52 protein-coding genes (1 of these 52 only partly in view) are annotated in these 57,671 nt (G+C 46.4%); 12 read left to right on the plus strand and 40 right to left on the minus strand.

Annotated features, from left to right (window positions below):
- Nucleotides 1-58: 58 nt before the first annotated feature.
- Nucleotides 59-1,414, minus strand: coding sequence for a uracil/xanthine transporter (locus MKY42_RS24450; RefSeq protein WP_090903748.1), 1,356 nt, complete (start codon nucleotides 1,412-1,414; stop codon nucleotides 59-61).
- Nucleotides 1,411-1,995 (minus strand): ankyrin repeat domain-containing protein, encoded by a 585-nt coding sequence (locus MKY42_RS24455; protein ID WP_090904004.1) that lies wholly within the window; start codon nucleotides 1,993-1,995, stop codon nucleotides 1,411-1,413. Before MKY42_RS24455 ends, MKY42_RS24450 begins: the two co-directional genes overlap by 4 nt.
- Before the next feature lie 184 nt (nucleotides 1,996-2,179).
- Here MKY42_RS24455 and MKY42_RS24460 point away from each other — a divergent pair, with 184 nt between their 5' ends.
- Complete coding sequence (locus tag MKY42_RS24460) at nucleotides 2,180-3,073, plus strand: LysR family transcriptional regulator (RefSeq protein ID WP_090903749.1); 894 nt, start codon at nucleotides 2,180-2,182, stop codon at nucleotides 3,071-3,073.
- Between the two features lie 103 nt (nucleotides 3,074-3,176).
- Here the strand turns inward: MKY42_RS24460 and MKY42_RS24465 are convergent, their stop codons facing one another.
- The 5 genes from MKY42_RS24465 to MKY42_RS24485 all read right to left on the minus strand — a co-directional run bounded on the left by MKY42_RS24465 (nucleotide 3,177) and on the right by MKY42_RS24485 (nucleotide 9,979).
- Complete coding sequence (locus tag MKY42_RS24465) at nucleotides 3,177-5,066, minus strand: beta-glucoside-specific PTS transporter subunit IIABC (RefSeq protein WP_179263533.1); 1,890 nt, start codon at nucleotides 5,064-5,066, stop codon at nucleotides 3,177-3,179.
- 128 nt (nucleotides 5,067-5,194) lie between these two features.
- On the minus strand, nucleotides 5,195-6,046 hold the full coding sequence (locus MKY42_RS24470; protein WP_339845370.1) for a PRD domain-containing protein: 852 nt from the start codon (nucleotides 6,044-6,046) through the stop codon (nucleotides 5,195-5,197).
- Between the two features lie 234 nt (nucleotides 6,047-6,280).
- Complete coding sequence (locus tag MKY42_RS24475; protein ID WP_339845372.1) at nucleotides 6,281-7,705, minus strand: glycoside hydrolase family 1 protein; 1,425 nt, start codon at nucleotides 7,703-7,705, stop codon at nucleotides 6,281-6,283.
- Between the two features lie 247 nt (nucleotides 7,706-7,952).
- Nucleotides 7,953-9,410: a glycoside hydrolase family 1 protein gene (locus MKY42_RS24480; RefSeq protein WP_090903753.1), complete on the minus strand. Its 1,458-nt coding sequence runs from the start codon at nucleotides 9,408-9,410 to the stop codon at nucleotides 7,953-7,955.
- 278 nt (nucleotides 9,411-9,688) lie between these two features.
- Entirely contained in the window at nucleotides 9,689-9,979 is a 291-nt protein-coding gene (locus MKY42_RS24485) for a hypothetical protein (protein WP_090903754.1), read from the minus strand.
- Nucleotides 9,980-10,127: 148 nt separating this feature from the next.
- Between MKY42_RS24485 and MKY42_RS24490 the strand changes: the two genes are divergently transcribed.
- From MKY42_RS24490 to MKY42_RS24500, 3 genes are all read left to right on the plus strand, one after another.
- Entirely contained in the window at nucleotides 10,128-11,192 is a 1,065-nt protein-coding gene (locus MKY42_RS24490) for a suppressor of fused domain protein (protein WP_090903755.1), read from the plus strand.
- 18 nt (nucleotides 11,193-11,210) lie between these two features.
- Nucleotides 11,211-11,969, plus strand: a complete 759-nt coding sequence (locus tag MKY42_RS24495) for a LuxR C-terminal-related transcriptional regulator (RefSeq protein WP_339845379.1) — start codon at nucleotides 11,211-11,213, stop codon at nucleotides 11,967-11,969.
- Nucleotides 11,970-12,083: 114 nt separating this feature from the next.
- Complete coding sequence (locus MKY42_RS24500; RefSeq protein ID WP_090903757.1) at nucleotides 12,084-12,872, plus strand: hypothetical protein; 789 nt, start codon at nucleotides 12,084-12,086, stop codon at nucleotides 12,870-12,872.
- Between the two features lie 107 nt (nucleotides 12,873-12,979).
- Here MKY42_RS24500 and MKY42_RS24505 read toward each other — a convergent pair whose 3' ends face one another.
- Nucleotides 12,980-14,731: an ABC transporter ATP-binding protein gene (locus MKY42_RS24505; protein WP_090903758.1), complete on the minus strand. Its 1,752-nt coding sequence runs from the start codon at nucleotides 14,729-14,731 to the stop codon at nucleotides 12,980-12,982.
- A 146-nt stretch (nucleotides 14,732-14,877) separates the two neighbouring features.
- Here MKY42_RS24505 and MKY42_RS24510 point away from each other — a divergent pair, with 146 nt between their 5' ends.
- The 3 genes from MKY42_RS24510 to MKY42_RS24520 all read left to right on the plus strand — a co-directional run bounded on the left by MKY42_RS24510 (nucleotide 14,878) and on the right by MKY42_RS24520 (nucleotide 19,739).
- Nucleotides 14,878-16,320, plus strand: coding sequence for an ABC transporter permease (locus tag MKY42_RS24510; RefSeq protein WP_179263518.1), 1,443 nt, complete (start codon nucleotides 14,878-14,880; stop codon nucleotides 16,318-16,320).
- Nucleotides 16,321-16,332: 12 nt separating this feature from the next.
- Complete coding sequence (locus MKY42_RS24515) at nucleotides 16,333-17,847, plus strand: ABC transporter permease (protein ID WP_179263516.1); 1,515 nt, start codon at nucleotides 16,333-16,335, stop codon at nucleotides 17,845-17,847.
- A gap of 65 nt (nucleotides 17,848-17,912) precedes the next feature.
- Nucleotides 17,913-19,739: an ABC transporter substrate-binding protein gene (locus MKY42_RS24520; protein WP_090903761.1), complete on the plus strand. Its 1,827-nt coding sequence runs from the start codon at nucleotides 17,913-17,915 to the stop codon at nucleotides 19,737-19,739.
- A gap of 92 nt (nucleotides 19,740-19,831) precedes the next feature.
- On the opposite strand, the gene MKY42_RS24525 is transcribed toward MKY42_RS24520, so the two are convergent.
- The gene (locus MKY42_RS24525; RefSeq protein ID WP_179263512.1) at nucleotides 19,832-20,326 is read right to left on the minus strand and encodes a hypothetical protein; all 495 of its coding nucleotides are present in this window, start codon (nucleotides 20,324-20,326) and stop codon (nucleotides 19,832-19,834) included.
- A gap of 189 nt (nucleotides 20,327-20,515) precedes the next feature.
- Between MKY42_RS24525 and MKY42_RS24530 the strand changes: the two genes are divergently transcribed.
- Nucleotides 20,516-20,716 (plus strand): hypothetical protein, encoded by a 201-nt coding sequence (locus MKY42_RS24530; RefSeq protein ID WP_090904006.1) that lies wholly within the window; start codon nucleotides 20,516-20,518, stop codon nucleotides 20,714-20,716.
- Nucleotides 20,717-20,800: 84 nt separating this feature from the next.
- Here the strand turns inward: MKY42_RS24530 and MKY42_RS24535 are convergent, their stop codons facing one another.
- From MKY42_RS24535 to MKY42_RS24575, 9 genes are all read right to left on the minus strand, one after another.
- Complete coding sequence (locus MKY42_RS24535) at nucleotides 20,801-21,505, minus strand: ankyrin repeat domain-containing protein (RefSeq protein WP_090903762.1); 705 nt, start codon at nucleotides 21,503-21,505, stop codon at nucleotides 20,801-20,803.
- Nucleotides 21,506-21,518: 13 nt separating this feature from the next.
- Nucleotides 21,519-23,024 carry an S-layer homology domain-containing protein gene (locus tag MKY42_RS24540; RefSeq protein ID WP_339845392.1) on the minus strand — a complete coding sequence of 502 codons (1,506 nt, stop codon included), beginning with the start codon at nucleotides 23,022-23,024 and terminating at the stop codon, nucleotides 21,519-21,521.
- Between the two features lie 119 nt (nucleotides 23,025-23,143).
- The gene (locus MKY42_RS24545; protein WP_090903764.1) at nucleotides 23,144-23,836 is read right to left on the minus strand and encodes a response regulator transcription factor; all 693 of its coding nucleotides are present in this window, start codon (nucleotides 23,834-23,836) and stop codon (nucleotides 23,144-23,146) included.
- Nucleotides 23,833-25,314 (minus strand): HAMP domain-containing sensor histidine kinase, encoded by a 1,482-nt coding sequence (locus MKY42_RS24550; RefSeq protein WP_090903765.1) that lies wholly within the window; start codon nucleotides 25,312-25,314, stop codon nucleotides 23,833-23,835. Before MKY42_RS24550 ends, MKY42_RS24545 begins: the two co-directional genes overlap by 4 nt.
- 251 nt (nucleotides 25,315-25,565) lie before the next feature.
- Nucleotides 25,566-26,303, minus strand: a complete 738-nt coding sequence (locus MKY42_RS24555) for a cyclase family protein (protein ID WP_179263510.1) — start codon at nucleotides 26,301-26,303, stop codon at nucleotides 25,566-25,568.
- An 81-nt stretch (nucleotides 26,304-26,384) separates the two neighbouring features.
- Nucleotides 26,385-27,014, minus strand: coding sequence for a type 1 glutamine amidotransferase family protein (locus MKY42_RS24560; protein ID WP_090903767.1), 630 nt, complete (start codon nucleotides 27,012-27,014; stop codon nucleotides 26,385-26,387).
- A gap of 264 nt (nucleotides 27,015-27,278) precedes the next feature.
- Nucleotides 27,279-28,394, minus strand: coding sequence for a nucleotidyltransferase domain-containing protein (locus MKY42_RS24565; protein ID WP_339845395.1), 1,116 nt, complete (start codon nucleotides 28,392-28,394; stop codon nucleotides 27,279-27,281).
- Between the two features lie 260 nt (nucleotides 28,395-28,654).
- Entirely contained in the window at nucleotides 28,655-29,206 is a 552-nt protein-coding gene (locus MKY42_RS24570; RefSeq protein ID WP_339845398.1) for a GNAT family protein, read from the minus strand.
- A 301-nt stretch (nucleotides 29,207-29,507) separates the two neighbouring features.
- Nucleotides 29,508-30,434 carry an NADP-dependent oxidoreductase gene (locus MKY42_RS24575; protein WP_339845400.1) on the minus strand — a complete coding sequence of 309 codons (927 nt, stop codon included), beginning with the start codon at nucleotides 30,432-30,434 and terminating at the stop codon, nucleotides 29,508-29,510.
- A 181-nt stretch (nucleotides 30,435-30,615) separates the two neighbouring features.
- Here MKY42_RS24575 and MKY42_RS24580 point away from each other — a divergent pair, with 181 nt between their 5' ends.
- On the plus strand, nucleotides 30,616-31,494 hold the full coding sequence (locus MKY42_RS24580; RefSeq protein ID WP_339845402.1) for a PhzF family phenazine biosynthesis protein: 879 nt from the start codon (nucleotides 30,616-30,618) through the stop codon (nucleotides 31,492-31,494).
- Here MKY42_RS24580 and MKY42_RS24585 read toward each other — a convergent pair.
- The 5 genes from MKY42_RS24585 to MKY42_RS24605 all read right to left on the minus strand — a co-directional run bounded on the left by MKY42_RS24585 (nucleotide 31,489) and on the right by MKY42_RS24605 (nucleotide 35,845).
- Nucleotides 31,489-32,445, minus strand: coding sequence for an alpha/beta hydrolase (locus MKY42_RS24585; RefSeq protein ID WP_339845404.1), 957 nt, complete (start codon nucleotides 32,443-32,445; stop codon nucleotides 31,489-31,491). The genes MKY42_RS24580 and MKY42_RS24585 overlap by 6 nt on opposite strands.
- 147 nt (nucleotides 32,446-32,592) lie before the next feature.
- A complete protein-coding gene (locus MKY42_RS24590) occupies nucleotides 32,593-33,309 on the minus strand; it encodes an expansin EXLX1 family cellulose-binding protein (protein WP_339845407.1) in 717 nt (238 codons plus the stop codon).
- Nucleotides 33,310-33,666: 357 nt separating this feature from the next.
- Nucleotides 33,667-34,872 (minus strand): cation:proton antiporter, encoded by a 1,206-nt coding sequence (locus MKY42_RS24595; protein WP_339845409.1) that lies wholly within the window; start codon nucleotides 34,870-34,872, stop codon nucleotides 33,667-33,669.
- A gap of 3 nt (nucleotides 34,873-34,875) precedes the next feature.
- The gene (locus MKY42_RS24600; RefSeq protein ID WP_339845411.1) at nucleotides 34,876-35,382 is read right to left on the minus strand and encodes a cation:proton antiporter regulatory subunit; all 507 of its coding nucleotides are present in this window, start codon (nucleotides 35,380-35,382) and stop codon (nucleotides 34,876-34,878) included.
- Nucleotides 35,372-35,845 carry a GreA/GreB family elongation factor gene (locus tag MKY42_RS24605; RefSeq protein ID WP_090903776.1) on the minus strand — a complete coding sequence of 158 codons (474 nt, stop codon included), beginning with the start codon at nucleotides 35,843-35,845 and terminating at the stop codon, nucleotides 35,372-35,374. Before MKY42_RS24605 ends, MKY42_RS24600 begins: the two co-directional genes overlap by 11 nt.
- 389 nt (nucleotides 35,846-36,234) lie before the next feature.
- Here MKY42_RS24605 and gdhA point away from each other — a divergent pair, with 389 nt between their 5' ends.
- The gene (gene gdhA, locus MKY42_RS24610; RefSeq protein WP_339845413.1) at nucleotides 36,235-37,611 is read left to right on the plus strand and encodes an NADP-specific glutamate dehydrogenase; all 1,377 of its coding nucleotides are present in this window, start codon (nucleotides 36,235-36,237) and stop codon (nucleotides 37,609-37,611) included.
- A 182-nt stretch (nucleotides 37,612-37,793) separates the two neighbouring features.
- Here gdhA and MKY42_RS24615 read toward each other — a convergent pair whose 3' ends face one another.
- A complete protein-coding gene (locus tag MKY42_RS24615) occupies nucleotides 37,794-38,333 on the minus strand; it encodes an NADPH-dependent FMN reductase (protein ID WP_090904007.1) in 540 nt (179 codons plus the stop codon).
- 305 nt (nucleotides 38,334-38,638) lie between these two features.
- On the opposite strand from MKY42_RS24615, the gene MKY42_RS24620 reads away from it, so the two are divergent.
- Complete coding sequence (locus tag MKY42_RS24620) at nucleotides 38,639-39,493, plus strand: pentapeptide repeat-containing protein (protein ID WP_090903777.1); 855 nt, start codon at nucleotides 38,639-38,641, stop codon at nucleotides 39,491-39,493.
- A gap of 181 nt (nucleotides 39,494-39,674) precedes the next feature.
- On the opposite strand, the gene MKY42_RS24625 is transcribed toward MKY42_RS24620, so the two are convergent.
- The 15 genes from MKY42_RS24625 to argH form a co-directional block, all read right to left on the minus strand.
- The gene (locus MKY42_RS24625; RefSeq protein WP_090903778.1) at nucleotides 39,675-40,658 is read right to left on the minus strand and encodes a diaminopimelate dehydrogenase; all 984 of its coding nucleotides are present in this window, start codon (nucleotides 40,656-40,658) and stop codon (nucleotides 39,675-39,677) included.
- A 138-nt stretch (nucleotides 40,659-40,796) separates the two neighbouring features.
- Complete coding sequence (locus tag MKY42_RS24630) at nucleotides 40,797-40,943, minus strand: hypothetical protein (protein WP_177185850.1); 147 nt, start codon at nucleotides 40,941-40,943, stop codon at nucleotides 40,797-40,799.
- Nucleotides 40,944-40,993: 50 nt separating this feature from the next.
- A complete protein-coding gene (locus tag MKY42_RS24635; protein WP_090903780.1) occupies nucleotides 40,994-41,977 on the minus strand; it encodes an alpha/beta hydrolase in 984 nt (327 codons plus the stop codon).
- A 269-nt stretch (nucleotides 41,978-42,246) separates the two neighbouring features.
- Nucleotides 42,247-43,002, minus strand: coding sequence for an exodeoxyribonuclease III (locus tag MKY42_RS24640; RefSeq protein ID WP_090903781.1), 756 nt, complete (start codon nucleotides 43,000-43,002; stop codon nucleotides 42,247-42,249).
- 105 nt (nucleotides 43,003-43,107) lie between these two features.
- On the minus strand, nucleotides 43,108-43,842 hold the full coding sequence (locus MKY42_RS24645; RefSeq protein ID WP_256222335.1) for an alpha/beta hydrolase-fold protein: 735 nt from the start codon (nucleotides 43,840-43,842) through the stop codon (nucleotides 43,108-43,110).
- A gap of 38 nt (nucleotides 43,843-43,880) precedes the next feature.
- Nucleotides 43,881-44,903 (minus strand): iron ABC transporter permease, encoded by a 1,023-nt coding sequence (locus MKY42_RS24650; protein ID WP_339845429.1) that lies wholly within the window; start codon nucleotides 44,901-44,903, stop codon nucleotides 43,881-43,883.
- Nucleotides 44,896-45,903, minus strand: a complete 1,008-nt coding sequence (locus MKY42_RS24655; protein ID WP_339845433.1) for an iron ABC transporter permease — start codon at nucleotides 45,901-45,903, stop codon at nucleotides 44,896-44,898. The genes MKY42_RS24650 and MKY42_RS24655 overlap by 8 nt, the downstream gene beginning before the upstream one ends.
- A 24-nt stretch (nucleotides 45,904-45,927) precedes the next feature.
- Nucleotides 45,928-46,929: an ABC transporter substrate-binding protein gene (locus MKY42_RS24660; RefSeq protein ID WP_339845436.1), complete on the minus strand. Its 1,002-nt coding sequence runs from the start codon at nucleotides 46,927-46,929 to the stop codon at nucleotides 45,928-45,930.
- 119 nt (nucleotides 46,930-47,048) lie between these two features.
- The gene (locus MKY42_RS24665; RefSeq protein ID WP_339845439.1) at nucleotides 47,049-48,632 is read right to left on the minus strand and encodes an AraC family transcriptional regulator; all 1,584 of its coding nucleotides are present in this window, start codon (nucleotides 48,630-48,632) and stop codon (nucleotides 47,049-47,051) included.
- Between the two features lie 169 nt (nucleotides 48,633-48,801).
- Entirely contained in the window at nucleotides 48,802-49,629 is an 828-nt protein-coding gene (locus tag MKY42_RS24670; protein WP_339853067.1) for an alpha/beta hydrolase-fold protein, read from the minus strand.
- A gap of 295 nt (nucleotides 49,630-49,924) precedes the next feature.
- Entirely contained in the window at nucleotides 49,925-50,785 is an 861-nt protein-coding gene (locus MKY42_RS24675) for a carbohydrate ABC transporter permease (RefSeq protein ID WP_090903786.1), read from the minus strand.
- 25 nt (nucleotides 50,786-50,810) lie between these two features.
- The gene (locus tag MKY42_RS24680) at nucleotides 50,811-51,755 is read right to left on the minus strand and encodes a sugar ABC transporter permease (RefSeq protein WP_090903787.1); all 945 of its coding nucleotides are present in this window, start codon (nucleotides 51,753-51,755) and stop codon (nucleotides 50,811-50,813) included.
- Nucleotides 51,756-51,782: 27 nt separating this feature from the next.
- A complete protein-coding gene (locus tag MKY42_RS24685) occupies nucleotides 51,783-53,138 on the minus strand; it encodes an extracellular solute-binding protein (RefSeq protein WP_090903788.1) in 1,356 nt (451 codons plus the stop codon).
- A 63-nt stretch (nucleotides 53,139-53,201) separates the two neighbouring features.
- Nucleotides 53,202-54,146, minus strand: coding sequence for an amidohydrolase family protein (locus tag MKY42_RS24690; RefSeq protein WP_090903789.1), 945 nt, complete (start codon nucleotides 54,144-54,146; stop codon nucleotides 53,202-53,204).
- 17 nt (nucleotides 54,147-54,163) lie between these two features.
- Nucleotides 54,164-55,672 carry an argininosuccinate lyase gene (gene argH, locus MKY42_RS24695; RefSeq protein WP_256222337.1) on the minus strand — a complete coding sequence of 503 codons (1,509 nt, stop codon included), beginning with the start codon at nucleotides 55,670-55,672 and terminating at the stop codon, nucleotides 54,164-54,166.
- Nucleotides 55,673-55,903: 231 nt separating this feature from the next.
- On the opposite strand from argH, the gene solA reads away from it, so the two are divergent.
- Nucleotides 55,904-57,070, plus strand: coding sequence for an N-methyl-L-tryptophan oxidase (gene solA, locus MKY42_RS24700; RefSeq protein WP_090903790.1), 1,167 nt, complete (start codon nucleotides 55,904-55,906; stop codon nucleotides 57,068-57,070).
- Between the two features lie 89 nt (nucleotides 57,071-57,159).
- On the opposite strand, the gene MKY42_RS24705 is transcribed toward solA, so the two are convergent.
- On the minus strand, nucleotides 57,160-57,671 hold the final stretch of the coding sequence (locus MKY42_RS24705) for an RICIN domain-containing protein (RefSeq protein ID WP_090903791.1). 1,333 nt of this gene lie beyond the right edge of the window; 512 of the gene's 1,845 nt are visible here — the last part of the coding sequence; its start codon lies off the right edge, out of view; the stop codon is at nucleotides 57,160-57,162.

Below are 57,671 nucleotides of genomic sequence, written 5' to 3' on the forward strand. Positions count from 1 at the left end.
CTACCAACCCAACAAAAAAACAGCCCGATGTACCGGACTGTTCCAATATTTTAGATATTCAGGCTGCTTTGGTAGCAGTAGTTGTATTAGTTGTATTGTCCATTTTGGACCAATCCACTGTGATTTCGAGCAAAAGTGACACCACAACTCCAATGACGAGTCCATTGCTAATGATCGGAATGAGATACATGGGCAGAGCATGAAACGCTTCAGCAGGGATGTTCATTACAGCAACACCTGTAAGAACCGGAAGTGCCACACGATAGATTGTTTTGGAATTAAAGGTGGTGCCTTCGAGTGTTCTTAGAGCTGTACCAAACATTTGCAAATAGGCTACAAATAGCACGGCACTCCCTACACTTGGAGGGATTTGTGCGAAAAAGGCTGTCACGGAAGGTGTAAGTCCCAACATACATAACATGCCTGCTCCAACAACAAACGCAGCCCGTTTCAGAATACGGGTGCTCTCCAGGAATCCGATTGAAGAAGCAAATAATCCGAACGGCAGCACACCTACACATGCAGATAACATGGTGAACAATCCTGTGAGCATGTACGATCGTTTATATTGTTGGCTGGTCGTTTGTACTTCATATATTTTTTCGACGGAGCTTAACGTGGTGATGGAGTTCGTCATATTCACCAGCCCGACAAAAAAAGCTGTGATAACAATACCCGGCTCCCACTTCGGCGTCCCCCACGGAAACCAGGAAAACAGGTTTAAATCTTGTTGACCGGATGCTCCTGCATGTTGTCCAGGAAACACAAAACTATAGGCAATCCACCCCGTCACGATGCCAATCAGGATGGAGTAGTTGCCGAGCTTGCCTTTTCCCTTAAGCTGGATTAAGGCCACAAGAAACGCTATAGCAACGGACAACGCCGCTACAGGCAGGTTGAATGTGCCAAACTCGGTGTATCCAATCATGCCTTTGAAGAAATTCATGGTCAATTGAATCGTCATCAGGAATAACATCGCACTCTTGACCATTGGTGTGAACAGCTTCTGAAGCACATGCGCAGCTCCAAGTCCGCCAAGGATCATCATTGTCAGACCCGCTAACAGAAAACCTGCAGCCAATCCTCCCCCGATACGTTCCAAACTCATGCCTGCTGATGAAGCCGAGGCCGTTAAGCTTAGTGTCAGTCCCCACCATAATCCTGAGGGACCATCCATCACGGCATAACGATGTCCAAAGAACGCCTGTAATATACACACAGCCCCAGTAAGCAAAAAGGCATGCTGCATCGACGCAGCAATGGCCTCCGGTGAAAGCTGAAAATTATGTCCGATGGATAACGGCACCACCACTGTGTTGGTAAACAGGAAGAAGAACCACTGAATGCCTGCCAATGCAAGCGATGACGCACCCTTGATATTATTTTGCAAAGATTGCTCTTGATGTCTGTTCATGATTGAGTTAACATTCGCTCCATTTCTATATAATGATGCCTCCGGGCATGCGCAAGTGCTGTAACGCCGTCCCGGTCCGCAATAGAAGGATCGGCACCATATTGCAAAAGCAATGCTACGATCTGCTGATGGCGAGTGCCGCCATCCCCCAGAATGACCGCTTCCAGCAAAGCTGTCCAGCCCAGATTGTTGATATGGTTCACATCCACATCCGTGTCTTTCAGAAGGATCTCCACAATATCGACATGACCTCGATCTGAAGCAGGAATCAGAGCTGTGCCACCAAAGCGATTCGTAATCCGGGTATCAGCACCTGCTTTTATAGCCAGTTCAACCATTTCACGCAAACCTTCCGCACTGGCATACAGCAGCATGTTGTCCAGTCGTTGATCCTGGATGTTCACATCCGCTCCCGCTTCAATAAGTGTACTTGCCGTCTCTGGCTTGTTGCCATATACCGCGGCCATCAGAGGTGTCCGTCCTCGCGCATCCCGGTCATTCACTCTGGTTCCTTGTGCGATAAACCGCAGCACATCATCCGTATGTCCAGCTTCAGCAGCTGCATGTATTGTTTTCAGCATCGCACCTTCACCCTCCAATTCTTCGTCATCCTCACGGCATATATTCAATACATCATAATCTACATGTGTGATTTGAAGTGTTTAAACCTTATGTATGTTAACATAGGATAATAGTATATTGAAAATACATGTTTTGTTGGTTTTCCATATGAAAAACATATCGCTGCGAATAAGGAGAACACACGTGGATATCAAACAATGTCGCTATTTCATCGCGATTGCCGAGGAGAGACAGATCACGGCAGCAGCGCGCAGATTACACATGGCTCAGCCTCCTCTAAGCCAACAGCTCAAGCTGATGGAAGACGAGCTCGGCGTAGCTTTGTTTGAACGCAAAGGACGCAGCATGGAGCTGACACAGGCGGGTCGAAGCTTCTATGATTATGCGGTCACAATGACCAAATACATGGAGGAAGCTGTCATGGAGATGCAGAGCTTCAGGTATGGCATTCGGGGCAAGCTGTCTCTTGGCATTAATACGATTTCAGATCGTTTGATCCCGCAGGCGCTCCAGCAGTTTCGGACAACACACCCTCAGGTGACGTATAAAATTCAGCAAAATGAATCTGCACAGCTCTGCCAGCTCTTGGGTGAAGGCAAAATCGAGCTTGCCTGTGTACGGATGCCTGTCAAAACAGAGCAATATGAAGTGCTGCATCTACCGCAGGAAGCTCTCTTCTATATTTCCTCCACACCGCTGAAGTCAGCGGATGAGCGCGGGATTTATTTTCAAAAGCTGACCGATATCCCTCTCTTGCTTCCTAGCACTGAAGGACTCGGGATGTTCGAACTGATATTACAGAAATTCCGTGAGCATCACGTGAATCCTTCCATTGCTGGCGAATGCTCGGATATTAACATGTTGCTGGAACTTGTACGACTCGGTTTTGCAAGCTCCATCGTGCCTCATACGGTTCTTCAGCTTTATCATGAGCATCCTTTTCATGTCTATCGTATTCAAGATGCGCAATCCACCGTAGATTCTGCGCTTGTGTGGCATCGCAATCGTCACCTGTCCAAGCCCGCGCAGCACTTTGTGCAATTGGTTCAGGAGCTGCTGCCTTCTCGCTCGCTTTAGTGTCCAGCAGACATCGACCATGAAGAATATCGCCCATATACTAAAAAGCAGCAGCCTTGCCGGAATAATTCCATCCGGAAAGACTGCTGCTTTTTGACGTTCGTTAAGCTTTTGCCGTAAACAACAATTCTTTTTCCTTAATCGTTGTACGTCCGGCAGACTCAATTGAATGATATTGATGCATGTTCGTAATGATGACCGGTGTAATCGTTGTGTAACCGGCTTTTTCGATTTCTTCCCGGTCGAATTCCATCAGCACATCACCAACGGCAACCTTCGCTCCTGCTTGAACTTTAGGCGAGAAGAATTGACCTTTCAGTTTCACGGTATCAATCCCGATATGAATGAGCATCTCAGCGCCATTGTCACTTACCAAACCGATAGCGTGTCCACTCTTCGACAGCGAGAATACTGTACCGTTAATTGGAGAAACCACACGGCCTTCCGACGGCTGAATCGCAAACCCTTTACCCATAATCTCTTCGGAGAATGCAGGGTCTGGAACTTCGCTCAATGGTTTAACTTCACCAGTAATTGGGCTGAATACGTCTTGATCCAATGCTTTAGTTTCTTCAACAGCAGTTACTGCGGAAGCAGAAGTCGTTGCTGCTGGTGTTGTAGGTTCAGCAGATGGTACTGCTTCAGGAACATCTTCGAATCCAAGAATGTACGTCAGAATTGCTGAAACTACAACAGCAATGGCAATCCCGATCAGAGCGTATACAAATGTCGGACCAATAATCATCGGAATCCCGGAAAGACCTGCCAGACCACCGATGACATAAGCTTTGGTTTGGAAGAAACTAACGAACGCTCCACTAATTGCTGCACCGATTAGGGCTGCGACAAATGGTTTCTTGAAGCGCATGTTAACCCCGTACATTGCCGGTTCTGTAATTCCCATAAGCGCAGTAACACCCGTTGATGCAGACAGGGACTTGATTTGTTTGTTCTTGGATTTTAAAGAAACACCCAGAGCACTACCTGCTTGTGCAAAGTTTGCCATCATCATAAGCGGAATCAGGTAATCATATCCCAATGTTGCAATGGAACCGATCATGATTGGAACCAGTGCATAGTGCATACCTGTAATAATCAGGAGCGAGAATGCACCGCCCACAAGCAAACCTGCAAACAAACCAGCGTTGTTGAACAACCAGTTAATACCATCTGTTAAACCGTTACCGATAATAACACCAAGCGGTCCTACAGCAATCATCATTACTGGAACAATGATAAGCAGTGTAACTGTTGGTACAACGATCAATTTAAGTGAAGCATGTGTAACCTTGTCGATGGCTTTTTCCACGTAAGAGGCTAGCCAGATCGCAATCAGAATCGGGATAACCGAGGACGCATAGGTCGCTGCTACAACCGGTAAACCGATGAACGATACATTTTCTCCTGGTGCAAGCAAGGCTGTAATGGTCGGGTGCATAACCGATGCACCAATTGCCGCACCGATGTACATGTTGCTGCCGAGTTTACGAGCGGTACTAATCCCGAGAATGATCGGCAGGAAGTAAAACGCACCGTCACCGATTGCCGACAGAATGATATACGTAGAACTTGTAGCATCGATCCAGCCAAAGGTCAGGAGCAATGCCACAATACCTTTAAGCATCCCCGCACCGGTAATTGCTGGTAGGATTGGTGTAAACACGCCTGAGATGAAGTCAAATACAGCACTCAGCGGATTTTTCTTTTTACTTGTTCCACTTGAAGCAGCTGGTTTGGCATCAGGGGATTTGGACATGTTGCCTACCAGTGCATTATACACAACAGGCACATCGTTCCCGATAATGACCTGGAACTGACCGCCATTCTCCATAACGCCCATAACGCCAGGTGTATTTTTCAGCGTCGCTTTGTCCGCTTTTTTGTTGTCATTCAAGTTAAACCGCAGTCTTGTCATACAGTGTGTGACTTGATCGATGTTCTCTTCGCCACCAACAAGCTTCAGAATATCCTTGGACAATTGTTGTTTATCCATTGTGTTTTGCTCCTTTTATGTGTAATGAAGGTTAAAAAAAAACCTAAACACTGAATAATGACAAAGCAGTTTCAGCTTATCATTATTCAACGTTTAGGTTTTGCCTTTTGTGCAGTAACAATCCCAAATTATTCGATTGTTTGTTCAGTTCTGACAACTCGTTCAATATGAATGGTCAGATATAGGATTTCTTCCTTGGATAAGACCCGGCTATAGATCTTGCGAGTATAGTCGTTAATCTTACTAGCACAAGCATGTGCCTCAGGATATTGTTTGCTCACCAGGTCATGAAGCGGATTATCTGCTTCTTTATCTTCAATCGCTGTACCATGTAATACGCGCTGAGCAAAGAACTTCAAATGTGTGAGGAATCGATAATAACTCAGCGAATCCTCATCCAGCTCAATGACAAAGCTGCGTCGTACAATGTTGAGTATATCTTTTACGATATTCGTAATGCTGATGGTTTCTCTCATCTCACCGTTCATCTGGGCATTAACCAGATGCATAGCGATGAATGCGCATTCGTCTTCAGGAAGCAGGACGCCCAATGTTTCTTCAATAATCTGAAGTGCCTTGAGCCCAATGGCATATTCCTTGCGGTACATGCGCTTGATCTCCCAGAACAATGCGTTACGAATCTGCAAGCCTTGACGATGCCGGTCAATGGCAAAATGAATATGATCCGTAAGTGAAATGTAGATGCTCTCATGAAGCTTCTCACCCAACACGGTCTCGGCATAACGGATAATCTCATCCGAGCATTCAACATATTCAACTGGAATATCAGACAGAAGCGTTTTCAGTTTCTGCGATACTTCCTTGCTTTCCAATGAGAATATTTTTTCGACCAGACTGTCGTCTATCGTTTCACCAGTATGCTTTTTGAAGGCTATGCCCCGCCCCATGACGACCAGTTCGTTTCCTCCTGGATCAATCACAGTAACTACGTTGTTGTTCAGCACCTTCTCAATTTTCATTTCTTCACATCACCTTGCACCGTCAAAGTAGTAAAAGGCAAAACCAAAGCAGGTCATAAAACATATGCCCCGCTTCTGGTTTTGCCTGATTGAACAGTAACAATCCAGTATTCATTAGCCTTAGGCCCATCTTACCATATAATTATCCATCTGACAATGTTTTTGTGAAAGCGGTTAATGTGCTTGAATATGACACAAGAAGATGCTGCACACATATGTCTTTGGAACCAGAAATTAATGGTTGTCGAATTTCAGACTTGCGCCGTTTGTACCAATAACTTCTTTGTACCAGTGGAATGATTTTTTCTTGTAACGGTCCAGGGTACCCGATCCATCGTTGTTGCGATCAACGTAGATGAAGCCATATCGTTTTTTCATCTCTGCTGTAGATGCACTCACCAGATCGATGCAGCCCCATGAGGTATAACCCATAACTTCAACGCCGTCTTCAATCGCTTCGCCTACTTGTACCAAGTGATCATTCAGGTATTGAATCCGGTAATCATCATTGACCGTTTTATTGCCATTTTCGTCTGTGATCAGCTCATCGACTGCACCCAAACCATTTTCGACAATAAACAGCGGTTTTTGATAACGGTCCCAGTATTTATTCAGCGTTACGCGCAGGCCTTGCGGGTCAATCTGCCAGCCCCATTCACTTGCTTTGAGGTAAGGGTTCTGTACACCTGCAAACAGATTTCCTTTGCCTTCAACACGCTTCTGTGGGTCACCTGTTTCACAAATACTTACATAGTAACTGAATGAAATGAAGTCCACGGTATGTTTCAGAATTTCAGCATCGCCATCTTCAAACTTGATATTGATATTATTCGCTTTGAAGTAACGATTGATGTATTTCGGATAATAGCCACGTGCATGAATATCGGCAAAGATGTCATTCCGCTGTTCTGCATGCATTGCAGCTACCACATCATCCGGATTTGGAGTCAATGGATAGGTTGGCATACTGAGTACCATACAGCCAATTTTCGCTTCAGGCATAATCTCATGACCCAGTTTAACCGCCAGCGCACTTGCCACCAGCTCATGGTGGATTGCTTGGTACAGATCCTGTTTGGACAGTTCCGCTTTCGGTGTAAAGATGCCGCCACTCATGAATGGTTCTTCCAAAATGGAGTTAATTTCATTAAACGTCAGCCAGTATTTTACTTTGCCTTTGAATCGGTTGAACAGGACGGTTACATAACGCTCGTAGAACTCAATCATTTTACGGTTAACCCAGCCGTCATACGTTTTGGACAAATGCAGCGGTGTCTCATAGTGAGAGATCGTTACGAGGGGTTCAATCCCATATTTGTGGCACTCGTCAAACAGATCATCATAGAATTGCAGACCTTTTTCGTTTGGCTCCAATTCATCACCTTTAGGGAAGATACGGGACCACGCGATGGATGTACGGAATACTTTGAAGCCCATTTCAGCAAACAATTTAACATCCTCTTTGTAGCGGTTATAAAAGTCAATTCCGATCAGTTTCAAGTTATCTTCTGTTGGTCCTTCCGTTCTTGGCGTCGTAATCCCATGCGGCATTACATCCTGAACAGACAGGCCTTTGCCATCTGTATTGTAGGCTCCTTCGAGCTGATTAGCTGCGACTGCGCCGCCCCATAGAAAATCCTTCGGAAATGGTGTTGTCATATCTGTCATTCCTCTCTGGTTACGTTATCTTCATTCTTTGTTAAAACAGTTGACCCTATGCCCGTAAGCACTTGTTTCGATCAGTCCCACATCAAAAAGCGGACAACACGCCAACTAAAGGGCTTCAGATCAGATAATCACCGATGGCCTGCTTTATGCTGGGTTTTGCCCGCTTTATGCGGTAACAATCCTCGAATAGCCTAATTACTACAGCGATCCGGGTTTAAGATAAAGGAGTCAGACCAAATTATAGTTGCTCACCATTGCTGGCAATTACGTTTTTGTACCAGTCAAACGAATCTTTCTTCGAACGTTTGAGTGTTCCATTACCTTCATCGTCCAAATCCACGTAGATGAAACCATAACGTTTGGACATTTCAGATGTGGACATACTCACGAGGTCAATCGGCCCCCATGCTGTAAATCCAATCAGATCCACACCGTCTTTGATCGCTTCTTTCATTTGTTCGATGTGTTTCTTCAGATAGTCCACACGATAGGAGTCATGGATTGAACCGTCTTCTTCAACACGGTCATATGCACCCAGACCATTTTCTACGATGAACAATGGTTTCTGGTAGCGATCCCAGAAGTTATTCAACGTTACGCGCAGACCGATCGGGTCGATCTCCCAGCCCCAGTCGGAAGCTTCCAGATAAGGGTTTTTCACGCCGCCAGTCAGGTTACCTGCTGTTTCTTCCTTGTCTGCGGATGCAGATTTGGTTACAGACATGTAGTAACTGAAGGAAATGAAATCAACCGTATTGTTCAGCAAGATCTCATCATCGCCTGCTTCTTTCTGAATTACGATGTTGTTTTCTTCAAAGTAACGAGCCATGTAGTTCGGGTATTGACCCCGAGCATGCATATCCGTGAAGAAGAGGTTAATCTGATTCTCATGTTGCGCCAGACGAACATCTACCGGATTACAAGTCGCCGGGTACGTTTCCATCCGAGCGAGCATACAGCCCACTTGGGAACCAGGAATAATCTCATGGGCAAGCTTGGTTACCAGTGCACTAGCTACAAATTGGTGATGCAGCGCTTGATATGTCGTTTGCAGTTGGTTGTCCACTTTATCGATCAGGATACCGCCACCTGTGTATGGGCTAAACAGCATCACGTTGATTTCATTAAACGTCAACCAGTATTTCACTTTATTTTTATAACGGTTGAACACAGTTTCTGCATATCTCACATAGTGCCCAATCACTTCACGACCTGCCCAACCATTGTATTTCTGTGTCAGACCCAGCGGTGTTTCGTAGTGAGACAAGGTTACCAACGGTTCAATGCCGTATTTCAACAGTTCGTCGAAGACGTCATCATAGAATTTCAAGCCAGCTTCGTTCGGCTCTTGATCGTAACCGTTCGGGAAAATACGTGCCCAGTGAATGGACAAACGGAACACTTTAAAGCCCATCTCAGCAAACAAAGCGATATCTTCTTTATAGTGATGATAGAAATCAATACCAAAACGTTTAGGGAAACGTTCTTCAATTTTGCCGGAAAGGATCTCTTCAATTCGTGTAGAGGAGATTTCCATGGCATGTCCGCCTGTACGCTTCTCTTTGGGAACATGCGCAATCATATCCGCAGTAGAGAGACCTTTGCCGTCCTTATCGAATGCACCTTCCAATTGGTTGGCAGCTGTAGCGCCTCCCCACAGGAAGTTTTCGGGGAATCCTTTTTTTGCCGTGGTCATAACGAACTACCTCTTTTCGAATTTTATTTGGGTTTTTCCCGAATACAACGGCTGTATTTCAGGCCAAAAAACAAGAAAAACCTAAACTCAAGGTAAAATAGCTCGCAAAAAAAGAGCCTTCATTTCACCATCAGTTTAGGTTTTGCCTGTCTGCACAGTTACAATCCATCAAAAGATGTTATTGTGTATTCGGTTGTTTTTCTCTTGTAATGTAAGCGTAACATATCTATTTTGCAAAATCAACTTTCCGCTTAATGCACTCGCTGACCACCTTTAAGTTATCGAGGCATTTGCATAATTGCTGCTCTTAGGGCATTCGTATCCCCGCTTTTGAGGTAGCTGGCAGGACTTTCGTCGCCCAATGCAGGAACTTTCATGTCTATCCAACGCAGCTCATATTCACCCATTTCACATAATATAACCTTGCTAATATCTATCGGAATCCCCCGCTGCTCTGCACATTCAGCCCATTTTGGTTCCACATCCAAATATGATTTTTCGAAGAGTCGCACAAATGAGTCCCAACTGCTTTGATTGAACTCCGCCAGATATAAATCTTTCATACTCATGTAAATTCCCTCCCTGAAATAGACATCGTAACCCCCAAGTCCTACGATAAGCAATTCATCCTTAAGCCGCTTGAAACCGATTTTGAAAAAGGTAGACTTAATTTTAAATGTTTTTCGGGAAAATGGATAGCCAAGGAGGAACACAACAATGACTGAAGAAGCAAACACATCCGGTTGGGATGCCATTGATGCAGCAGTTGGTGAATTATATGGAGATCAGGAACCACTTCACTATGGTACAGCTATTCCCTATATGCTCGGTGGACCTGATCCGCTAAATGGAATTAGCGTATACAAAGTGGATACCCCGATCCCTCACTGGCATTTCATTACCTATGGTTTTTCGGAACTGTATGAGAAGGAATCGGAAGATCTGGAGCATAGCGGTTATGGATTTGAAATGACTTTTCGGCTTACCCGGAGTGAAGAAGAGACTGCTCCCCCGTCTTGGGCTCTGAATCTATTACAGAACGTTGGACGATACGTTTTTACTAGTGGGAACGTATTTCATGCAGGAGATTACATGGATGCAAATGGCCCCATTTGTCTCGGCTCAGATACGTTACTAACCGCACTTTCTTTTATTGAAGATCCTGATCTGACAACGATATCCACACCCAATGGAACGGTGAAATTCATTCAGATGGTGGGAATTACCGGTCCGGAACTCGAAACGATGCAGACATGGAATACACGTGGCTTGTTAGCAGCCTTGGTTGAATTCATGCCAAAATACGTTACGGATCTCATGAGAAATTCATATTTGGATATCCCCTCAGTGATTCAGGCTGTTGAGCGCGGAATTGAAGAGGAAGGTTCCAGTACAGCATTTTTATTCATACAACAACTAGCCTGGACATCTCCCCGCAAGAGAATACTGCAAAAAAATGTACCGGCTGAACTCCAGATCGGAGCAAAACAGGCCCAAATTATCGGAAAAATACTACGCAGCCGCTTTTCAAAAGGCGCTCCACTGTCCCTAATCGGATCAGGATTGAACATTACGTTTGAAGCCGGAGGAACACCCTCATTTTCGGAGGATGGCAACCAGATTAAGGTGATTGTGCATGAACAAGCCGTATTGGAGTTGGCCGCAAACCTTCGCCCTGTCGAACAAACATTTGAGATTGCTTCATTGCCCGGCATTCTATTTCGAATTGCCCGCACTGAAATTACCGATCAGGATGGTCATGTGATCGAAACCATCGGTTGATCACGAGGAGGTAACCATATGTCAAGCACATCTTCCTTACGGAGGAGCTGGTCCGAGAATGAAATATATCCCCACGGTATGTCACATATCCAGTATTTAACGAAAACCAATCTGGACAGGATACGCAAAATCAATCATTTTTTGATTAACGCCTTCCAGCAGAGTCTCTCGGATATCAAAGAAAACCTGTCAAGCACGTATCTCTTTCTGCTCACCGACGCGCATGGAGTCCTGCTTGCCATGGATTACAGCCCTGATCTGGAACAAGTGGTGAAACAATCACCCATCCGTCCGGGTATGATCTTTACAGCTAGAAGTTGTGGCGTCAATGCTATATCCGAATCAATGGATAAACAGGGGCCTGTTCAGCTGTCCCCTGAGCAGCATGAGAATCCACTTTTTCAGAGCTGGCATTGCTATGCTGCACCTCTGTCTGTTGGTCTTCAACATGTTGGCTACCTGGACGTCTCCACCATTAATGCAGACATCCAGAGTGAACTGATTGCAATCGCCAAGCTGATCCCGGCCCATATGCAAAATCGGTATCAATCTAACCTTGCCTCATCGGTAACGGAGCACCCATCGATTGAATTCACCAAGCGACAGTTAACCATTCTGAAAATGATCTCTAGCGGACTGACGGTTAAAGCCATTGCTGTGAAATTGAAAATAAAGGAATGCACCGTAAATCATCATAAAAAAGTGATTTTTAACAAATTAGGTGTACAATCCAGCACGGAAGCTGTTTCAATTGCCAGCCGTCTGTCTTATCTATAAAGGTACCCCTATAGATTCCTATAGGTGGTCAACACGAACATCTGTGCTAAGATTTTTAGGTACACATGAATTAGAGAGAGAAAGAACAAACACACACATTTTCAGGAGGGTATTATGTCTATTTCAAAAAAAGCTTCATTGTTTGCCATGTTAATTATGATTCTGTTGGTTGCTGCAGCCTGCGGCGACAAGGCGGATAACAACGCCAAAACGAATAACTCAACCGCAACAGAAACCACTGCCGGCAGAGATACAGACACAGCCAAGACAGAAGACACGGACAACACGGAAAACTCCGAAGCATCCACTTCCGAGTCCAAGGAAACAGATAACTCCAAAGACGTTGAATTGGGAACTACGGAAAAAGGCTCTTATAACAATGATTATTTTGGTGTTTCACTGAAATTCCCCGAAGCTTGGGAGTTCCAGGATGCCGAGGGCATGAACGAACTGACTAACGCTTCCTCCGAAGTGATTGCTGGAGACGATGAAACGAAGAAAAAACAAATTGAACTATCTCAGGCCAAAACACTGAACCTGTTGATGGCTTCACAATATCCATTGGACGGAGGTCAAGTCGGCCCTTCCGCTATGGCGATTGCTGAAAAAGTAAGCCTGCTGCAAGGCATTCGTACAGGTAAAGATTATCTGAAAGCAACGAAGAAATTCATGATGGACAGCCAGTTCCCTTATGAATACAAGGAATTCACAACCGAAACCATCGGTGGCAAAGAGATGGATCTGATGCAAATTACGATGGATGCGGGCGATGGTTCAACCATTACGCAAGATTACTACAGCACCATTATTGAAGGTTATGCATTCAACTTCATCTTCACCTATTTGGATGATACTACAAAGGCCGAGATCGACAACATCAAGAAATCCGTTCAGTTTAAATAATACACTCACTGTCACAGTGTCTGCTGTGCATGAAATAGGACCCCGCGCAATGATCTTTCACAGATCACTGCCGGGGTTCTTTTTTGAATAAAAGTAGATGGTTCAATTTATCCGGAAATGGCCACCCAATGTCCCTCTTTTACTTCCACCCATCGGGACTGTTCCAGATTATAGCGATCTTCCACTTCTACCGTCTCTCTTGGGGCTTCGTTTACAGCATGACGTTTTTTCTTCGCTTCCACAGCCGGGTCCGGAACCGGAATAGCCGATAACAAGGCCTTTGTGTACGCATGCTGAGGGTTCGAATATAGTTCTTCACTTTCTGCTAACTCCACAATCTTCCCATTATACATGACAGCTACACGATCACTGATATGTTTAACCATGGACAAATCATGTGCAATGAACAGGTATGTCAGACCGAGTCGCTGCTGCAATTCTTCAAGCAGCTGTACGATCTGAGCCTGAATGGACACATCCAACGCAGACAAAGGCTCGTCACATACAATAAATTCAGGTTCCACGGCCAGCGCACGAGCGATTCCGATCCGCTGCCGTTGACCACCCGAAAATTCATGAGGGTATCGCTGGGCATGAGCCGGATCGAGACCCACCATCTCCAGCAATTCCTCCACACGTTTTTCCCGCTCAGCGGGGCTGCCGGCAAGATGGTGAATATCCAAGGCTTCCCCAATAATGTCCATAATTCTAAATTTCGGATTAAGCGAGGCATACGGATCCTGGAAAATAATTTGCATATGTCTCCTCATCGTTTTCATCTCTGAGGCAGAGAGGCGGTTGAGCGGCACTCCCTTGAACAGCACATCCCCACCTGTTGGTTCATGCAGTCGCAGAATGGCTCGACCAGTAGTCGATTTCCCGCTGCCCGATTCGCCTACGACCCCAAGCGTCTCCCCCTGGCGGATCTCGAAACTGATATCGTTCACCGCTTTTAAGGTGTTGCCTTTACCCAGATTAAAATGCTGTTTGAGGGACTTCACTTCCAGCAAAGGCTGATCATCACCCAGATCGCGTGGCACCAACGACACGAGTTTCGGTTTCTTCTTCTCGTCTAATCGAGGCAATGCATTTAGCAGTCTGGACGTGTATGGATGCTTCGGATTCGCAAAAATCTCTGTGGTTGTCCCGGATTCCACAATCTGCCCGTCTTTCATGACCACGACCCGATCACACATCCCCGCCACGACTCCGAGATCATGGGTAATCAGAATAATGGAAGTGCCCAGCTGTGCCTGCATATCTTTCATCAAATTAAGGATTTGGGCCTGAATAGTAACATCAAGTGCAGTTGTTGGTTCATCCGCAATCAGCAATTCAGGACGGCAAGCAAGAGCAATAGCGATCATCACCCGCTGGCGCATACCTCCGGAGAATTCATGTGGATACTGGTTGAAACGTATTTCACCCCGGGTGATGCCAACGAGCTCCAACATGGCTATCGCCTGCTTCTTCGCTTCCCCTCTGGAAAGCTTCTGATGTTTAATCAGACTTTCGGTGATCTGTTTTCCGATTTTCACGGTCGGATTAAGAGAGCTCATAGGGTCCTGAAAGATCATGCCGATGTCACGGCCGCGGATGCTCTCCATCTCTTTTTGCGTTTTATGGACCAGGTCTACCCCTTTAAACAGGATCTCACCTTTTTTCATCTGCGAAGGAGGAGAGGCAAGCAGCCGCATAATGGAACGTGCCGTCACACTCTTCCCACTGCCGGATTCCCCTACAATGCCAAGTGTTTCCCCTTTCCGCACTTCAAAACTGACTTCTTTCACCGCCTGAAATTCACTCTCTCCGGAATGAAAAGAAACGGACAACTCATTTACTTTCAACAAAGGTTGCATGTGATCACCAGCCCTCATCCATATTTTCACATGTACTCATATGTATACTCTTCCATACCTTGACAATCAAATAGACACTAAATAATATATACTATATCAATCGGAATAATGCAATTTAAAATAAGATGAAAGGAGGCTCGCATGGTTTGAATCTTGCAAAAGGCAGCAAAATGTCACAGCTTGTTTACACCCTGGGATTTAATTATGGCAAAATGCTGCTTCATCCCTCCTATCGATATGTTCTATTTATTCTCGGACTTCCTGTGAATTTGGTTGTGCTTCTGATCTGGCAATCTAGACGAAAAAGGGATGGCTGGGCCTTGGTTCAACAAGCTGTTGAGCGCGATATGCTCTCCACCTCTTACCGGGATAAACTTCGGATGGACGTTGAAGAACAGTTGAGGCGTAAACACCGTTTCTTTCGGCAGCAAGTTAGTGAGGCAGAATTCAAGCGTCAGACGGAAGAGTGGCTGGAGGAATCCGTTCAGAAGGAGTTAAAGGAACGAACGTTCAGCAGGCTTCAGGCAGAGGGAAAACAGCGCCTGACGATGGCCGATACATTCCAATCATTGATTAATATACCGTGGTTCCTTGCGATATCGGTTATCCCGGGCTGTCTGATGTACGCCATGATGTTTTTGTACGGCAATCCTTATCTAAAGTACATATTCGAAAGAATTCTGATGACGGTATTCGTCATTTTGGGCGTAGCTACACTTGTATTCACCATCTTGTACCTGTCTCCATTCAATCCGGCCGCCAACATTCTCGGAGAGACAGCGACACAGGAACAGATCGCAGCTTTTAACCATGTCTATGGCCTGGATCAGCCCTATCTTGTCCAGCTCTGGAACAATATCAAGGGCATAGCGCTATTTGATCTCGGCAAGTCTTTTTCAGGGAATGAAGATGTCACGGCTACGATCGCCAGAAAGTTTCCAATCACGTTAACACTGGCCGTTATCTCCTTGCTGCTTGCCCTTGTCATTGCCTTGCCAATCGGCATCATCTCGGCGATCAAGCCCAATTCACTGTTTGATTACACCTTCATGTTTATTGCATTGATTGGATTATCGATTCCGAATTTCTGGCAAGGACTCATCTTCATCCTGAATTTTTCGATCAAGCTGCAGTGGCTTCCGGCTACCTTCAATCCACAAAACTGGCTGTCTATTATAATGCCAACGATTGTTCTGGGAACGGGATTAACCGCGGCGGTGGCCCGTATGACCCGGTCTTCCACACTGGAAGTTATTCATGAGGATTACGTGATGACTGCTCGTGCCAAAGGATTAAGCGAAAGACAGGTTCTGCTGAAACATGCTGTGCGCAATGCGCTAATTCCAATCGTAACCGTTGTAGGTCTTCAATTCGGCGGCATGCTTGGCGGGGCGGCTGTAACGGAGAAAGTATTTAATATCAGCGGTCTTGGCAGCTACATTGTGGATAAACAGTTTATCCCTGATATTCCGAGCATTATGGGCGGGGTCATATACACAGCAATTACGATCTCCATCATCAATGTTGTGGTAGATCTGTTGTACGCTTTTGTCGATCCCAGAGTTCGTTCCAAGATGAAACAATATTAAAGCAGGTGCACTATGACAAAATCGGGTTCACTTACACAAGAAATGCGTTTTCGGCTTAAGTCTTCACAGGAGTACAGTCAGGCGAGCTTCGCCTGGGTCACTTCCCTTCTCTTGTCAGTGTTACTGTTGTTCAACAGTTATGACTGGAGCCTTCAGGAGTTCAGACCATTTATAATGACTGCGCTCGGAATCTACCTATTTTTCACGCTGGTCCAGAGTATGCTGACGCTCCGGATTCGGAGAGACCTGATTCGGCAGGGAACAATCTCTGTGCTGACTCGCAGACTCGCCTGGGTCCAGCTGTTGGGTATCATTTCAGGCAATATCTTTATCGTGACGGCCGCTTTTCATCTGATCAAGAAAACAAAAAGCATTGAGTATACATTTGCGGTGTATATGCTGCTGACCCAGCTGTTCGTTATTGGGGTCTCGGCACTCAATATGTTTAAACCCTATGTTGCGGATACGTTTTTGCCAGCCATGGCTGCGCTCGTACTTGTGCTTGTGATTGATCTGGTGGTGCTGTTTATCGTATCCCGGTATACGTCAGCCTCGATCATCCCACGCTGGATGCTGGGAATGAGCGTGATCCTGATTCTGACTTCGGTCACAGGAAATGTATTCGCACTGCTGCTGGGTATCTCCATCATTGGACGAATCCGCAGACAGGGTAAACAAAAATCCAACTTCTGGAATGATCTGTGGGAGCGTCTTGCTCCGAATGTCACAGCAATGTCCGGTTTGTTTTTTATCATTTTCCTGTTCTCGATATCGATTTGCAGCTTCTTTACTTTTGATTACAGCATGGCTGTAGAAAATAACTACTCGGCCTTGCTTCAGTCTCCATCGCTCGCTTATCCCTTGGGAACGGATGACTTTGGACGATGTTTATTTTCCCGGATTGTATTCGGTGCCCGTATATCGTTGATCGTAGGCTTCATGTCAACTCTGATTCCGGTACTGATAGGCGGTATTCTCGGAGCCTTCTCGGGATTCTATGGAAGACACACGGACAATATTATCATGCGACTGCTGGATATTCTCTATGCCATTCCGGGTATTCTGCTCGCTATCGCCATCATTGCGGCTTTCGGGGCCAATACGGTCAATCTTATTCTGGCACTCAGCCTGGGTTCGATCCCAACTTACGCACGAACTATGAGAGCCAGTGTACTCTATGTATCTACATTTGAATTTGTTGAAGCTGCACGTGCACTGGGTTACAACAATCGCTCCATTATTTTCAAACATATTATTCCGAACTCGCTCGCACCCATGATTATCAAGTCTACACTTACGATTGGCGGAGCGGTCATTGCCACAAGCAGCCTGAGTTATCTGGGACTCGGCGTGGAGCCGCATATTCCCGAGTGGGGCAACATTCTCAAGCTGGGCAGCACATATCTGGAAACCCATTCATATCTGGCCATCTATCCAGGTCTTGCGATCATTCTGCTCGTGCTCTCGTTCAACTTTCTGGGTGACGGACTGCGCGATGCGCTTGATCCGAAGCTCGAAAAGGCTTAACCGCTGCTACAATATTCAATTCAAATTGAATTCCATTGATTATGAACTTATCTGGAGGTATTTTCATGAAAAAACGTATGCTGATAGCACTGCTATTAACTTTTGTCCTTGTGGTCTCCGGTTGCAGTGTGAAGACCAAGACGGAATCCCAGTCAGAAACCGCACCGTCCGATACAACAAAAAACACGCAAAACCAAAAACCGGTAGACATCGAATTACTGGCTCAGAGCTCTTCCGAAAACGACGTGAACATTATCCGCGACCAGCTCACCAAGAATGGCTTCAATGTTAAGCTGAACCTGCAGCCGGATTACGGCAGCTACAAATCCCAGCAGGATGCAGGCAATTATGACATTGCACTGTCCAGCTGGACAACGGTAACCGGGAATCCGGACTATGCAGTTCGTTCACTTTTCAAAACAGGCGGAGACTACAGCATTCTGGCTGATGAAGAAATCGATAAACTTATTGACCAGGCTGCTACCCAGACTCCGGACGAATACAAGGATACGTATAAACAATTGGAGGACCGCTTGGTGACCGATCAGGCCTATATCGCTCCGTTGTACATTTCCTTGAAAAGTCAGGCTTTGAACAAAGACATTCTGAATGCAGACACCGTTCGCTTGTCCAAATCCCGCGCCATGGCTTGGGAACCAATTGAATTCAAAGACAGCTCCAAAAATACCAAAGAACCATTAATTCTGACACAAAGTGCCTCCGTCCTGACTTCCCTTGACCCGATCAAAGGAAATGACGGTTCCATCAACCAACTGAACACCAACATGTATGTACGTCTCGTTAACCTGACAGATGACGATCAACTTACACCAGAGGGTTCCCTCTCCCACAATTTCAGCATTGCTGAGGGTAACTCGGAGTATTACTTCATTCTCAGAGACGATATCAACTTTGCCAAGATTGATAACAAAAAAGCGGTAGATACGGGAGAACGTGTCGGTGCAGATGACGTCATCTTCTCTCTCGATCGCGCCAAAAACAAAGATTCCGTACCGGATCACCGGACATACAGCCTGCACGAACATATCAAGGAAGCCGAGTTGGTAACAGACCTGGGCGCCTTGGAATCCGTTCAGCAATCTAGTGGCAGCGGTACGGTTAAAGACGCATTAGAACAAGGGCTGGGCACCAAAATTACGGAACTGGTCACGGACAAAAACAAAGCCGATAACGCTGCCGGGAAGTATCAGGTTGTGAAACTCACAACCACGGAACCTTTCCCGCAAGTATTGAATTATCTGGCTCACCAATCTGCTGGTATTGTGTCCAAAAAGCAGGTCGAGAGCATCAATACGTATGATGTAGCTTCGTTTGACGTGAATAAAGACATTCCTTACGGCGATCAGAATACGGTGACTGAAGGTGCTGCGTACAACAACACCCTGTATGCCAGCGGCCCCTATATCTTGGCATATAAAAATGATTATGAAGGTGTATTCTATCAGAATCCCGGCTACCGTAAAGGCTCTGAGTATGCACCTAAAATTTCTCAGGTGAATGTTCGATTCATCTCCGATGCCGACAGTGCGTTGTCTGCTCTTCGCAGCAGTGAAATCCACCTGTACTACGGGGTACCTGAAACGAAGTACGATATCATTAAAAATGACAGCAAATTGCAATTGCAGAGCATTCCGAGCAATGCGGTTTCCTATCTGCTGTTCAACACAGCCAATCGGGAAGTTGCCAAGAGCAGTGACCTGAGAAAAGCCGTACTGTACGCCATCAACCAGGATGACATTTTGCAGTTCTACAAAAACAACAAACTTAAGGCGTACTCTACAGTAAGTCCACTCGTTCAGACTGGGAATGAATTGAAGTCCGATCCGGCAAAAGTAAAAGAATTCTTGAGCGCCTACCAGGCTTCCAAGTAGCAATAAAGATAAACGGCTGTCATCCGGATCACTCCAAGATCCGGATGACAGCCGTTTTATATGCTGAACAATATATTCTATAAATTGAACAATCAACATTGTACAATCTTCCTAGAATATCTGCGCTGTACACCAGGCAACAGAGTGACGATCTGAATCCCCACTCCCCAGGAAAAATAGACCAGATGGATCACAGATACATGCTGGATCCAGTATACCTGCACCATAATCCAGATAATCAGAGCAAATCCCGTATATAAGGAGAATGTCCATCCCCAGTATTGATTCGGGTAGAGATTCAGTTTTTCACCTATTTTCCAGTGAATGCGACGAAGGAGTGAAATGGCAATGATCATTGGCATAACACCTAGAACCAACAATAGTATAATTCCCGGGATCAGAAAACTGCCAAACGGGGAATGTTCCAACAATGAATCCGGCATTTGGATAAGGTTTCCCGATGGATCGATAATGAGTGCTCCCCCTCCAACCATCGCACCAATGCCCAGTAACCCCTGCATCACAATGATCACCCACGATCTTTCAGGTCCAACTTCGCGCTTTATTCCCTCATCACTAATCCTCATCCCTCGCCCTCCAGACATGTTATACCGATTTTACTGAACGATCTATTTTTCCATTTTCACATACGGAGAGGGTTGAATCCTGTGCTCTTTCTCACTAAAATCGTTCCAAAAAATTCGATTATGGTAAAACTTGATAAAAGAACGTACGTTCGGTATAATGGAAATATACTTAATGAGCGAGAGGCAGATATGGACGACAAATTTATTAAGGAACTACGCGAAATTAGTCGGGATGACAGAAGAAGGTCCGAATTTATGATCCAAGGCATGAAGGAAACACTGCAGGGAAGAAAAGAAGAAAGTAGATTCAAGCGCTGGATTCGGCGTAAGAAAACAGAGAAGAAAATTTCACAACGATTCAATCAGGATCCCTCTTCGGATCAAAAGTAACCACATAAAAAGGAGGCGGAATACGCCTCCTTTATTATTTATATGAATGCCTATTCGTCTAGATATGCAAAATAAAAACAATACTTATTTCGCACCCGCCCGGACCAACATCGCTTCGATTTCCTTGAAGCCTTTATTCTTAGCATGAATAAGCGGTGATACACCATCACGATCCGAAAGGTTTACGTCTGCTCCATGATCAATGAGTAATTGAATTGTCTGCTGCTGATTTTTATTTCCATCGTTCAAAATGATCGCTTCAAGCAGTGCTGTCCATCCCAATTGATTAATATGGTCCACATTCACTGAAGTTTGGGTCAGCAGTTCTCGTACCACATCCACGTATCCATGCTCCGAAGCTGGAATCAGTGCAGTTCCTCCATATCGATTCGTTATCGCTGGATCGGCTCCCGCCTCAATCGTCAGCTTCAGAATATCCAAGTACCCTTCAGCGCCAGCGTACAAAAACGGGTTATTTTTCATATCATCCTGTACATTAACATCTGCACCCGCTTCAATCAACATTGTGGCTGATGCCAGATCATTGTTGTACGTTGCAATCATAACAGCTGTTCTTCCGCTCTGATCCTGAGCATTGATATTGGCGCCCTCTTGAATCCATTTTTTAATACTCTCGGTGTCTCTTCCCTCTGCAGCCTTCAACAACAGCACATCCGGAGAAGTTGATAACTTCTCCTCCACCTTCGAGTCGTTTCTCACCTCAGGCACGCAGCCCTGAACGACGAACATACTGCTTATTAGGATAATGATCATCAGCGACTTATTCATACTGCCTCCCTTACTACAGTGTCACCGTTACCGAAGAAGCGACACTCCAATTCCCAACTGGATTTATTGTATAGGTCGTGCCTGGGATTAACTTGCCATCATTAACAAGATCGAATACGCCCGTGGCGCCTTTCCGACTTGAATATTTATATGTCGCTGTCAGAACGTCACCGTTAGGTGATGTTAATGTTACACTTCGACCAGAGAACAGCTCATCTCCAGGATCTTGGGCCAGCGTAACTTCAACTGAAGTTTCACTCACACCTTGGGCACTCACAACCTCCAACGAATCAAACGACCTTGCGGTGAAAGAAGCGTTATTGATGTTCGCCCAGTCAGAAGAAACCGTATATGTCACACCGGATTGCAATGTTTGTCCTTCGGGCAAACGGAATTTCGGTTCTTGTTTGCCATCTGTCGATTGCGTGAACGGAACATATTTGGCAACGATTGGCTCGCCACCTTCTGGCGTAATCACGACTTGTCTTGCCTGCATGGAGGAGATAATTTGATACGTTTTGCCTTCTGCTTGTTCTTGGTCATTCAACACAAACGCATTAGCCCCTCGACCACCGCTGTATGCTGAAATGATATAGCCGTAATCCACTACACCCTTCGCTTGCAGCGCTTCAATCTCGAACGTATCATTTGTTATTTGACTAACCGTCGTCATGTTTAATTTCGTGCCGCTGCCTTCAAAGGAACCAGCATCTTGGCCTTTATAAGTGAGGCTGTATACTTCACCTGCACGTTGAACGGACGTTGGAACGATGTACGTCGCAACGGACCCTGTTTTCAGACGAGGCATGTTAGTCAATGTCAACCCACCACTGAGGGCAAAATCGGTTTGTGCCTTGGCAAACACTTCATCTGCTGCTGTCAGCGGTTTGTCGAATGTGACAATTAACGTAATGGCATTCAGCGATCTAACGCTCTGAATTTGAGCCTTCTCCGAAGGAATAGCCTGGTGGGCCGTTTGCAACAGCACCGCTGTTTCGCCGCGTGTGGTCGAATCGTTCTCGGAGTAGAACGTGCTCATCCAATGGTGAACAGATTTCACATCACGCTGCATCGCTTTGGATACGACTTGTTCGAGTTCTGCATCCGTCACTTGACTGTGTGGATTGAATTGTCCGTTATTCGCCTGCATGATGCCAAGTTCAACGAGCTTTGATGCATACGGTGCATACCACGCGTCAGGATTAACGTCCGTTAATTCTACGCTTTCTCCCGTCTTGCCCTCCAGATTAAACGTTTTGAATACCAGTGATGCTAATTCTGCGCGGGTAATGGCTCTATTCTCACCCATGGATTGATCGGCATAACCGTTCATGATCCCCAGGCTGTTCAGTTCCTTGATGGCAGCCTCAATCTGCGGGTTAGTAAGCTGTGTCGTTGTAGCTGCAACGTTAGTAACGTATGTAGCTGCATATGCTTGATTCGCAGTTAGCGGGAATACTGCTGAGCCTAATGCAGTTATGGTTAAAAATGTAGCTATTTTTCGGGTTGTAGGATTCATGTATGAATTCCTCCTCTATAGGTTGAAGTTGCCTGTATCTATAGAATAGAGGACAAAAAGAAACTCCCAAGGACAAAAATATTAACAAATTATAAACTGAATCTGATTTTTCTCGAAACTTATACGGTGAATCGGTAACCCGCGCCCCAAACGGTTTCAATGTACTCCGGATTTTTGGGGTCTGCCTCCAGCTTCCCACGCAATTTGCGAATATGAACGGTAACCGTCGCAATATCCCCGCTGGAATCCATGCTCCAGATCCGCTCGAACAGATCCGATTTGCTGAATACACGGTTGGGATGACTCGCAAGAAATACGAGTAGATCGAATTCTTTGGTTGTAATTGCTACCTCTTCGCCATTAGCAAAAACGCGGCGCGCTCCCTTGTCGATATGAAGCCCGCGAATGTGAATTTCATCCTGTTCGGCTGGTTTGCTTTTGCCAAGCAATCTCTCGTATCGGGTCAAATGAGCCTTCGCTCTTGCAACCAACTCGCTTGGGCTGAACGGCTTCGTAATAAAATCATCAACACCCAAATTGAACGTTCTAATCTTATCGATCTCCTCCTTTTTCGCGGAGACCACAAGGATCGGCACCTCTTTCACTTCACGAATGCGCCTGCAACATTCGAAGCCGTCCAGTCCCGGCAGCATCAGATCAACTATAATCAGATTGTAACTCCCCTCCAGAGCCAGCTTCAGCCCTTCATCTCCGTTGTGGCAGAGCTCTACAGAAAACCCGTTGAGTTCGAAATAGTCCCGTTCCAGTTCCGCAATCGTTGTTTCGTCCTCAATAATCAAAATGTTTGTCATTTTCCCATCAGCCCCTCCTCTTCATTTAGCCGTTTTAGTTTGATATAAATGATTGTGCCGTCATTGGGTTTGCTTTCGGCCCAGATGAAACCTCCGTGTCCATCGATGATTTGGCGGGCAATCGCCAGTCCCAATCCACTTCCGCCTGTTGAGGAGTTGCGAGATTGTTCTGCCCGATAAAAGCGTTCAAATATATAAGGCAGCGCCTCTTCCGGTATTCCGCTACCATTATCTTTAAAGGCCATCGTAATCCACTCTGCATCTGCTTCAAGTGTAATGCCAAATCGTTTTTGTTCATTCTCCATATATTTAAGTGCATTATCCACTACATTGACAACGGTGCGTTTTAATTTATCCAGATCCACAGAAGCCATGACCGAACCAGAGGCCCGATTATCCCAATCCAAAGCCACTCCTTTGTCCTCCAGATCGTATCTCAGCTCTTCAATGCTGTCTTCCAGGAAATCGACAAGATCTACCACTTTAAACAGGAAGGGTTCCTGATTCAAGTCGAGCTTTGAGTACAGAAACAGTTCATCCACCAGCTTATCCATGCTGACTGCTTTGGAGTGAATGATATTGACGTATGATTCCATTTTTTCCGGAGTGTTGGCCACTCCATCACGAATTCCCTCAATATAACCTTTAATATTGGTGATCGGGGTACGAAGGTCATGCGAAATGTTGGAGATGAGTTCTCGGCGGTTCGCCTCGTCCTGCTGGCGCAACTCATTGGAGCGTTGCAATTGATTCCGCATGCTCTCAAACGCTTCGCTGAGCTGTCCAACCTCATCATTGGAGTTAAGCTGAAGCTTGAAGGTCAGATTTCCGTCCTTGATATGTTCGGCTGAACTCCGTAGTTGATTCAATGGTTTAATGAAGCTGCGGGTGATCCAGCGGAACAAGAGCAGGTTCGCAATGATGAGGACCCCGATGAGCAAAACTGACATCACAGGCAGCAGCTTGCGAGTAAGTTCAGCAAATGGGCTTCTCTCCCGAATGACGAAGATACTTCCCCGTTCTCCATCTGAATATTTAAAATCAAATTTCGCATACGCATAGAATCGTTCACTGATGTTAAAGGTACTCCGAATCTGATAATTGTTAAGATCATAGGCAGGCAGTGCTTGCTTCAGTTCTGGCTGGTTGAAGGTCAACGATTCGAAGATCTGGTTATTCTCCCGTCTGACGTAGAGCCCCGACTTCTCGGCTCGAAGCTTCATGTCGTACTCGCGCAGCAAAACCTTGTTCTGCAGCTCGTCCGGATCATTTTTGGCCAGAAACTTCATCTCTTGAAAGATCGATTCTCCCTGTTCCGTGAGTGGATTCACCTGATAATGTACTTTGTAAATATCGCGAAACCCCTGCAGATCGCCTGTTGCAGCAATCGTATACAGACTAGCCGTAAGCAGGATGAACAGCAAACTTATGACGAGCATACCCGTAAAGGACAGCAACATTTTTATTCGAATGGACATGGTATCCCCTTCTTAATCATGCTATTGGGTTAGTTAGTGCACATGTTAACACAAGATTGATCCAAATGCCCATAGGAGTATTCCATATCAGCAGTGCTGCCTGAACAGAAGAAAAACCCAAGGTCGTAAAAATGACCTGGGTTTCTCAACAATCAGAGGAGAAATACACCTCCCTAGTTATTTACCTATGCGAATCATTCGGAAAGAACTGTGTGTGAGTCCTTTGCAATATATCTATGTTCAACTTTGTTTTACGGTAAAATGGCAAACGAGCGTACTGGAAAGCCGGACGCCTTTTCTGCCTTAGGTACGATATTGAAGATCACCGCACCTTTAGCTGGTACCTGATCCAGATTCGTTAACAGCTCTACCTGATATGTATCCCGGGCAAGTACATAATATTCTGCCAGAAGTGCCCCGTTCTTTTGATAGTCTACAGCTGAATCAGTGTCGAAGGTCTCATGGCCGATCGCCTGTATTTTTCTTTCCTCGAATAAAAACATTAGCGCACTGACTGACCATCCGGGTGCATGACTGTTGCCCTCAGCATCCTTGTTGTCGAATGCTTCATGACTGGGCCAGCGTCTGCTCCAATCGGTACGCAGTGCTACAAAGCTGCCAGCTTCAATAACGCCATGCTCTTTTTCAAACTCAAGAATATGCTCGACATCCAGCGTGAAATCCGGATTGCTCTCTACAGCCTCAGATTGATCAATGACCACCAGCGGTAGCACAAGCTCCTTTAAGCCCAGTTCATCGAGATACCGGGTATCCCGCACAAAGTGAATTGGCGCATCGAGATGCGTCCCATATTGACCGGGAAACCTGAAACTCTGGGCGAAGAAGCCTTGATCGTGATTAAACAACGTATCGAATTGTGCCGCATCAAAAGCTGAGAAATGTGGAGATTCCGGTCCAAACGTATGGGTCAGATCCACCCACTTCTTTTCTTTTAATAATTGAATCGCTTGAATGAGTTCATTGGACATCCGAATCACCTCATACATAGAATGGAATAAATTGTTACTATTATATCGTATTCCACTCCATGCGAAAATATCGAATGTCAGCTATTTGATCGAATTCATTAACTCGAAGAAGTATTTCGGTTCATGAGTCTGATATAGATTGAACCAAGAATCTAAAGTCTCCGGTGTAAATACATCTAGCACCTTTAATACATGCATCGCAAATTCCAACGGAGCTATGCCTGATGCTGTAACTAAATTATCATCCGTTACGGAAGGTACCATTTCATAGTATTTTTCTCCAATATAATGAGGACAAATCATTTTCAAATATTCCAGATCATTGCTTGTATGCCTTCTGGAGTCTAGCAATCCTGTCCTCGCAAGACCAACGGTTGCACCACATATTGCCGCAACAACATGACCTTTTTCCAAAGATGTCGAAGCTTTTTTCAATATAGGCTCGTGAATGGATTCCATCCAAGTATTCCCGCCTGGAAGAATCAACACATCCGTACTTTCCACCATACACTCAGCAACTGAAATGTGAGGTAATATTTCCAATCCTCCCATGGTAGTCACTGGACTTTTATCAACACCAACAGCAACCACCTCTATCGGCGCCAGCCCCTTTTTAAAATACCTTCCCGAGTTTAGTTCAGCAATTAAATAACCAACCTCCCAGTCTGACATCGTATCAAATACATAAAGATATGCTTTTTTGGTATGCATCGTGCACTTCCCTTCTAGTCGATACCCCTAGTATAAAAAAACTTCACTGACATCTTCCGTCAGTAAAGTTTTTAAATTTGATCATAATCAATTAGCTCATATAGTGGGTTCAATCCCTTTTTGGTTTGAATACTCCAGAGTATAGTCCCCATTATTTTTAGAACTCCCCTTTTGCGGGCGGCCTTCTCTTCGAAAAAAGGTACTGTAATTCTTAATTACGAAACATCTTAGCTTTATAAAATTCACTGTTTCATGGCTATATCCTCAAACTCGGTTTATGTAAAATGATTCGAACTCAGCAACAGAGTCGAACTGGTTGATAGATACGCCTTCTCTTTTGAGATGATTCTCCAACTGATCTATAAGCTGCAGGACGGCTAATCGTAATGGTTCAAAATCGTTTGGATTTAACAGTGCAACCAGATCTGGATACCCATAATTAACGTAAAATTCGCGATGCTCACCCAAGTCCATCATACCAGGCCAACGCCCCTTTTCCGCCGCATACAATATTCGGGATAACCCGTCTTGCAGCCCAATAGCAACGAAGAAGGCTGTTTCGTAATGGCCTTTTTCGCACGCAGTTAACAGTTTATTCATCATCCCTTTTTCCTCTTCGTAGTACCCTCGCAGTTGCTCTTTATAAGAGCGAGTCTCTTCTTGGCTGTTTTGTCGCTCCGATATGAGACCAAGTGTATCCGCTGTCAGATTCTCGCACGCTGATACTATTTCATCTGGAGAAAGGCTGAACATCATTGTATCAAGGTATGGGTCCAGTTGATCCGGTTTAATGGGAAGATTTCTAACTTGCTCACGATAGTGACCCCAACTGCGTTTATAGTAAATTTGGTTCAAAAAGCCAAGCGACATGAAAATGTTTCCCGCAATCTTTTGAGCGTGGGTTCGACAATAGGACAGGTCCTTGGTGTTTTTGGAAAGACGCATTTTAGCTATGCTGATAAAGCATTCCTTTAATACGGACTCAGCTTTGCTGATCATATCCGATGCGTTGGATTTACTCCCCATCTTGGATATTGTTTCGCGAAGTTCCATGAACCTGGCCAGATCATCATCTGATCGGACATATAACAATTCACAATCTGCTATAATCGTCGTATTCCATTCTTCAGATGTTGCCATTCTTTCAGCACGACCCCATCCGATGGGCCAGAAATCAAAACTTATGCCTTCGATCATAAACTGGCACTCCACTTCTCTACCCCTGGCCGTCGCCGGAATGAAGAAGAAATCCAAATCCGAACGTTCAGTCGCTCGCCCCTGCAAATATGATCCGTAATATCCGACAATTGCAACATCTTGAGGATAATGAGTCTTAATATGTTTTACAATAATGTCTGATACAGCAAAAACATCAATCATCAGATAACCTCCTCATTGTATTTCAATTTCAGATTGGCTACCTATACACCTTTATTAAAGTAAGGGTTAGCTTAATCCCATTCTACAAATTTTGGGACATCTATTTTATTCGAGACCTAGTACCAAGACCCCTTTTAGAGGATCATGTTCTGAGATTTACATTTGAAAATGAACATCAACAAATCGCCTACATCCCGCCTCAGAGTTAAATTTTCGTTTCCCGTTATTCGAAAAAAGGCTACCGCTAGGGTAGCCTACTCTCATATCTTCATTCTCGAGTACTCACTTTTAGTCAAACCATATAGATATTCATCGTAATGCTGTCCATTAGTGAATACCATATTTCTGAGTTTCCCTTCTTGGACAAATCCAAGACGCTCATGAAGTTCTAGTGAACCTTGATTAAAAGCATAAACATGTGCAGTAACTTTCTGATAGCGTAACTCTTCAAAGTAATATCGCAACAATATTTTTACAGCTTCTGATGCATAACCATTGCGCCAGAATTCTCTGAAGATAGCAACACCGTACGTAAAAGTTCCATTTCGGGTATCACAGTTATTCGAACTTATGCTTCCCACTAATACTCCATCTAAAGTCTCGACCGCGAGCATAATTTTATCCCCATCAGGACCACGGGATGCCTCGTGTTCAGCCCAAGCTTTTGTACCCTCTTCCGATCTTGGGAAATTTATTACATCGCAAAGTCTAGCACAGTCAGAATCAGAATCATTATTGTGGAACTTATCCCAATCAGTTGGGAGAATTGCACGTAATCTAACTTTATGACCTGTCCAAATATTATTTTCCATTATAGATCCTCCTAAGGTTTATTTACTCCTACCTCACTCATATATGAATTAAGGCGGAGATCTGGCCTTGGGATCTAAGTCTTCATATACTACATCGTTCTCATTCCTTTCAACACTTACTTCAAGTATATACCGTAATATTCCATTCTTTCAAATTATATTATTCAGTGCTCTTTTTCCGCATACAAGATACACCTCCTAAAATATCACTGGTTCCCCATATGGGTATTTTCGTGTGAATTTTAGGAGGTGTACATCAGAAACAAAAATCTAACTTGAAACATTTAACGTCAATCCTCGTTTATTCTACTCGAATGACCAGTTTCCCGCGTGTGTGATGGGTTTCGTTTTTTTCGTGCGCTTCACGCAGTCCTTGTTCACTCAAGGGGTATATCTCATCAATGATGGGTCTCAGCTTTCCCTCAGCAGCGAGCTCGGCCAACTGATCGAGTTGATCCCCTTTGGGTTCCATCATGAAGACGTTGGCGGTTACACCAACTTCCTTAGCCAGCGTTTCATCCGGCTGTTCCACAAGCGATACCAGATGTCCACCGGCCTTCAATACCTTGAAGCTATCACGCTGAATGTCACCACCCATCGTGTCCAGCACGACATCGTACCCGGAGAGAATCTCCGAGAAGTCTTCTTTTTTATAGTTGATAAAATGGTCCACTCCCAGCGAACGAAGCAATTCCTCATTCGATTCACTTGCGGTGGAGGCCACTTCAGCGCCAAAATATTTGGCAATCTGGATGGCATAGGTTCCTACACCACCTGCTCCCGCATGAATGAGAACCTTCTGCCCTTTGGCAAGTCGTCCATGGTCGACAAGTGCCTGCCAGGCCGTCATGGCTGCTAGCGGTATGGCAGCTGCTTCCTCGAAGCTCAGATTTTCTGGGATACGGGCAATGATGTCCGCATCCACGGCCACATATTCTGCATAGGTCCCGAAATGACGAGGACGGGCAAATACACGATCTCCCGCTCTGAACCTTGCCACATTTGAACCCGCTTCAGTCACCGTACCGGCAACATCCCCGCCCAATATTAGTGGGAAAGAATCCGCTGCCTCTTTCATATGCCCTTGTCTGACTTTGAAATCCACCGGGTTCACAGAAGTAGCATGAATGCGGATCAGCACCTGATTCACTCCACATGCCGGCTTGGGCATTTCCTTTTCCTTCAATTGTTCCGCTCCACCGAACTTTTCAATCACAATTGCTTTCATTAGAGATCCCAGCCTTTCCATAGAATTATCGTTATGCTCTCCTTCTTCATTACCCTTCCCGGACGTTCAGTTGACCTATATTCATGAATTCGCAGCAGGTTTGGGTTCACAATCCAGATCAGGAACCGTGATATAATGGAGAACGGTTGAACCTAAATAACTGAACAAGCGAGGTAGCGATGTGGAAATTGAAGTAAGTACATTACATGCATTTTCGGACAAGCCTCTCGGTGGAAACCCCGCAGGCGTTGTTTTACAAGCAGAACATTTATCAGACTCTCAGATGCAGAAGATTGCCAGACAAGTCGGATTTTCAGAGACCGCGTTTGTTATGCCATCGGATCAGGCTGATTTCAAAGTTCGTTACTTCACCCCTAGTGATGAAGTGGATCTATGTGGACATGCAACGATTGCCTTATTTTATTTAATGAAAGCACAGCATATCGTTGAGGTAGGTATATACACACTGGAGACACTGGCCGGAATACTTGAAGTGGTTGTCCAGAACAATGGTGAAGTCTATCTGTCTCAGACACTTCCGGAGTTCGGAGAGCTCGTTGACCGACAAGACATTGCAGATTCTCTGGGTATTTCTATACATGATTTACATGCCGAACTGCCTGTACAGATCGTGTCTACCGGATTGCGGGATATCCTGATTGGGGTTAACCATGTTGATGTTCTGTCAAAAATCATTCCTGATCTTCAGCTTATCGCCAAAATGAGCAAAGCTAACCATGTCGTAGGTTTTCACGTATTTGCACTTGAACCAGATGAAGAGAGCACTCTGGCAGAATGCCGGAATTTTGCTCCCCTCTACGATATCCCGGAAGAGAGCGCAACGGGTACATCTAACGGTGCTTTACTCTGTTATTTACATAAATACAACCAACTTTCAGATCCCCACGATTCAACCTATACGATCAGACAAGGATACACCATGAACCGCCCCTCGGAGATTCGAGCGAGATTAACACTGGGCATTTCCAATGAAATCACAAAGGTTCAAGTGGGTGGGGTCGCGGTTCATATAGAGAACATTCGAATTCAGCTTTCATGAATGCTGTGCTTGAATCTTATGTAAAAATCGTAACACGGCTTGCTCCAATTGATTCAGCCCTGGCTGTTCTATAGGGAAGTGGCCCGCGCCTTCCAATATTACGCATTCCTTTTCCACCTTCAATCGATCAAAAAAAGATTGGCTGAACCGTAATGGTGTCATCGGGTCCAGTTCGGGGTGAACCAGCAGTACAGGACATTGGTCAAACTGTTCCGGGTCTACCTCCGGATTCTTATTCAGGAATGTTCTTAACAGTTCCAACGGTACACGTGTCGCTGCCGCCTGTGGATCATTCATAATAAGTCGGGTCAAATCCGAATTATTGGTAATCAGCTGCATACGTGATACTTGCTTCACAGAGATCCGCATATGATCCAGTAAAGCAGGAAACTGATCCATCATACGTTTGCCCCATCGGCTCACCAGACGGTTTGGTGCAAGCTGGTCACGCATATCAGCATCACTCGTGTCCACAAAAGTGGTTACGATCAAGCCTTGTACGTGCTCACTGCGTGCACTCGTGTGATAAGCCAGCATGCCTCCGATGCTGCTTCCCAACGCCACGATCGGCTTGCCGTCTTTCCTAAATTCCCGATCAGCGAGTGAAACAAGCAGCTTGATCCATAGTTCATAATTGAGGCGTGTCCCAGGCAACGGATAGCTCAGTCCATACGGTGGAAGATCTGGCGATATGACCTCATAGCCTCGGAGCTGCAACATTCGAGCATAAGGAGCGAGCAACCTGCCATTGCCTCCGGCTCCATGAATGAACAGAATTTTGATCGGCGAATCGGGCGCGGGCAGACGATCGATGTGCAGATGAACCCCGTTCAATTCCCACCACTCCTCTTCAGGATTCGCATGGTCCCCTAGCCTGAATTGTTCCGGGAAGAAGGCTTGATACTGTTTCCAATAATGATGTGATGAATGATATGAAGGCAGATTATCCATGCTGTACATTCTCCTCTTGTCGTAAAACCCATTTAATTCAGCTGCATGAGCATCATCTTATATAACCAAAAAAAGCCGTGCATTGCACGACTTTTCATTAAGCACACTTTTGAGCATGATTCTTTCCAAGAAATCTTCCTACCTCTGTCAATCCGAAAACTGTACATTACCCGGTACAATATAGGCTCCACCCGATCCACTTTCAGGCAAAGCCGGAAGGGTATCACTCACTATCTGCCCGCGAATATCGGTGATGCGAATGTTCAATTTTTCTTTACCGAGTCCAGTTCCCAGGAAATGATTATAGTCCTGTTTCTCCAGATTGAGCCATGTGCCGTCCTTTTGCTTCACTTCGAGCTTCAGCACCGGATATTTATGATTCCGAACCTGGATCGCTGCCCACCACTGACTGCTGCCTTCTTTGATCCGATAGGAAACGTTACCTTTGACCGGAGCTTTTACGACTTTCCAACTGATATCGATTTTGCCTGCCTTCGGGTCCCCGATCAGGTTAAAGGCATTTGGTGAAAGATCCAGCGCACCACTGGCTCCCTCAGGATACAGATCCGTTACATATACGGTCGTTTTGCCTTTGGGACCTTGCACCTCCAGATACGCTCCGGCCAGCGCAGCCTTGATGCCATTATAATTAAGCTGATATGGATTAAGTGCTGTAATTTTCATGTCCGCAGGAATAGGGTCTAATAGCAAAGCCCCTCCCGAGTATCCTGAACCTGTGTAAGTAGCGTAACCTTTGTATGTATCATTCCATGCGGCAGATGCCGGCAATGCAAACAGCACTAAGCCTAACAATAGCGTGGTACCTACCCATTTTAACCGTTGAAATCTGCTTTCTTGATTCATGTCAAAATCCTCCTTGTCGTCAGATACATTGCTAGATTGCTAGATTCAAATATAACATTATTTTACATATATAATGATTATTTTCAATCTAATTAGCTAAATTGCATCCAAAGTCCCGCCCTAATCTCAGCCCTTCAATGAGCATGAAATAGCATGTTTACCTCACTTGAATTAGGTGTTTAGACCCGCTAAGGCACTCATCTATTCCATAAAAAGAAAAGCGCCACACCGGGGAGAAATTCACTTCTCCATGTGGTGTGGCGCTTATGGACCCGAGCCCAGAAACTCAATACAGAGTCACATTTGTTTTTGGGCTATCCTGTCCTCTTCACAAAAGCAGGAACAGTTCGCATAGATTCACTCTGTCTGCCTTCGTTTCATTCTTTTCCTCAAGCGGGCATATTGACTGTAGATCCAGGGTGATTCTTTTGTCAGAATCGGGCCGAGCACCGCCAGAATTAACACATATAACACGGCAAAAGACTGTATGGAAGCCATCAGGCCTCCTGCCTTGCCGATGTTCGCCATAATGATGGAGAACTCTCCACGGGATACGAGCGTGAACCCCACATTGAGAGAAGCCTTGGGAGTCATCCCCGCCAGTCTTCCAGCGATCATTCCTGCTCCGTAGTTGCTGGCAATCGTCAGAACCACCGCTATGAGCGTCATGCCAACGGCTCCGCCGAGGGAAGAAGGTTCAATGGTCAGGCCAAAGCTGAAAAAGAAGATGGCTCCAAAGAAATCTTTGAACGGCATGATCTGATGCTCAATGCGGCTGGCATGTCTCGACTCCCCCAGAACCAGCCCCATCATCAGAGCTCCAATCGCCTCGGCTACATGCAATGTTTCCGAGAAACCCGCCACCAGAAAGAGCAGCGTCATCACCGTAAGCAGAAATAACTCCGATGACTTGATGTTGAGTGCCTTATCGATATACTTGATGCATTTCCTGCCTATGATCAGAAATAGCACAATAAATAGCAGTGCGGACAGGGATACAAGCAGGACGCTGAGGAATGAGGTAGCCCCACTAAGCACAAGCCCCGTCAGGATGGAGATATGAATGGCGATGAACAGATCATCAAACATGATCATGCCCATAATAATCTCCGTCTCCGGGTTCGCCGTTCGCTTCAGATCCACGAGTACTTTAGCCACAATAGCTGTGGAAGAACTCGTCATGATACCACAGATAACTAATGTCTCCTTGAGCGGCAGCTCCATGAACCATCCCAGCAGCAGACCGGAAGCAAAATTTAGGCCAACGTAGAACATACCTCCGGTCAGAATGGCTTTGCCTGACTTCAATAGACGGGATACCGAAAATTCAAGTCCCAGATAAAAGAGTAAAAACAGAATGCCCAGCCTGCCCATAAATTCAATAAAGGACGAGCTTTCGATAAAACGTAAATCCACAATGCCAATCTGTGGTGCATGCGGTCCAACAGCCATACCAATCAGAATATAGAAAGGAATGACCGAGAATCGTAATCGTGCAGATATGAGCCCCGTAAGTGTAATCAGCGCAACGGCAATTCCCACTTCGAATATGAGCATATCCATAGGCTAGAGCCGTCCATTGGTTAACAACTGTTTTAACAGTTTGATCTGATCCCGTTCACCAGCGACAACAACCGTAGCCCCCGCGGTAAAGATAAAATCCGGACCCGGATTAAACTGCTTCGTCCTGTTCTTCTCCACCACAGCCAGAATAACTGCTCCTGTTGCCTGGCGAATATTCAGTTCTCCGATCGTTCTCCCTATACTCTCAGAATTCGGCTCAATACGGAGCCACTCAATTAACAGCCCCTCCAACATAACTTCACGTTCATCCTGAAAGGTTGGTTTGTACGTCATGCCGCCGACAATAGCCGCTACCGCACGGGCCTCATCATCATCTAATGTGATCAGTGACACCATGTCTCCAATTTCTTCTGGCGAATCACCTGATTCCATGTGAAACAGGTCACGCCGCTCATCATTATGGATGACGATGACCAAATGCTCACCGCTGCGTGTATGCAGCCAATATTTGCGTCCAATTCCCGGCAAATCCGTCTCTTTAAAGTGCATGATCTGCACCCCCAGTGGACATCCGATTCAAAGAGTCATTGTTTAACGCAATATCCATAATGCGTACTCGCATCGAGCCAGCCGGTATATTAATCGACCTCACTTCTCCCTTGAGCCCAAGCAATAACTGCCGTCCCACAGGGGAGAGAAAGGAAATATGCCCCGCATCCGGGTCCGCGTCATCCGGCATCACAATGGTGAACGAATCAGCTGTATGAAAGTCAACGTACTCAAAACGGATCAAGCTACCGATAAGTACCACCGAGTCCAGAGCTTCATCCGAACCGAGGAGCAGCTTCTCCACACACGTTGTATAGGTGGCAAGCAGCCGTTCCATCTGCGAACGTTCCGGATCACGCACGTCAAAATAGGCGTCGAGAAATGTTCTTTTCTCTTCACCGAATATAATGAGCTGGTTCACCAGCATTTCTCTGCAATTTTGAAAGGAGGACCTATGGTTCATAATAAATCTCACCTCCTATACAAGCCTTGTTCTCCATGTTGATTCGCATGTTTTTCTTCATCATGTTGCTCTCCTCCTTCATATAGATAAAAAAACCACGGATACCGCGGTCTTACTACCATCTTACCAAAACTAATTTTTTAATCCAGTATATTCGGTTAACTTCACGTTATATAACGCTTAAAGGAATGTTCAGCCTGTCTTCAATATCTAACCTTCACATCGTATGACAGATCCATAGAAGATTTTAATAAGCCTTAAAAAACATTTTATGGCTTTTTATCTCGTATTTTTATTGGGTTTCATGTATATTTAACTACAAACTTTTATGCAATTTATACAAATAGCCATCCCAAGACTTTAACACAATAAAGGAGTGCATTGAAAAAGTGTCGACTATAACTAAGGATTCAACTCAAGTATCTGCAGCAGAGTATGTTCATTCCGTTTACGAATCGGTTATCGCCAGAAATCCACAGGAAAGTGAATTCCATCAGGCTGTCAAAGAGATCCTGGACTCGCTTATTCCGGTCATTGCAGCTCACCCGAAATATCGGGAGAATGGCTTGCTTGAACAGCTTGTTGAACCAGAACGTGTCATTACGTTCCGTGTGCCTTGGGTAGATGATCAAGGCAAGGTGCAAGTAAACCGTGGATTCCGTGTTCAGTTCAACAGCGCAATTGGACCTTACAAAGGCGGACTTCGTTTCCACCCTTCCGTTTACTCGGGAATCGTTAAATTCCTTGGGTTCGAACAAATTTTCAAAAATGCACTGACTGGCCTGCCAATCGGCGGTGGTAAAGGTGGTTCCGACTTCGATCCAAAAGGAAAATCAGATCTGGAAGTCATGCGTTTCACGCAAAGCTTCATGACTGAGCTGTACAAATATATCGGTTCCGATGCGGACGTACCTGCCGGCGACATTGGTGTAGGTGCACGGGAAATCGGTTATATGTTCGGACAGTACAAACGTATCAGCGGTGGACACGAAGCTGGTGTACTCACAGGTAAAGGCTTGCTGTACGGGGGAAGTCTTGCTCGTAAGGAAGCTACAGGATTCGGATGCGTGTACTTTGTGAAGGAAATGCTGGCATCCAAAGGACTGAGCTTCAAGGACAGCACCGTAGTTGTCTCCGGTTCGGGGAATGTATCCATCTATGCCATTCAGAAGGCTCAGGAGCTTGGAGCTAAGGTTGTGGCGTGTAGTGACTCTGGGGGTTACATCTATGACGCTCAAGGAATCAATCTGGATACCGTAAAAAGATTAAAAGAGGTTGATCGTCTGCGGATCAGCGAATATGTCAAAGAACATCCGCATGCCGTCTACACCGAAGGCTGTGAAGGCATCTGGTCTATCCCTTGTGATATCGCGCTGCCTTGTGCAACGCAAAACGAAATCGACGAACAGGCTGCTGCATTGCTCGTGCAAGGCGGAGTTAAAGCGATCGGTGAAGGGGCGAATATGCCTTCTACTCTGGCTGCGATTGACGTTTTTCATAAAGAAGGCGTTCTGTTTGGACCAGCCAAAGCGGCTAATGCTGGTGGAGTCGCCGTGTCCGCACTTGAAATGTCGCAGAACAGCATGCGGTTGTCCTGGTCATTTGAAGAAGTGGACGCCAAGCTGCATGACATTATGTCGAACATCTACACCAGCTGTGTTCAGGCAGCGGATGAGTACGGCTGTGCAGGTAACCTGCTTGCCGGAGCGAACATCGCAGGCTTCCTGAAGGTGGCAGACGCCATGCTCGCACAAGGTATCGTCTAACTTAGGCAAACCCATTCACCACAGGAATTTTCCAGCCAGTGTAATGGCATTTTTCCTAAGATAATAAAGGGCAGTTCTCCCCAGGGAGAGCTGCCCTTTTGCTACTTTTACACATGCAGAACCTCGGCATACGGACTAACCCAAAAAGCCGCCAAAATGGCGGCTCCTAACGACGATATGGCTTAAGAACGAATGGTTTTCAGGGCTCCGCTCCAGGACAGCACTTGGTCAAGCATACCGTTTAGGTTCGTCAAATGCAGATCAGCCGGTTTGAAGGTTCCGTTATCAAAATCGGTAAATAGCGAAAGTGCGGGATGAACACGAACATCAGCAACCGACAACTCACCTAGAATGCCCCGCAGATGTTCTGCAGCACGTGCACCACCTACTGAACCGTAACTGACAATCCCGGCAGCTTTGTCATTCCATGCCTCACGGGCATAATCCAAAGCATTTTTCAGTGATGCGGAGATGCTGTGGTTATACTCCTGTACAATGAATACGAACCCGTCCAGACTTGCCAGCTTCGCATTCCAGGCAGTAGCCTGCTCCGTTGCATCCGCTTCTCCCAAGAGAGGCAGCTTGTAATCAGCAATATCCACGATCTCATAGTTGGCATCTCCACGTGCATCCGCAATCTGTTTTACCCATTCTCCAACCTGTGGACTCAAACGCCCCTCACGTGTGCTCCCAAGAATAATTCCAATGTTAAGTTTCGACATCGTTTGTTCCTCCTCTTGTGTGTTGTTGTTTGTTTTTCCGAATAATTTATCCATAAAGCCCATATTGACACCATCCTGTATCCGTTTGGTTTAATTTCTTCTGTTGATATTGATAATAAGTAATTAAATTCATTTAGTCAAGTAACTTACGTAAAGTTTGTATTTATTTTTTTAACTTTATCTTTATCATACAAATATTGTTATGAATTTATTCTACATAGCAGCATATTGATCGAAATTCAGCCTGATGGTAAAGTTGTAATGACCTTAAAATAGCAAGTCTTTTAATTAAAGGAAGTGTACAAATGACTAATCAAGCATTCAGTAGCAATCAGGCTACTCTGCATTTAAGTGCAGACTGCGAGCAATGTTTTGGTCTATGCTGTGTTGCCTTGCCGTATGGCAAATCCTCAGACTTTGCTTTTGATAAATCCAGCGGTACCCCCTGTCCCAATCTCCGTACCGATAACCGCTGTGGTATCCATACACAGCTGCGACAGAAGGGGTTCAAGGGCTGCACAGTCTACGATTGTTTCGGGGCTGGTCAGAAACTATCACAAATTACATATGCGGGCAGGGATTGGCGTAATCATCCCGAATCTGCTGCCGAGATGTTCGATTGCTTGCCTGTCATGAAGCAGCTTCATGAGATGATGAGCTATATCAATGAAATGCTTCAGCTGCCGGAAACATCATCCATCCATGCCGCGTTGAAGGACGTATATCGGGAAACGGAACGACTAACCGATCTGGAGCCATCTGCCATATTACGTCTCGATATTCCCGCACATCGGGCGGTGGTGAACGAACTGCTTGTACAGGCCAGCGAGATGGTGCGGGCAAAGGTTCCAGCTTCGGGTAAGGGACCATCCCAATCGAAGACCAAAAAGCGTACGGGAAGAGACTTTCTGGGTGCCAATCTTAAAGGCGCTGACCTTCGGGGTGCAAGCTTTAGAGGTGCCTTAATGATAGCGGCTGATTTACGAAATGCAGATATGAGAAACACCGATCTGATCGGGACCGACTTGCGGGATGCGAATCTGGGCGGAGCAGATCTGAGAGGCAGTATCTTTCTGACACAATCCCAGCTCAACTCGGCAAAAGGCAGTGCAGATACCAAGTTGCCTTATCATTTAAACCTTCCCTCACACTGGCTGTAGGGAAGACTAACCCAAGATGAAGTATGAATCAGGAATGAATATGAATAAACCATGAATAGGTACTCATTCGTTTGTGCAACAAATAGCTCGTCCCTCTTTTTAGAAGGACGAGCTATTTGTGTTGTATTACATTTTAGATATAAATAATCAGTACTTACAACTGCGGTAATGAATTAACGGACTACAGCAAGTCGCGGCGAAGGTCCTCAGCCGATTTAGGAGACAGGTGACCGAGTGGAATATCAAATACCGTCTTAGCCCCTTTGTATCCTTCCAGACTCAAACGTTGTGCGGCTCTTGCATAAGCCACCAGTACACTTGCTGTAAATTCAGGATTGCTGTCGAGCTTCAGACCAAATTCAATAATTTGTTTCTGGCCTGCGCCTGTAACTCCACTGCGAATGACAAACCCACCGTGTGGCATACCTTCATGCTCAGCCTTTAATTGCTCTTCAGTAATGAACGTCACCGTTGTATCGTAATCCGAGAAATAGTTCGGCATGGATACAATCGTTTCACGAATTTCGTCCTGATTTGCACCAGCTTCTGCAACTACATAACATTGACGCAGATGCTTCTCACGTGTGGTCAATTCTGGGGTCTCCCCAGCACGAATGCTGTTGATTACTTCTTCAACAGGTACAGTGTATTGCACACCAGCCTTAACGCCAGGAACACGACGGATCGCATCGGAGTGACCTTGGCTTACTCCTTTACCCCAGAACGTGTACTCTTTACCTTCTGGCAGGATCGATTGGGCAAGCAGTCGGTTCATGGAGAACAAGCCCGGGTCCCAACCTGTGGAAATGACGCTCACGTGGCCACCTTGCTCTGCCGCAGCGTTAACTTCTTTATAGAATTCAGGGATTTTGGCATGTGTATCGAAGCTATCCACCGTATTGAACCATTTTGCAATTGCAGGTGTCTGCTCCGGAAGATCGGTTGCCGAACCTCCACACAGAATCATCACATCAATTTTGCCTATGTATTGCTCAGCAGCAGAGATGTGCTCGAAACGAACCTCCATACCTTCTGCAACCATCTGCTCCGGGTTACGACGTGTAAATACAGCAACGAGCTCCATATCCGGGTTTTGAGTAATCGCTTTCTCTACACCTTTGCCCAGATTTCCGTAACCGACGATACCAACTTTGACCATGTTCAATCCTCTCCTGTCTTCATCTAATGTTGCATACTCTGTTCAGTATAATTATATAACATACCATGTAAACTGTCAGGTTTCCAGTGTGAAATAGAAATACCTTGCATGCAGAGCAGCAAGGCCTGATATATTCCTTTTATTCTAATCACGTCCAACCGAATGGATAAAAGGTATGTCATCCACGGAAGAGGTAGCAAACAAGACGGAGACGGACAACACCGTTAGAGACAACAGACAGCTTGCCAGGAGTAAGGAAAGGAATCTTGATGCAATTCTGATCTTTTTCATCCATTCTACCTCCTCATCCTGTTTGCTATATTTTGGCTGGATCATGTTCTTCATAGTTCACCGGACCGCTTCACCAACTCCAAAATTTCACTAGCGACAATATCCGGCTGACTATTATGAATATCGTGTTTGGCGTGTGCCACAGTGACCTGTGTTCCTTGACTGGACCATGAAGCAAAATCGGCTTGATCTGCCTGCCATGCCCGGCTGCCTTCGCTTGATTTCTCTGAACCGGCCGTCAGAATGGTTAACGGGAAAGAGAATTCCTTTTTATGCTCCAGGATACGGGCTGCGTTCGTCTTGGAATTGCGCATCTCTCCAATCAAGTTGTCATTGTAAGCATGCTTGAGCGTGGAAATGGTGGCTGCCTTTCTCATTGACTCCGTAACGAGATCCGGGTTAACGACCAAGGATTCCGTTATCCGATCCGAATGCAGCAATGTACGCGCAATGCCTGTTTTCACCAGAAAACGTGCTGAATCGAAATACCAATCCGATGGCTCCATGGCCACAGTGCTGTAATATTCGGGACTTCCTCCATCAATCATGACCATACCTGCTACCTCATCGGGATACATTTGCGCGAATCGCACGGTCTCCAGCGATCCAAGAGAATGACCTACCATGATATATGGCGGACGTTGGCCGGATACTCGCAGCAGTTGATGAATTTCCTCCGTAATGGTATCGATATCACGTGGCCGATCCGTATAATCGCTATACCCGTAACCGAACCGGTCATACACCGCAATGTTCACCTGGGATTTCAACTTGTTATATAGCGGGCTGAAATCAACATACGGATTAGGCGTACCCCAGCCTGAAGCGAGAACAACCGTCGCATTTCCTCTTCCCGTTGTATAGAGATGCATGTTACGTCCGCTCACCTCATACATTTTGCCCGGTGCAGTGTAAGATTTCATGTCCTGTGTCGACTGATACGCCTCGTACGCGGTTCCTGCCAGCAGCAGAAGTCCTGTTGCCAGCATCAGGCCACCCAGCCCCTTCAATCCTCGCCGTAACCCCTTCTTCATCGTCTCTACCCCTTACCCGGATCATCTTCTATATGTATTCTTCAATCTTACCCAAGTACGGGTGGAAACGGAACGATCCCGGGTCCAGTTCTTTCCCCAACCTAAGTCTAGTTCCATCCCCTACCCGCAGGATGAAAAATACCACTGAGACCTGTACCTAAGGAAAGATAATCATATAAACAACGTAAATAACCGCAAATTCCCGATAACGGAAACCTGCGGTTTGGATGATATTCATTTTGTAAAAGGGGAAATACACCCTCTGCAATCTACAATTGCAACGTGAGACCGACCGGGCAATGATCACTGCCCATGACATGGCAATCAATATGCGCATCTGACACCTTCGGAGCCAGTTGATTGGACACAAGAAAATAATCGATCCGCCATCCAACATTACGCTCTCTTACCTTGGGCATGTACGACCACCAGCTGAACACATCCGTGCGATCCGGGTACATATGGCGGAAGCTATCCACATATCCGGCAGCCAGCAGATCGGTCATCTTACCTCGCTCTTCCAGCGTGAATCCCGAGTTGCCCAGATTCGGCTTCGGATTCTTCAGGTCGATCTCCTGATGGGCTACATTCAGGTCACCACATACGATAACCGGCTTGGTCTGCTCCAATTGCAGCACGTACCCTCTGAATCGATCCTCCCATTCCAAACGGTAAGGAAGTCTGGTCAGATCCCGCTTCGCATTGGGGGTATATACGTTGATTAGATAAAAATGATCAAACTCCAGCGTGATCATTCGGCCTTCCGGTTCGCTATCTTCCTCGATTCCATACCAGACAGATAGCGGTTTGATCCGGGTAAATACGGCTGTGCCGGAGTATCCTTTTTTGACAGCATAATTCCAGTATTGATATACGTCTTCACCCAGATCCATTTCGATCTGTCCTGCCTGCAGCTTGGTCTCCTGCACACAGAAAATATCGGCTTGACTCTCGTTATAATAATCCATGAATCCTTTGGTAACACATGCCCGCAATCCATTTACATTCCAGGACACCAGCTTCATATCCTCATCTCCTCACATCTCCCCAATATAGCATGGGCGAATTCGGAAGGACAAGCTGAGGTGTGACGATATCCAAACAGAATGAGCGCTTACTAAGCCCTATGCTCACTGAAACAACCAGGTTAATGCTTCAGGCAGATGCTTGGCAAAAAATAAAAGATCATGCGTCCCGCCCTCTTCCTCCACGTAATTCAGCCGCTCGGCAGGATAGCCCTGGGCCAAAATCATGCGACACGCAGAACGTGTATTTTCCAGCATTTGTGCTTGGGCATTAGCCTTGTACACACCTTCCAGACTCCCAACGTACATATACAACTTCAACCCGCGGCGTTCAGCCCAGCAATAGTCACTCATATAATCGAGGAAACCTTCATACCACATTGAGGCTGATAACGCCCCAACCTTTCCAAAGATATGAGGGAATTCCATCGCCGCAAACAGAGAGATCAGCCCACCGAGCGAACAGCCAAGTATACCTGTATTCTCTGAATCTGTAAGAGTACGGTAAGACGAGTCCACATACGGTTTCAGCTGCTCAGTGATCGCCTTCAGATATATGATTCCCTGACCGCCAAAGGCCGAAAAGGATGCATGCAGCGCTGGTACAGGCCATGGCGTGTAGTCATCGTTGCGATGGTGAGGTTCAATACCGACCAAAATCAATTCAGGCAGTTTTCCGGAGCGAAAAGAATGATCCAGCAGATTGCTGCAGGCTTTGGCTACCGCACCTCCATCCTGAATATAAACGACCGGGTAATGACGATCTCCCTCTGTGTAAGATGGCGGAAGCAGCAGATGGAGCGTCCAACCATTAACCGACTCCTGTACCCATTTACTCATGATATGGAACCCTTCCCTCCTGTTTCAAATCTGGCTTGTTACATCCGGTTCTTGAGCAGTAAAAAGATGAAATAAGGAACGCCAATAATGGAGATAACGATGCCCACAGGCAGTTCTGCCGGGGCAAACACCGTTTTGCCAATCAAATCCCCTACAACAACCATCGCCATGCCGACCAACCCGGATATCGGAATGACCCGTTTATGGTGAAGCCCCACCAGCCGCCGTGCAATATGAGGAGCGATTAACCCAACAAATCCGATACTCCCGGATACGGCAACACAGGCACTGACGAGCCCAACACTGCCCAGCAACAATATTTTTCTCTCCCGATGGACATCCACGCCGAGTCCCATGCTGCTGGCCTCCTGCAGCTGCATGACATCCAGCACACGGGATTTAGCCCAAAGCAAAGGAATCAGCAGAACCAGCCATGGAATCATCGCCGATATGTATCGCCAGTTGGCATTATAAATGCTGCCTGTCAGCCAGACGGTAGCCATCTCAAAATCGGACGGGTTCATCTTTAGGGAAAGATAAAGCGTAATTGCACTAAAACCTGAACCGATGGCAATCCCGACCAGAATAAGCCTTTGGGAATCCAACTGACCGCGCTCCTGTGCAAACCACAAGATGAGAATAACTGCCGTTAATCCACCCAACAGGCCAAACAGTGGCATCGCCATAATGGACAACCATCCTGTACCTGTTATGGACCCATGAAACAGAAGCATAAAGAGCACCATTGCTGTTCCGGCACCTGCGTTAATCCCAAGCATGCCGGGGTCAGCCAGTGGATTGCGGGCGATGCCCTGAATAACAGCTCCGGCAATCCCGAGTCCCAGGCCAAGCAGTAATGCAATGACAATACGCGGCAGCCTGAAATCAAAAATGACCAGATCATGCTCATGGACAGGGTCCAGCCGCAATAACGTTTTGACCACATCCATCACCGATATGTCAAACGCACCGTTAGTCAAACTGATATAAACGGCTGCTGCAATGATTATTGAACTTATGAAAATGACGGCCCATAATCTTCCCCGCTGCGGTTCAGGCATGTTTTCCCCCTCCTTTGGTTTTGATCAGATAAAGGAAGAAGGGAACGCCAAATAATGCGGTGACTACTCCAATTGGTGTTTCAAACGGAGAGTTAATGAAACGACTCAAGATGTCACACCAGGCCAAAAAGAATCCGCCCAGCAGAGCGGAACACGGAATAATCCAGCGGTAATCTACCCCGAAGAGAAATCGGGTAATATGCGGAACCAACAAACCGACAAAAGCGATTTTGCCCGCCAAAGCCACAGATATTCCAGTCAGGATAACCACACTCAGTATCGATAAAGCCTTAACCCATCCGGTACGCTGCCCCAGGCTTGTTGCCACATCATCGCCCATCGACAGAATGGTAATAGACTTGGAAAGAATGATGGCTAACGCCAGTCCCACCACAGCAAATGGAATAATCAGCTTGATCATGCCAGGGTCCATCTGATGCAATCTGGCGTTATACCAGAAACTGATCGTTTGAGACACCTGATAATAGGTAGCCACAGCCTGAGATACACCACCGAGGAATGTACCGATAATTGTACCCAGAATGGCAAGCCGAACAGGCGACATGCCACCCGGCAGTAACCAGGCTATGAGAAATACCAGTCCTGCTCCAAGTGCCGATCCCGCCAAAGAGTAAAATATAAGACCAAGAGATGACGTATTCGGCATAAATACCATACATAAGGTGATGACCACTACCGATCCATCGGATACCCCCATAATGGAAGGGGACGCAAGATAGTTTCTTGTCATCCCCTGCATGAGCGCACCTGACACCGCCAGAAAAGCCCCGATTAATAAAGCACCAATAACACGTGGGAGCCGGGATGATACGATGATCTGGTGATCAATGCTGTCTGTATCGAAATGGAAAATGGCTGCTGCTATGGTCGAAACGTCAATGCTCTTGGCTCCGTACATGACGGACGCCAGAATGGTAACTGCAATGAACAGAGGTGCTGCTGCGAACAGCACCACCGGATTCAATCTTCTTTTTTGCATAGGAGTATACACGCCTTGCTCTAATTATTTGGATAACTGCTCAACTGCTGCTTTCAGGAATTCAATACGACTCCATGCCGGACCGCCTTCAGCCAATGGATCAATGACATTGACAAAAGCATGATTTTCCTTCAGCGCAGTTGTCTTCTGGATAATCGGGTTATTCTGCAGATCCGTCAGAGCATTCGGGGTGTCGGAGTTCTCGGATGTCTCAAATTGTACAAACACATAATCCGGGTTCATCTCTGCAAACTTCTCTACCGAAAGTGCTTCCTGTGCTTTGGCTGCCTGAATCTCGGCCGGAACCTGGAATCCAAGGTCTCCATACAGGATCGGGTTCACAAAGACAGACTCAGGATACACATACATTTGTCCGTTACGGATACGCACTGCCAGCACTTTTTTGTTTTCCAGTTTGTCCCCCAGTTCAGCCTGAGCAGTAGTCAGAGCAGCCTTATACTGTTCAATCTCCTGTTTGGCCTGATCCTGCTTGCCTGTCAGCTCAGCCAGCAGATTCAGGTTCGACTCCCAATCCGTAGCAATATGGGATACCTGAATAAATGGCGCAATTTTGCTTAACTGCTCGGCCACTTCAGGCTTAAACTTCGTGGAACCCAGGATAATATCCGGTTTCAAGGACAAGATGGTCTCAAAGTTAGGCTCAATCTTCTGCCCAATGGACTCAGCTTGATCCGTGATAGAAGCATACATCTCCGGGAATTCGCCGCCAAAAGTAATAGCCCCTACCGGATGTACATCAAGAACCAGCGCATCCTCCATCGCTTCCATGGAACCAGTAATAACAATACGGTTAACTTCTGTTGGGACTGTGTACTCTTTATCTAAGTATTTAATAGTTCGTGTGCCTTCAGCTGCTTCAGCTGTATCCGTTTCATTGGTCGTCGCCGTGGTTCCGGTCGAAGCCGAATTCTCCGCAGTCCCTGACGCGTCCTCTTTATTGCCGCACGCTCCCAATACAGCGAGCATACATATCATTACCAACCATAACCCCAATTTCTTTTTCATCTCTGGTGATCCCCCTTCAATAGTTCGATTATTCTAATTGAGAATAATAATCATTATTGAATGATAAACAAGATTGACCGACAGAACCATGGACTCTGTCCTGAATCTCTATGGATTTTTCACCGATAGCGATCCATCAGATCGTCCAGGATGCGTTCGTTGGCGAGGGGCGAGTTCTCAAGCCAGGGATCAGCCGGGATGATGAACAACCGGTTATTCTGAACAGATTTTATATTTTGCCACAAGGATGTTTTCTGCACATCCTCCCAGAAAGATAACGTCTCACTCTCCTGACATACCATCAGAAATATCCAATCGGTCTGCATTTCAACCAGCTGTTCCAATGTAATCGGCTCGTTATATATTTCCCCTTCTTCACTGACATGGGCTGGTTTAACCGCCAAATCTCCATATAACACTTCCAACATGGAAGGTGAACAATAACGTGTGAACTGATGTTTTAACAAACGGACAACGACTACCTTCTCGTTGCCAAGCTTTCGCTGCATCATCGTTTTGACCTGATCAACCTTATGATCATAAGTTTCCAGCCAACTCTTGGCATCCTGCTGTGTCCCCAGATGTTCAGCCAGAATCTGAAGCTGTGATCGCCAGTTGTGATCTGAGACCGTGAGGTAATGAACCGGTGCAATACCTTCAAGCTGTGCTTTTTCCTCAGGTCGCAAGTGGTCGTAACTGATAATCAGGTCGGGCTGATGCTCCTGCAGAGCCTGAATTTTGGATTGCCATTCCATGTCAATCCGATAGGCACTCAGATGTACAGGGATGTCCTTGCCATACATTCGATAATAATACGATGTCCATTTCGGGTGCAGCGGTGCCGCATAGGGAATCATGTTCAGGGCCAGCAAATGTCCTGTAATCGCAATGTGATAGGCCGCAATTTTACGGCGGCGGCTGTTCATATATACCGAAGGGGATATTCCCATGGCTTTTTTAAATTTGCGACTGAAGTAAAATTCGTCCTGATATCCAACCTGATGAGCAATATCCCGCAGACGCATTTCAGTACCGGCCATAAGTTGTTTTGCCCGGTTAATGCGGAGTGAAGAAATATAATCAGTTGTACTCATTCCATATCTTCGCTTGAACAGGTCCACATAATATTTCGGACTCAGCCCGGCCATGCCTGCCAGATATTCCACGGTTAGATTCTCATTGGAATGCTCATCGATATAATCTTTGGTACGCTGGATCATCATCTGGGAATCTTCCTTGAGCGGAGGTGATGCTTCTGTAAGGCTTGCGAGCAATTGGAGAAACTGCACATGTGCCTGAAAATGCCCCATGGCCCTGCCACTATGCCACAGGTTGTGTATTTCTTCGCACATAAATGAGAGCTGAACGGTTGGTGACACCGCCAGCTCCTTTCCAGATCTGAACATCGGGGTATCTTTAACCACATGCAAGGTGTCAGGATCATCATGCAGCTCTTGATAAAGGTCAAACCGCATGATCGTTACTTCGGCTCCTTCATCTCCGAAAGAGGTCAGTCCAAAAGTGGATTCGGGTACACAGGAATATACGCCTTGTGCATGGATATGGATAGACCCCCGATCCAGTGTCAGTAAGGCTTCACCACCTGTGACCAAGACAAGCACATAAGACGAGGTATGCTGCTGGGGAATGTTCCAGTCCGAAGTGGATTTCATTTTCTCCATGTCACGCAATTTTATAGTCAATCTGTCGAGCAGATACGTGGAATCCACCTCTTGATTAGGGTATAAGTTAGGGGAAATCATCTATTTATAGGCCTCCATTTGATAACCATTCTCAATAACTATCATCAGTATATCAAATTTTCGGAGACCCCCGCATCTACTAGTTCTTTCATGATGGTACTCAACCCGTTCAATCTCTGGATGCAAATCGCAGTGCCCTGTTGATCAACACAGGCAATACCGAGATGTGACCTTCATCTTCAAAACAGATAAAGTCAGCGCGCACTCCACTTGCATCGCTATGGTTCAACCATTGAGTAAACGCTCGGGAGCGTTCAATCACCCCGCTGGGATGACTCCCCTCCAGTTCTCCTGCTGCAAGTAAAACATGAATTTCCGTACGGTTATCTTGCATGCGAGAAGCAAACGTCTCTTGCTGCCGGGCGATCCAGGCTGAGTTCCAATGAAGAGACGGACTACCTGCAATGTAATTTCGGTATGTTCCCGGACGTTCCAGTAACAACTGCAAAACAAATAATCCGCCCAGCGAGTGCCCCACAACGGATTGTCTGCTCCGGTCAATGGCATAGCGTCGTTCAATATCTGGCTTCAATTGTTCCTCGATAAACAGGGTGAATGCTTCAGCGCCGCCATGCTCCGGCCAAGTTGCTCCATCCGGTCTCCGGGGTAAATCTTCTTTGGGAACCGGCATCATAAAATCATAGTGTCTGTCCGGCGGAAAGGGTTCTCTGGCAGTATACCCCACACCAACAATAACTGCTGGCACAACCCCGGTCTTCTCCGGGCGTAAAGATTGTACACGCATGGCCTCAACCATCGTACCAAACACCGCATTGGCATCCAGCAGATAGATCACGGGATATCCGGAAGCTGGCGGGGCGCTCTCCGGCACCCAAACTTTGATCTCGTAATCTCTTTTGGTCTGTTCTGCACGCATGTGGTAATAGGCAGTTCCCGGCAACGTTACCTCCGGTTCTGTTCCATCTTGTCTCATCATTGGTTTCAATGAAGTATACCTCCTGGTTGCTACAGCTTTAGTCTCCGATTATATCCAAGGTCGGTCCGGCCTTCCATGGACGAATCACCCATTTCCATATGGAAAATGCACCGCTTCATTGCATGCATGGCTTTCAATTTCTCATCAAAACTGAATTTAGGCAAAAAAACTGCACCTCCATTGTTAGTCGTGTCTAACAAATGGGGTGCAGTTCACTGACGGGTAACCGGCTTTGTTTTTGTCTGTAGTGTTTTGTATTGTTTAAAAGAAATGTCTGATGCTTTTGCTATTTGAGCTATTTGAGACCCGTTGTAGCAATGCCACGAATGATCTGCTTCTGAAAGCACAGAAAGAGAACGATCAATGGCAGAACCGAAAGTGTTGCTCCAGTCATAATCTGTACCCAGTTGCTGCTGTCCTTGGCCTCGCTGGAGAAGAAAGCCATTCCGACAGGAATCGTGAACATCTCCTCACTCTGCGTAATAATGAGCGGCCAGATGAATGAATTCCAACTGCCCAGGAATGTCAGAATGCAGAGGGTGGCAAACGCTGGCCTTACCAGCGGAACAGCGATCCGAAGGAAAATGCCCCATTCTCCCATGCCATCAATTCGTGCCGCGTCCAGTAATTCCGAAGGAAGGGATTCCATGAATTGCTTCATTAGAAAAATGCCAAACCCGGATATTAAACCTGGAAACAAAATCCCCCAGTATGTGTCCATGCCGTTGAAACTACTGGATACAAGATACCATGGAATAATCAGCATTTCAGTCGGCACCATTAATGTACTCAGAATGAGTACAAAGATAACCTGTTTCCCCCAGAACGTAAATTTAGCCAAAATGTATCCCGTAATGGAATCAAACACGCAGACACTCACCGTGGCAATGACGGCTACATATAAGCTGTTCAACATCCAGCGGGGAAATGGGGTTCCCTGAAAAATGGCCGCATAATTATCCCATGTGACTCTGGAAGGGATGAGGCTTAGAGAGTAGATTTCATCCAGCGTCTTGAACGACGTCGATATCATCCATAGAAACGGAAACACCATCAACCCAAGTCCGAGGGTAAGTAAACCATAACTGATCAGTGACCCGGAACGTTTCCAGCGGAGTGTTGTTCGGGTATCGGCCCATGCGGCAGATCTGCTCATGCTTGAAAAGCACCCTCCTTTCCTTTTACTCCTGTTGAAAACGGCTGCCCAGCACTTTAAGCTGAACCAGAGTCAGCATGAATATGATGACAAACAGAATGACGGTGGCTGCCGAGGCCAGACCCATATCAAAACTCTTAAAAGCCAAATTGTATATATGAAGCACAACAGATATGGTGGAGTCCAACGGCCCGCCTCCTGTCATATTCAGCACCTGGGTAAAGGATTGCAGGAACCCAATGCTTGCCATGACGACGGAGAGGAGCATAACCGGGTTCAACAGAGGGATTGTAATATGCACAAAGCGCTGCCAACCCGTGGCTCCGTCTATGGCAGCCGCTTCATAATACAATTTGGGGATGTTTTGCAGACCCGCCAGGAAAATGAGCATCTGAAATCCGATATTTTGCCATACCATCACCGCAATAATCCAGAAGATGGCCTGTGAGGGCGAATACAGGAATGATTGCGGCCCAAGACCCAACTCTATAAATAGAGTATTTACAATCCCGTTCTTCATCAGCAGCCACCGGAATATCCAACTTACCGCCACTACACTGGTAACATACGGGATAAAGTAGGCCGTCCTGAACAATCCGCGCAGCTTCACCACTTGCTGGAGAAGAAGAGCCACGATTAATCCGGCAATCAACTGTGCAGGTACACCAACAACGACGTAGATTCCTGTGTTCACCAGCGACTTGAGAAATAGAGAGTCACTTAGCAACGTCGCATAATTATCAAAGCCCACAAAGGGTTTATCCGGTGACAGCATGCCCCATTCGCGAAAGCTTACGTTAAAGGAATACAGAATCGGTAAGATACGGATGACTACAAAATAGAGCAGCGGAATCAACAAACCGCCATAAATGAATAACCGCTGTTTATGTCTGTAATTGAGTCTTCCTATTCCCGATCCGAACCATAAACGCCGTTTCGGCCGCGAAGGAATCACCCCGGTAGTCCTCATAGCTGCACAGCCTCCTTGAATGAGAACTTATTTTTTCTTATCCTGTTTCGCCCAGTAGTCGTCATAGAGCTTCTGGGTTTTGGCCACCAGATCATTGAAGGCCTGTTCTTCCGGCACATGATTAAGAAGCACCTCATCCACAGCGTTCACAAACAACGTACGCTCCTGCGTCTCATCAATGAAAAAGTGGGCGTTAGCATCGTTCAGTTGAGAGATAAAAGGGCCAAGCAGCGGGTCATTCACATACTTATCCTGAAGAGCCACTTCTTTCTGTGCGGGAAGTTCACCGACCTTCTCCACCCATTGTTCCTGAACACCCTTGCTGATCAAAAACTGTAAAAAGGCCGTAGCTGCTTCCAACTTCTCTCCGGTAACATTGGCTGGAATCGCATTAGCCCAGAATGAAGCCTGTGTGGATTTTCCTTTATAACCTGGCAGCGGGGCGACAGCAAAATTCAAATCGGGAGCGTCTTTTTTGATAGATCCCAATCGATATGAACCATCCACGTTAATTGCGGCATGGCCGGTTTTGAATGCATTGGCATCATCGGTGTAAAAGCCGTTAATTCCTACCTTATGCACGGTTGCAAAATCAACCAGATACTTGAATGCTTCAAGCCCTGCGGGTGTATCATTCCACAGGATTTTCCGACGATCCTCGCTTGTATCCTTGCCTCCCGCTTGATATAACAATCCATCTCGGAACCAGTGATGAAGTTGGGAACCCGGTTCCCACGCGAAACCCTCTGTCACCAACTGGCCGTTTTTGTCCGTTTCCGTTAATGCCTTGGCATCCGAGACAAGCTCTTCCCAAGTCGTCGGCGGTTTCTCGGGATCAAGTCCAGCCTTGGTGAACAAGTCCTTGTTATAAAACAACCCCAGCGTTCTCACGCCTGTAGGCAGAGCATAATAGCTTCCATTTAATTTGGCTGTATCCACAAAAGGGAAAAATGCCTCGGCGATGCCCGGAAAGCTGCTTTCAGGCAGCGGCTGTAAATAACCGGATTGCACATATTTTGGCAGCCAGCCGTAATACAGATTGATGACATCCGGTCCTTTTCCGGCGGGAACAAGTGTAGCAACCTTTTGATTGTACTGGTCGTATGGAAAATTGGTTTGTTTGACTTTGATGTTAGGATGTTCAGTCTCAAATTCCTGGATTAAGGTATTGATCAGTTCAACCTTGGCTGGAAATTCGTACTGCCAGTACTCAATCGTGATGGGCTCCTTCTCCGTCTGAACACTCGAAGCTGTTACAGCTGCTGAACCAGACTCTTCGGATGGCTTGGCTGAACAAGCTGTTATGCTCAATAAGAGTAAACCTGCAATCAAAAATTGCAGGGTCTTGCTTGGCCTGAATGAAAAATAACCGGATTCCGTCAAGTGAAGCCACTCTCCCCTCTTTTTCCAACAAAAGTGTTATAACCCGTTCTCTATCTCCTTGACTTACGCGTTGGTGGAACCAACGGCTTTATCAACAGGCAGCTTCAACAGATGTCTTGCGTTATTTCCGAAGATGAGTTCAATGTCCGCTTCAGGGAAGCGAAGTTCACGGCATACACGCACCTGATCCTGCAAATAACGATAAGGATAACCACGCGGAAATCCGCTCGCATCCGTTCCAAAGATGATTCGCTCCGGACCCAACAGTTCGTAGGTTTTGCGGAATAACGTCTCCAGGTTCAGCTCATAGGGCATCCAGCGTACCCACTGATTGGAACCCGATGTGTCGATGTAGACGTTAGGGCAGCTCCAGCTTAGATGGAGCAGTTCCTGGAAGTACCCTGCGCCAAAATGAGGGATGATGAACGGAATATCCGGATAGGCACGGGCCGTGTTAAAGATGGCAAGCGGATTGATGTTGGGATGATGAACGATGCCTCCGGCATGACCAAGCATGCCAAAATGAATCAGCACAGGCAGACGCCGCTCTGCAAGAAATGTCCACACCGGATCGAGCGAAGGGGAGTCAAAGGGAATCTGGGTGAGAGGACCAAATAGCTTGTATCCTCGCAACCCGAGCTCATCAACCGCCCGACGCAACTCGGTGGATGCATCTTCATTTTCAATGGAATGATAAGCGAAGCCGGTAAACCGATCCGGGTATATGGATATTTGTTCAGCCAGATTGTCATTATCCAGAGCCGTCAGAAAGTTAAGTCCAGCAATATTGTATTTGTCCAATTCATCTACCCACCGTTCGATTAACGGCCGTGCTGCTTCCTCTCCCTGCTCCTCCACCGCCGGGAAGTCCCAGGTTAGTCGCATTCGCTCACTTCGTTCCTTGCCATATCGCGTCACCAATTCATGGTTTTTATATGAGGAAAGCAAAAGTTTATAGGGCAGGTGGGCATGGATATCAAAAACTCGAAAGTCGGGATTGGAGAACATTGTTTTGCTCCTTCCGTTTAGGTTTGGTTAAGCCAGCCGTTTAGAATTAAATCCAGATTCGCATCTACGGAACGGAGTTTATTGGTGGTGCCAAGATTCCATTGTTCCTGTGTGTCAAGACGGAGCGCTTGAGCCTCCAATGCTCTTGCCACTTCTTCCGGATTCGGTCCACCACGCACATGCCGAATGTGTACAAAATGCTCAGGGGATATTGCTTCCTCTAATTGCTCAAAGGTTAGGGCAAGCGGCTTGGCGGCAATTTCCTGCACCGCTGTGTTCACAACCTCCCAGTTCAATCCCGAAATGGAAATACCGGATTCCGTCAGCTGTGTTACAATGCGGCTCACGATGGAATGAGCTTGTCTAAACGATAATCCTTCTGTGCGGACCAGCGTATCTGCAAGTTCGGTAACCGTAGCGAAGCTATGCTCTGCCCGTTCCCGCAGCAATGACACATTGACCTTAAGGGTATCCATCACTTCGGACAGCAAGCGATATACGGATTCAAGTGTATTCAGACTTCTCCATACATAGGGCTGCATATCATCTTCGGTATCTACAATGTCGCCAAAGGGCGTGTTATGCATCATGTTAAGCGCAGTTGCTGCATCCCCTTTGGCACTTGAAAGGAGTGAACGGGCGTGTTCAATCGATACCGGATTCCGTTTTTGCGGCATGATGGAACTAATCTGAACGTAAGGGGCAGCTACAATTAATGCACCATATTCCTGTGTGCACCATAACAGCAGATCCTGAACAAAACGTCCCAGATTGATAGCTGCCAGTTGGGCTACAGAGGCGGCTTCACCTGCATAATCCACACCGCTGACGGCATCATAGGCATTCTCAATCATGCCATCAAAGCCGAGCAGTTCTGCGGTCCGGTCTCGACAGACTGGAAATCCAGAAGTGGTGAGAGCAGCCGCACCAAGACTGCTGCGATTGCAGCCTGTATAGGCTGATCTCAACCGATTAAGATCCCGTTCAAGGGAATCGCTAACGGCACAGATGTAGTGGGCAAGTGTTGTCGGCTGGGCTTGTTGGGTGTGCGTGTGAGCAATCATGAGGGTATCGATATGACGTAATGCAAACTCTCTTAGGCTTCGGTGTAATGACAGCCCTGAGGAAATCGTTAAGTTCAGATTCTCCCTCAGCACCATACGATACATGGCGATTCCCATATCATTTCGGCTTCTGGCTAAATGCAGATTTCCGACAGAGGGTCCGCCAAGCTTCTCTAGTTCAGCTTCGACTTGGTAGAACAAATCTTCAACGTGGGAGGAATACTGACTCGTTCGGAGCCCATCTACATCCAGACTTTGTATAGCGGAAGCGATGTGGCACGCCTCTTGCTCCGAAATGATGTGTTGTTCACGGAGCATAATCAGATGTGCTTTGTTTACGGCCATCATGGGGTTCAGCAGATGCTGTGTGGCCTGATTATAGGCGGGTTCAAGTACAATTTCGGCATAGGTTTGACTGGGAAAACCAGACGTTTGTGTTGGATTCGTTGACGTTGACTTCACCTTCCTTGCTCTTCATCTGAATATACAGAGATCTGGAATACCGACTAATCAGGTCGGAATGTTTAGTTCAAAACTCTACCACTATTTTGATACACATACAACTTTATCCTTAATCAAAATTTTCTATTGTCGTATCGGCTTTCTCTATAACCTGTTCTATTGACTGCTGTAGATTTGAAGACTAGATTATCCTGTATAAGATTGGTCTGTGAAAAATAAGCGGAGGGAGGGATGGTTATATCACATTCCTATGATGTCATTATCGTTGGAGCCGGATCGATGGGCATGAGTGCAGGTTATTATCTTGCGCGCAGTGGATTAAAAACGTTGCTGATTGATGCCTTTGATCCTCCCCATTCGGAAGGCAGCCATCACGGAGAACCACGGCTTATTCGCCATGTGTACAGCGGGGGACCTGACTATATAGCGATGGCACTTCTGGCGCAGGAACTGTGGGAAGAACTGGAGGATACTACCGGGGCCAAATTGCTTGTACGTTCGGGTGTCTTGAATGTAGTTGACCCGGACATTCATTCTTTTCACAATCGTTTAACCCATGCTGACGATGCGGGGATTCGGTATGAAACCTTGCGCGCAACCGAGATTATGAAACGGTGGCCAGGCATTGAAGTCCCTGAACATTACGAGGGAATGTATGAGCCTGATGCAGGATATTTGTTCAGTGAACGCTGCGTGCTTGCCTTCCGTCAGGCAGCCGAAGCATCGGGTGCCACTCTCTTAACGCATACACGTGTGGAACATATCGAGTGCAGCGCAGATTCTGTTGGAGTCATCACATCTGCTGGCGAAACGTATTATGCGAACCAGGTCATTCTCAGTGCCGGAGCATGGTTTCAGACGCTGAAACCGTTCGTGAACCTTCCCATTCGAGCTGTACGCAAAACCGTGGGATGGTTCGATGCACCGGAGGCATTGTTCGCCGAGGATCACTTTCCCGGTTTCACGCTGGCTGGAAAAGAAGGCGGATATTATGGATTTCCGAGCATTGACGGGTCGGGTCTGAAGATTGGACGTCACGATACGGGGCGGGAGTGGACACCAGGGAGTACACTGGCTCCATTTGGCTCTGATGAGACGGATGAGGGTGATCTGCGAAGATTGCTTGAACTTCGGATGCCACTGGCAGCCGGAAGGCTGAAGCGTGGTGCGGTATGCAAATACGAGTTCACACCGGATGAAGATTTTATTATCGACCGTCACCCTGCCCATAACCATGTATGGCTGGCAGGCGGATTTTCCGGTCATGGCTTCAAATTTGCAAGTGCAGTGGGCAAACTATTGTCTGACTTGGTGCAAACAGGACATACGGATCAGGATATCGGCCGATTTGCCCTTTCCCGATTTGGTAGCATATTTCAGGGTGATCTCCTTTCTTGAACCGTGCCATGTGGTATAGCGCGCCATGTTTCAAGAAAGGAGTACCATAAACCAAGTCTAATCCAAATAAACAGGCCGCACAGTCATTTCTAATTCACTTTGACCAGGCTCCATTGCTGATTAGCCCCGCCATTGTCTTCCCATTGAATGGTCGAGGCACCGGCGGTTGTGGAGCTCTGGTTGATATCAACGGTTAAGCCGCTATTGCGATTCACGAGCACAAGATATCCTCCGACATCCACCGGTAACCACTGTTGATTGTTGCCCCCGTTATCCTGCCACTGAATCAAGGCTGCGCCTCCTTGAGTAGAGCTCTGATTCACGTCCAGCAGCAGACCACTGCCTACGTTACGGATTTTATAATAACCGTTGCCCGCAGACTCCAGCTTCCATTGTTGGTTGGCCGCGCCATTGTCGTTCCACTGGATGATCGTTGCACCCCCGGCAGTGGAAGCCCCATTCACATCCAGAGCGAGACCACTGTTCCGATTGATCAGCTTATAGATCGCCCCGGATTCATATCCTGTGCTGCCATTATACGTCGCGCCGGATATGACATAGGTCGTAACCGAGCCCGCTTTGGCGGTCGCTGTAAACTTTT

The sequence above is a fragment of the Paenibacillus sp. FSL W7-1088 genome, from assembly GCF_037969855.1.
Classification (GTDB): Bacteria; Bacillota; Bacilli; order Paenibacillales; family Paenibacillaceae; genus Paenibacillus.

Coding starts and splice junctions, on each gene's coding strand:
- MKY42_RS24525 (WP_179263512.1), bottom strand. CDS start 20,326: ATGAGGATTAGTGATGAGGGAATAAAGCGCGAAGTTGGACCTGAAAGA.
- MKY42_RS24455 (WP_090904004.1), bottom strand. CDS start 1,995: ATGCTGAAAACAATACATGCAGCTGCTGAAGCTGGACATACGGATGAT.
- MKY42_RS24505 (WP_090903758.1), bottom strand. CDS start 14,731: ATGCAACCTTTGTTGAAAGTAAATGAGTTGTCCGTTTCTTTTCATTCC.
- MKY42_RS24480 (WP_090903753.1), bottom strand. CDS start 9,410: ATGACCACGGCAAAAAAAGGATTCCCCGAAAACTTCCTGTGGGGAGGC.
- MKY42_RS24680 (WP_090903787.1), bottom strand. CDS start 51,755: ATGAGGACTACCGGGGTGATTCCTTCGCGGCCGAAACGGCGTTTATGG.
- MKY42_RS24490 (WP_090903755.1), top strand. CDS start 10,128: ATGACTGAAGAAGCAAACACATCCGGTTGGGATGCCATTGATGCAGCA.
- MKY42_RS24620 (WP_090903777.1), top strand. CDS start 38,639: ATGACTAATCAAGCATTCAGTAGCAATCAGGCTACTCTGCATTTAAGT.
- MKY42_RS24660 (WP_339845436.1), bottom strand. CDS start 46,929: ATGAAAAAGAAATTGGGGTTATGGTTGGTAATGATATGTATGCTCGCT.
- MKY42_RS24640 (WP_090903781.1), bottom strand. CDS start 43,002: ATGAAGCTGGTGTCCTGGAATGTAAATGGATTGCGGGCATGTGTTACC.
- MKY42_RS24560 (WP_090903767.1), bottom strand. CDS start 27,014: ATGCATACCAAAAAAGCATATCTTTATGTATTTGATACGATGTCAGAC.
- MKY42_RS24605 (WP_090903776.1), bottom strand. CDS start 35,845: ATGAACCATAGGTCCTCCTTTCAAAATTGCAGAGAAATGCTGGTGAAC.
- MKY42_RS24465 (WP_179263533.1), bottom strand. CDS start 5,066: ATGGATAAACAACAATTGTCCAAGGATATTCTGAAGCTTGTTGGTGGC.
- MKY42_RS24585 (WP_339845404.1), bottom strand. CDS start 32,445: ATGGATAATCTGCCTTCATATCATTCATCACATCATTATTGGAAACAG.
- MKY42_RS24670 (WP_339853067.1), bottom strand. CDS start 49,629: ATGATGAGACAAGATGGAACAGAACCGGAGGTAACGTTGCCGGGAACT.
- MKY42_RS24530 (WP_090904006.1), top strand. CDS start 20,516: ATGGACGACAAATTTATTAAGGAACTACGCGAAATTAGTCGGGATGAC.
- MKY42_RS24575 (WP_339845400.1), bottom strand. CDS start 30,434: ATGAAAGCAATTGTGATTGAAAAGTTCGGTGGAGCGGAACAATTGAAG.
- MKY42_RS24545 (WP_090903764.1), bottom strand. CDS start 23,836: ATGACAAACATTTTGATTATTGAGGACGAAACAACGATTGCGGAACTG.
- MKY42_RS24485 (WP_090903754.1), bottom strand. CDS start 9,979: ATGAGTATGAAAGATTTATATCTGGCGGAGTTCAATCAAAGCAGTTGG.
- MKY42_RS24515 (WP_179263516.1), top strand. CDS start 16,333: ATGACAAAATCGGGTTCACTTACACAAGAAATGCGTTTTCGGCTTAAG.
- MKY42_RS24650 (WP_339845429.1), bottom strand. CDS start 44,903: ATGCCTGAACCGCAGCGGGGAAGATTATGGGCCGTCATTTTCATAAGT.
- MKY42_RS24690 (WP_090903789.1), bottom strand. CDS start 54,146: ATGTTCTCCAATCCCGACTTTCGAGTTTTTGATATCCATGCCCACCTG.
- MKY42_RS24540 (WP_339845392.1), bottom strand. CDS start 23,024: ATGAATCCTACAACCCGAAAAATAGCTACATTTTTAACCATAACTGCA.
- MKY42_RS24675 (WP_090903786.1), bottom strand. CDS start 50,785: ATGAGCAGATCTGCCGCATGGGCCGATACCCGAACAACACTCCGCTGG.
- MKY42_RS24450 (WP_090903748.1), bottom strand. CDS start 1,414: ATGAACAGACATCAAGAGCAATCTTTGCAAAATAATATCAAGGGTGCG.
- MKY42_RS24555 (WP_179263510.1), bottom strand. CDS start 26,303: ATGTCCAATGAACTCATTCAAGCGATTCAATTATTAAAAGAAAAGAAG.
- MKY42_RS24495 (WP_339845379.1), top strand. CDS start 11,211: ATGTCAAGCACATCTTCCTTACGGAGGAGCTGGTCCGAGAATGAAATA.
- MKY42_RS24535 (WP_090903762.1), bottom strand. CDS start 21,505: ATGAATAAGTCGCTGATGATCATTATCCTAATAAGCAGTATGTTCGTC.
- MKY42_RS24590 (WP_339845407.1), bottom strand. CDS start 33,309: ATGAATCAAGAAAGCAGATTTCAACGGTTAAAATGGGTAGGTACCACG.
- solA (WP_090903790.1), top strand. CDS start 55,904: ATGGTTATATCACATTCCTATGATGTCATTATCGTTGGAGCCGGATCG.
- MKY42_RS24475 (WP_339845372.1), bottom strand. CDS start 7,705: ATGACAACACCATTTCCGAAGGATTTTCTATGGGGCGGCGCAGTCGCA.
- MKY42_RS24470 (WP_339845370.1), bottom strand. CDS start 6,046: ATGAAAATTGAGAAGGTGCTGAACAACAACGTAGTTACTGTGATTGAT.
- MKY42_RS24570 (WP_339845398.1), bottom strand. CDS start 29,206: ATGGAAAATAATATTTGGACAGGTCATAAAGTTAGATTACGTGCAATT.
- MKY42_RS24615 (WP_090904007.1), bottom strand. CDS start 38,333: ATGTCGAAACTTAACATTGGAATTATTCTTGGGAGCACACGTGAGGGG.
- MKY42_RS24500 (WP_090903757.1), top strand. CDS start 12,084: ATGTCTATTTCAAAAAAAGCTTCATTGTTTGCCATGTTAATTATGATT.
- MKY42_RS24595 (WP_339845409.1), bottom strand. CDS start 34,872: ATGGATATGCTCATATTCGAAGTGGGAATTGCCGTTGCGCTGATTACA.
- MKY42_RS24635 (WP_090903780.1), bottom strand. CDS start 41,977: ATGAAGAAGGGGTTACGGCGAGGATTGAAGGGGCTGGGTGGCCTGATG.
- MKY42_RS24645 (WP_256222335.1), bottom strand. CDS start 43,842: ATGAGTAAATGGGTACAGGAGTCGGTTAATGGTTGGACGCTCCATCTG.
- MKY42_RS24550 (WP_090903765.1), bottom strand. CDS start 25,314: ATGTCCATTCGAATAAAAATGTTGCTGTCCTTTACGGGTATGCTCGTC.
- MKY42_RS24565 (WP_339845395.1), bottom strand. CDS start 28,394: ATGATTGATGTTTTTGCTGTATCAGACATTATTGTAAAACATATTAAG.
- MKY42_RS24600 (WP_339845411.1), bottom strand. CDS start 35,382: ATGCACTTTAAAGAGACGGATTTGCCGGGAATTGGACGCAAATATTGG.
- MKY42_RS24630 (WP_177185850.1), bottom strand. CDS start 40,943: ATGAAAAAGATCAGAATTGCATCAAGATTCCTTTCCTTACTCCTGGCA.
- MKY42_RS24520 (WP_090903761.1), top strand. CDS start 17,913: ATGAAAAAACGTATGCTGATAGCACTGCTATTAACTTTTGTCCTTGTG.
- MKY42_RS24655 (WP_339845433.1), bottom strand. CDS start 45,903: ATGCAAAAAAGAAGATTGAATCCGGTGGTGCTGTTCGCAGCAGCACCT.